The following is a 57,671-nucleotide window of genomic DNA, read 5'->3' as shown; positions in this document are numbered from 1 at the left end:
ATCGCTCCTGGTGCTATCAATAAAGAAATAACCAGAACAATTCCAACAGCTTTCAAAGCCGCAACAATAGTAAGAGAAATCATTGTTAAAAGAGTATAGTGGAGCAGCGATATTCGTAACCCCATTGCACGCCCTTGAACTGAATCAAAAATATACAGCATAAAGTCACGCCACTTCGCTCCTAGAATACCGGTAACAATAGCAGAAATTATCGCCGTCTGTGTAATATCAAGCCAATTAACACCCAAGAGATTGCCAAAGAGAATATGATTCAGATCTAAGCTACTATAAATAGCCGTTGCCAAAACAAGCCCCAAACCAAACATAGAGGAAAAAACAACACCCATCACTGTATCCTGTTTGATGCGGCTATTGCTTCCCAAAAAACCCGTCAGAATAGAACAAATCATACCCGCGACAAAAGCACCGCAAGTAATTAAAGTCATTGTAACATTTTCTGGACGTACATGCTGAAACCAAGCAAATGGTAAAGAAGTCAAAAATGTTATCACCCACGGTGTTGCCATATAACCAACCACAACACCGGGAAAAACCGCATGGGAAATTGCATCACCCAAAAGCGCCCATCCTTTTAAAATAAGAAAACAAGAAAGCATCGCCATTGGGACAGAAAGGATCAAAACAATGAGCATACCCTTAAGCATAAAAGAAAACTGAAAAGGAAGGAGTAACTGATCAATCATGATAATATCATTCCTTTTTGTGCCGCTTTTATCCGTAAGCGCGCAGCAATAAACCCGTGTTTGGGAGCAAAAATAAAAGCTACCATAAATAAAAATGCTTGGAATAGAACAACAACACCACCCGTTTGCGCATTTAAAAAATAACTCACATAAACACCCAATATGCTTGTAAATGTCCCGATCATAACTGCAATAACCAAAACGTTCACAAAACGATCACTTAAAAGATAAGCTGTTGCTCCAGGCGTCACAACAAGACAGATGACCAAAAATGCTCCAACAGTTTGCATAGCAGCAACGGTACAAGCGGCAAGGAGCGTGAAAAAGAGAATCTTTAAAAACTTTACGTTTAACCCAATGGCACGTGCATGCGTTTCATCAAACAAAGAAACAAGGAGATCTTTCCATTTCAAAAGCAATATAAACAAAGAAAGAAAACCAATAAAAGCCAATTGTATAATATCTGATGAACTCACTGCTAAAATATTTCCCAAAACAATCGTATCAATATTAACAGCCATTGGTTTTAATGATTTGAGGAACAATCCAAAAGCAAAAAAGGAAGAAAAAATCAGACCAATAATGGTATCTTCTTTTAGCTTCGTACGGTGGTTAAAAAAGAGCATTGCTGCTGCGGCAAGCCCACCAGAAAAAAAAGCTCCAAGTGAAAAAGGTAATCCTAAAAGATAAGCTCCTGCTACACCAGGAACAATCGAATGGGAAAGGGCATCACCAATCAAGGACCACCCTTTCAACATCAAAAAAGCAGAAAGAAAGGCACAAACACACCCCACTAATCCCGAAACCCACATCGCATTAACCATATATTGATAGCTCAGTGGTTCAAGCAACCAAGAAATCATGCAACATGCTCCATATTTTGAGTATTCTCAAGAACGAGAGGCTGTTTACTCCCTGCAAAAACATCATTTTTTTTTGTACTTTGAAGATCAAAAATATGATGGTGCAAAGATCCACCAAAAGTTTTTTCAAGATTTTCTTTTGTAAAGACAGTTTCAGTTAACCCCGAAGCCAAAACCGTTCCCTTTATTAAAACTGTATGATCACAAAACTCACGAACAGAACCCAAATTATGGGTAGAAACCAATATCACAGCTCCTTCTTTACGGAGGTCTTGTAATAAAGCAATGATTTTATCTTCTGTTGTGACATCGACTCCTGTAAATGGCTCATCTAATAAAATAGCTTTTGCTTGCTGTGCAAGAGCACGTGCCAGAAAAACGCGCTTTTTCTGCCCACCAGAAAGTTCGCCAATTTGACGTTTGGCAAATGCCAACATATCAACGCGTTCTAATGCAACACGGACAGCTTCATAATCTCGTGCCCGTGCATAACGAAAAAAATTCATATGTCCATATCGTCCCATCAAAACAACATCTTCGACGAGAACAGGAAAATTCCAATCAACATCCTCACTCTGAGGAACATAAGCAATAAAATTTTGCTTTAAAGCCATGTCAACGGGCAAACCAAACATGCGAATTTTTCCTTTTGATGGTCGCACAAACCCCATAATAGCTTTAAATAACGTTGATTTGCCTGACCCATTAACGCCAACCAGTGCCGTAATAGAACCTGTTGGGCTGTCAAAGTTTACTTCGCGCAAAGCTGTGTGCCCATTACGATAAGTTACTGTTACCCCTTGAGCAAATATTCCAGATCCTGTCATTGGCCTTTTACTCCATCTAATAAGGCATTGCTAATCCGCCCACTCGTGACACGTAATAAATCAATATAGGTTGGGACCTCACCATTTTTTTCACTCAAAGAATCAACATAAAGAACACCACCATATTTAGCCCCTGTTTCTCTCGCAACCTGTTTAGCAGGCGCAGGAGAAATAGTGCTTTCAGAGAAAACTGCTTGAATATTGTATTTGCGAACCATATCAATAACGTGCTTAACTTGCTGTGGTGTCCCTTGCTGATCAGCATTAATTGGCCATAAATAAAGTTCTTTCAGATCAAAATCACGTGCCAAATAACTAAATGCTCCTTCACTCGTGACAAGCCAACGTTTGTCTTGTGGTACTGCTGCCAATTCAGCCCTAATTGGATCAATTGTGGCACGAATCTTTTGTTTATAAGTTTCGGCATTTTCTTTATAAATAGCAGCATGCTCAGGATCGTATTTTACAAAAGCATCACGAATATTATCAACGTAAATCAAAGCTGAAGTTGGCGACATCCATGCATGAGGATTAGGCTTACCACTGAAAGGTCCCTCACCAATTTTAATCGGTACAACACCTTCAGAAACAACAGCACTTGGAACATCTTTAATATTTTGAAAAAATTTCTCAAACCAAAGCTCCAATTCTAATCCATTCCATAAGATAAGATTTGCTCCTTGTGCGCGCATTAAGTCGCGAGGTGTCGGTTGATATTCATGAATTTCAGCACCTGGTTTGGTGATTGATTCAACATCAGCGGCATCACCTGCTACATTCCGTGCCATATCAGCAATAATAGTGAAGGTTGTCACTGCTTTAAATTTACCAGCACATAAAGCTAAATTAGGAGTGAGAAAAATAACACTCCCCCAAATTATGGTAAAAAACGTTCTTACGTTCATTAATCTTCTCTCTTTCATAACTTTTATTGCTAATGATTTGCATTACTATCTAGCAATAACAGTTATTTTTTACATTTGCAATGAAGGATTCTGCCAAAAAATAACTTTTAAAAATGTTTAGAAATATTCTTTCTTGTTAAAAAAACTGATGATTGAAAGAGAAAATGGCTTTGATGTAGAAGCCCCTTTTTCAAGAATTCTTATAGATCTTTTAATGCAAAAAATAAGGGAGCACTCAAAAGTACTCCCACTTTATAAAATAATCCGATAAAAAAGAAAGATACTCAACAACGCAGAGATGCACCCGTTGCTTTGGTGACATTTTCTACTATTTTCAAAGTAAGCTCTTCTAAATCTTCATCAGTTAAAGTCCGTTCAATGGGTTGAATAGCAACTTCTATCGCCACAGATTTTTTATCCTCGCCAAGGTTTAAGTCTTCAAAAACATCAAAAATCTGCACTGAATGGATTAGTTTTTTATCTACTCCACCTACAGCGCGAACAATGAGAGAGGCCGCAACCGTTTTATCAACTACAAATGCAAAATCACGTCGCACCATTTGAAAAGGCGACAGTTTCAAAGGAGAACGACTTTTTATAGCCTTTTTCTTTGATTCTGGAATCCGATCAAGAAAAACCTCAAAACCACATAAAGGACCATTAACATCTAATTTTTCTAATGTAGCAGGATGAAAAATACCAAAAAAACCAAGAATAATCTTTGATCCAAGTTTCATAACCCCTGAACGACCAGGATGATACCAATCGGGTGCTCCAATCTCAATCTGTACCTTCTCAATATCCATACCGCATGCTTCCAAAACAGCCAATGCATCTGCTTTTGCATCAAAAACATTAACGGCTTTTGCATTACCACTCCAAAAGCGTCCCGCCCCTTCAAATCGCTCTGTTCCACGGCGAATCCCACCAGCAACGCGCTGTTGTTTATCAGGTGTATCACCTTCATAAATGTTCGAAACTTCAAACAAAGCAAGATCTGAAAAACCACGATCAGCATTTCGCTGTGCTGCTACAAGCAAACCAGGTAAAAGCGAAGGACGCATGACAGACATATCAGGAGAAATAGGATTGACCAATTTAAGCTGTATTTGCCCCCCTCCAAAAGCAAGCGCCTGTTTTTCAGAAATAAAAGACCACGTCACAGCCTCCTTCATACCACGATGTGCCAAAGCCAAACGAGTAAGACGTGAACGAAGTTGCGAACATGTTAAACCTTGATTTTTTTCTTCTACGAAATCTTCTAACGGAATGGGCTCAATTTTATCTAACCCATAAATTCTCATTACCTCTTCAACTAAATCCGCTTTACCGACAATATCAGGGCGCCATGTTGGTACTTTAACCGTTACCACATCTCCTTCCCCTTCAATGCAAAACCCAAGCTTTGTTAAAATAGTAAGGACTTTTTCACGCTCTATTTGTAAATTTGTTAAACGTTTAATTTCAGAAAAGGGAAAAGCGATTTGTTTGACTTCTGGGGGCTGATAACCAATAATTCTCGCTTTTGAACCTTCACCACCACAAAGACGTAAGACCAATTCTGTTGCAACCTCAAGCCCTTTTTCCATAAAAGCTGGATCAACACCCCGTTCAAACCGATAGCGGGCATCACTAATCAGTCCTAATGTGCGACCTGTTTGCGCAATGCTTTGTGCATCCCAAAGAGCTGATTCAATAATAACGCGACGTGTCGTTTCATCACAGCTCGTTCTTTCACCACCCATAATACCAGCAATCGATACAACCCCCTCATCATCGGCAATCACACAATCTTTAACACTCAAATTATAGACTTTTCCGTTAAGTGCCTGAAGCTGTTCACCCTCACGACCAAGACGTATACGCAAATGGCCTTTAATCTTATCTGCATCAAAAACATGAAGTGGACGACCAAGATCAAAACTGATATAATTGGTCATATCAACCAGTGCATTAATCGGTCTTAAACCAATTGCATTCAAACGCTGTTGCATCCATTGTGGCGATGCACCATTTTGAACATTGCACACTTCACGCCAAGCAAAACCTAAACATAATGATGAATCTTGCGGAAAATCTAAAGAAACATCAAGGAGTGTTTCAAAAAAAGTATCAAACTGTGGCAAGGATAACTCTTTTAACTGTCCAATTCCGGTCGCCGCAAGGTCACGCGCAATACCATAAACACCTGTGCAATCAGAACGATTAGGTGTTAAACCAATATCAATGATTGGATCATCTAAACCTGCATAAGCCGCAAATGACATTCCAATAGGTGCATTTTCTGGAAGTTCGATAATGCCATCGTGTTCACTTGATAATTCAAGCTCTGCTTGTGAACACATCATCCCAAAACTCTCAATTCCGCGGATTTTTCCTACAGATAATGTTACAGCAAGTCCAGGGACATAAGTGCCTGGAAATGCAAGAACACCAACAAGTCCAGCACGTGCATTGGGTGCCCCGCAAACAACTTGTACAGGCGTACCAGACCCCACATCAACAGACAAAATCTGGAGTTTATCTGCATCAGGATGTTTTATTGCCGTTAAAACTTTTGCAATGACAAAACCTTTCAAAGAAGAACGGTCATCAACACTATCAACCTCAAGGCCTATAGCCGTTAGTTTATCACAAATTTCATCTAAAGACGCCTTTGTCTCTAAGTGATCTTTTACCCACGACAATGTAAATTTCATTTTAAAACCTCATATCAAAGCTATGATAAGATCACACATTTCTTAAACCAGAGGAAAAAGCAGGCATATCAAAGCAGCGAAAGCCATAATGATCTATCCAGCGTAGATCAGCATCAAAAAAAGCCCGTAAATCCGGCATACCGTACTTCAACATGGCAATGCGATCAATGCCCATTCCCCAAGCAAAACCTTGGTACTCATCAGGGTCAAAACCAACATTTTTCAATACATGAGGATGTACCATTCCACATCCTAAGATTTCTAACCAATCCTCTCCCTCCCCAAAACGTACTTCTGAACCAGAACGATTACATTGAATATCAACTTCCATAGACGGTTCAGTAAAAGGAAAAAAAGAAGGACGAAAGCGCATCTTTACAGAAGGAACTTCAAAAAATGCTTTACAAAAGGTCTCATGAAGCCACATCATATGTGCAATGGTGGAAGTTTTATCAATGACAAGACCTTCTACCTGATGAAACATTGGTGAATGCGTTGCATCCGAATCCATGCGGTACGTTTTTCCAGGAATAATGATACGGATCGGTGCTTTTTGCTTTTCCATCGTACGAATTTGTACAGGTGATGTATGGGTACGTAATAATTTCCGCTCTCCCGTTTTATCAACATCAAAAAAGAAGGTATCATGCATTTCGCGGGCTGGATGACCTTCAGGAAAATTCAATGCTGTAAAATTATAATAATCTGTTTCAATATCTGGCCCCTCTGCAACAGAAAAGCCCATCTTCATATAAATGGCTATAAGTTCTTCAATCACTTGTGAAATAGGATGAATGCGCCCTCGTTCTATAGGTGAAGAACGCACAGGCAAAGTAATATCAACTGTTTCACTAGAAAGACGTGCATCCATTACTTGGCGTTTAAGAAGCTCACGCTTTTGTGCCCATAATTCTAAAACGCGATTTTTTAATCCATTAAGAACGGGGCCAACTTTATGGCGTTCTCTAGCATCCATTGTTCCTAATGCTTTTAATCTTTCAGAAATACTGCCTTTTTTGCCTAACGCCGCAATACGCACTGCTTCAAGAGCTTGTTCATCACCAGCTGCTTCTAAAGCTGAACAAATCTCTTGTTCCAAACGCTCAATGTCGCTCATATTTTCTGCCTATTTTTTTAATAGAAAAAAACCCGCACTCGTAATAACCAGTACGGGATCCCGAATAAATGAATGCTTTAAGAGAACACGACTGGCTTATTTGACAGCGCCTTCAAAAGCATTAGGTGTTGTATTTTTCAAATATTCCAAAGCCTTCTTTGCGGAAGCGACTAAAGCAGAAAATGCTGCTTGCTCATGAATTGCTATATCCGAAAGAACCTTACGATCAACCTCAATACCCGCTTTTGATAAACCATCAATAAAGCGTCCATATGTTAAACCTTCTGCTCGAACAGCTGCATTAATTCTCTGAATCCACAAAGCGCGGAAAGTCCGTTTTCTATTTTTGCGATCACGATACGCGTATTGTTTTGAACGATCAACGGCTGCCTTTGCTGCACGAATAGTATTTTTACGCCGACCGTAAAAACCTTCAGCCTGTTTAAGAACTTTTTTATGTTTAGCGTGTGCTGTCACACCTCTTTTTACACGTGCCATGTAATATTCTCCTAAAAATCAAAAGCGTAAGGTCTATAAACCATTTGGCAAATAATACTGAACAACTTTCTGAGCATCTTGTTCGCATAAAACCATCGTTCCACGTGCATCACGAATAAATTTATTCGAACGCTTAATCATGCCATGGCGCTTCCCTGCAGCTGCTACTTTAACTTTGCCTGACGCAGTGATTTTAAACCGCTTCTTAGCGGATGACTTGGTCTTCATCTTGGGCATTTTGCTACTCCATACATTTTATTCATTCAAGTGAATTTATTTCTTCAAGCGGACCAACGCCTGAAAAAGCATTTAAACAGCCACGGCATGCCCTGCCGGGCGGTTTCAACAGCATTTTCATAAGCTAGTATAGACAAAATAGCAAGAGTATATCAAAAAAAAATCGGAGCACCGTTTCCTTGAACTTCAACCAAAGGTGCTGGAATGGCATTTGTTTTGATTACGGCTTTACACAGATCAGCAATAATGCATTGCCTACAGTGTGCTTTACGCGCTTGGCAAATATAACGTCCATGTAAAATGAGCCAATGATGCGCATGACGAAGATAATACACTGGTATAATTTTTAACAACCTTTCTTCAACAATATCTGGTGTTTTGCCAGGCGCTAAACCGAGGCGGTTTCCAAGGCGAAAAATATGCGTATCTACTGCTAGCGTAGGATAACCAAAAGCGACATTTAAAACAACATTGGCCGTTTTACGCCCCACTCCAGGAAGAGTCATAAGTGCTTCACGACTATTAGGCACTTGGCCATCATATTGATCAATTAAAAAACGGCACAGTGCATAAACATTACGCGCTTTTGCACGCCAAAGACCAATGGTACGAATATGACGTGCAATCTCCTCTTCTCCCAATGCAATCATTTTTTCTGGTTGATCAGCAAGATGAAATAATTCTTTTGTTGCTTTATTAACACTCTTATCTGTAGCTTGAGCCGAAAGAATAACTGCAACCAAAAGCGTAAAAGCATTGGTGTAGATAAGATCACTCTTAGGTATTGGGCGTTGAACAGAAAAACGGCGAAAAATTTCTTCAATTTCTTCTTCCTCGTACAATATTTCAGAAATTTCAGAAGATTTTTGCACCCTTGACAATTTACTTGTTCTTTGAATCATTGAACTCTCTCATCTTCTTCTCTTGAAGTTATCACCCACACTCGCCATATGAGAGGGATGCAGCAAACACTTTTTATAGAGTTTGGTCAAGTAAAGCCGCTTTGAAGAGGAAATTCACAATGACACATGTGACGCCTTTCTCCAATCCCTTTCTTTTAGGATTTGAAACGATAGAAAAAACGTTGCGACGTATTGGTAAAGCTGATGAAACTTATCCAGCCTATAATATTGAACGTTTAAACAAAAACGATGACGCAAATCATATACGTATAACTCTGGCTGTTGCTGGATTTAAAGTTGATAATCTTAATATCTTGCTCGACGACAATCAATTAATCATTCACGGTAAGCAAACAGATAATCAAAACCATCAATATTTATATCACGGTATAGCGGCACGGCAATTCCAACGTACTTTTGTTCTCGCAGAGGGAATGCATGTTACAAATGCCGAGTTGAAAAATGGTCTCTTATCAATTAACCTACACCAACCAAAATTAAAAAAACAAACAAAGCAGATTCCAATCGGAGTCAGTGAGAATGAGTAGTACAAATTAAAGCGTAAAGGAAGAATGAAATGGGAGAACACAAACAGAACTTGTTGTTGCAAGATACTACCCATTTTGATGCGGGGCAGATTGCTTATTTAAAAAGGGTTTGTACAGATGATCTGGCAAAAAAATTTCCAGATCTTCCACCAATGACCCCAGGTATTACAATATGGGCTCTCTTTGCTGAAACGGGTTATCCGATCATTTTATCTGATGAGCGTTCTCTTGCTCTTGCGGGTGCGAATGAGCATGAATTGCAACTTGTAACTCTACATTAACCTGTTTTATGAAAAGCAGCTGAAGTCTCTTCATAAACTCTCTTAGTCGGTCATGCTCAATAGAGTACGGTAATGAGTTTTTTATACATAAATTGAAAGAAAATTTTTTCAATTTCAACAGCATCACTCTTTTCAAAAAGTACCGTTGCGCTTAACTTTGCACTCTTCCACTTACCATAGCATCAATTTTTTAAGCAAACGGTATCTGTATCTTCTTTTTCATACAAGGTATAATTTTGCTGAGAAAAATCTTTACTGAGCGGTGCTCTTTGCGATATTTTAATTTAGCTTTTATACTGAACTTTTTACTTCTTAATATTGCTCCTTTCTTTAACAAAGATCTTAAAAAAAATCTTCTCCAGAATATTCTCAAATATATTCAAAGGCTCAAAATCCTTCAATATCTCCAATGTAACCCCAAAAACCATATTTCCTTATAGGCATTATAGGCACCCCTGTATGCGTATTCATTTTAAAACGATGCCAATCTTTAACTTAGAATATTCTTTTCTAACGCCATCCACATGTCCTTAATTGCTGTTCATAACTTCGAGAGAGATTTGCCATACGCTGTGCCGCTTGTGCAAGTGCTGTAGAAACATAACCTCCACTGCGCGCATAAGCACCATGACCCATATGATAATTTAAATAAAGACTATAGGCATCATTAAATCTCACACTATTGCGTTGAATAGTTTGACGATGATACCAGGCAACAAAATCAGCAGCATCTGCAAAATTGGTCCGTCGCGCAAAAGATCTCCCTCCAGAACGCTGATACATCGCCCAAGTGCTATCAAGTGCTTGTGAATAGCCATACGCTGTCGACCGGCGCTTCCATGGAATAAAACCAAAAAGCTTTGTGCGTGGCGGGCGTGCATTGTGACGAAAATTTGATTCCATCTTAATGGTTGCAAGAATAGTAGACATAGGAATTCCGTAGCGCATTTCTGCACGTTTAGCAGCTTTCCCCCAATTATCAAAAAAACCATTTTTCTGTGCCAAAATAGCACATGCATTGTTTGTATACAGGGGGCGGCTTGTTGCACATCCCCCCAGCAAAAACACCAATGCTCCTAAAAACAAAAGGTGTCGCATATTTTCTATTCCTCTCATTGGGAAATAAAACGAGCTATAGGTACAAAAAAATTATTACCAATCAATGAAGAAGTCTTATGACATTGAAAAGATTAATTCATTCCTCATCAACCAAACACAATTTTTGCGACTGAACAGGAGCAGTCATTTGTATTGGCTTTGAATCTTTTTCTTTTAATTCAAAAGTTTCAATACGATTAGCCCGTTTCATAATTTTGGAAGATGATATTAAAATTGAGTCTATATCTTCACCTGCTTTGGAAAAATGTTTCTGTAAAGCACGAACACGTGTATCCATTCGTCCAAAATCTTCCATTAATTTTACCACTTCCGATTGAATCAAATGCGCTTGTTCACGCATTCGCGCATCTTTCATTATGGTTTGTACAACCTGAACAGATAACATCAACAAAGATGGCGATACAATAATCACATGTGAACGATTGGCTTTTTGTACCAATGGCTCAAAATCTTCATAAATTGTTGCAAAAATCGACTCTGATGGCACAAAGAGAAAAGCAGTATCATGTGTTTCTCCAGGAATTAAATATTTCTGCGCAATGTCGCGAATATGTACTTCCATATCAGTGCGAAATTGGCGTTCGGCCTCCTGACGCTCTTGAGCTGAGGCTGCTTTACGCATCGCATTCCAAGCTTCCAAAGGAAATTTAGCATCAACAACAAGAGAAGGTGCCTTATTAGGCATATGAATGAGACAATCTGGGCGTTTTCCATTGGAAAGAACGGCTTGAAAGACATAGGCATTCGCTGGTAGAGCATCAGCAATAATTGCTTCCATCCTCCCCTGACCAAAAGTACCACGCGTTTGCTTATTGTTTAAAATAGCCTGTAACTGAACAACTTGTCCTGTAAGCGATTGAATATTATTTTGTGCCGCATCAATCACTGCTAAGCGCTCTTGTAAACGATTTAAATTTTCATAGGTAGATTTGGTCTGGACCTGAAGAGTTTGACCCAAATTGGTGGTCATTCCATTGAGTTGCTCACTGATAGATTTATTTAATTCGGCTTGTCTTTGACCAAAAATTTCTGCCATCGTCTGCATTCGACCTTGCATTTCAGCCTGTGTTTTCAACAATGTATCCATCTGCATTTGTGCCTCACGAGCACGTTCAGCAAGTTCACTTTCCAAAAGTGCCTTTTTTCGAGAAGAATTTATCAACAGACAAAAAGCTAAGCAAACAATTACAAATAAAAGTAAAATCATCCATTGGGCAAAAGAAGCACTAAAGAACATAAAAGAAGAAAACGAATCAACCATAAAAGGTAATATAACGTTCTCACTGTAAAAAAGTACAAGAATCTGTTATTTTATATTGACCCAAAACAAACCATTGATTAATTTACACTTATGCCAATTAAATCTTTAGTTACTTTACCGGATCCGATTTTACGGGAAGTGTCCAAGCCCGTCGAGCATATCGATTCAGCTCTCCAAAAGCTTGCTGATGATATGTTGGAAACTATGTATCATGCTAAAGGCGTTGGTCTTGCCGCTATTCAGATTGGCATACCGCTCCGTATGTTGGTTATAGATATCTCTGGAAATGAAACCTCAAAAAATCCACTTGTTATTATAAATCCTGAAATTTTATGGCTTTCAGATGAACGAAATGTTTATAAAGAGGGTTGCCTTTCCATTCCTGAATATTATGCAGAAGTTGAACGTCCCAAACGCTTGTGTGTCCGCTATCAAGATCGCGAAGGAAAGCAAACGGAAATTGAAGCAGATGATCTCCTCGCTACTTGTTTACAGCATGAAATTGATCACTTAAATGGATGTCTTTTTATTGACCATATTTCGAAGCTTAAACGTGATATGGTAATACGGAAATTTAAAAAACGCGCAAAAGAAAACAATACAGAGGAAGCACTTTTGTAATGGCATTACGATTAAGTTTTATGGGAACACCTGATTTTTCCGTTCCCATTTTACAGGCTTTGTTGGATGCTGGTCATGATGTTGTTGCTGTTTATAGCCAGCCCCCTCGTCCTGCAGGGCGTCGCGGTCTTAAACTTGTTCCCTCACCTGTTCAAAATGCAGCACAAGAGAGATCCATTCCTGTATTCACACCTCAAACACTTAAAACAGCCGAACAACAAGCCCAATTTGCAGCACTTTCTGTTGACGCTGCTGTTGTTGTTGCCTATGGACTCCTCCTACCGAAAGCTATTCTTGAAACCCCCCGTTTTGGTTGTTTTAATGCCCATGCTTCACTGTTACCACGTTGGCGTGGCGCTGCACCTATTCAGCGAGCAATTATGGCTGGTGATAAGGAAACGGGGATGATGATTATGAAAATGGATGAAGGACTTGACACTGGGCCTATCGCTCTTTCTCACTCCATCCCTATCACCGATAATATGACAAGCTTTGAACTTTCAAATAAACTTTCACGCATAGGCGCAAAACTTATGGTAGAGACTCTATCAGTTCTTGAAAAAGGACAGCTTATACTCACCCCACAATCAGGGGAAAATATAACCTATGCCTCTAAAATCAAAAAAGAAGAAACTCGCATTGATTGGACAAAGCCTGCAGAACTTATTCATAGACAGATCCGCGCACTCTCTCCCTTTCCTGGTTGTTGGTGCAACATGAAGATTGGGGACAAAGAAGAACGCGTAAAAATTCTTGGGAGTCGTTTAACAACAGGAACTTCTCTTGAAATTGGTCGGGTAGAACCAGATTCTTTGATTATCCATTGTGGACACGGGCGTCTTGAAATAACCCATCTGCAAAAATCTGGTGGTAAAATTCTTGATAGCGCAACATTTTTGCGAGGCGCTCATATTTCTGCTGTTTTTTAAGATGCCCCGTTTTAAACTCACCCTTGAATATGATGGCTCAAATTATGCTGGTTGGCAACGCCAAGCAGAGCTTCGTACCATACAAAGTGCCCTCGAGCAGGCTATTTTTTACTTCTCTGGACAACAAGTAACCATTACGACAGCGGGTCGAACTGATGCAGGTGTCCACGCTACCGGACAAGTCGCACATGTTGATTTTGAAAAAAACTGGCACACGCATACTGTACGCGATGCACTCAATGCCCATTTACAAAAACAGAAGGAAAATATTTCTGTCTTGAATGTACAAAACGTTCCTGATAGCTTTGATGCGCGATTTTCTGCTATCAGACGCCATTATCTTTTTAAAATTCTCAATCGCCGCTCTCCACCAGCTCTAAACGCCAAACGCGTGTGGTGGCTGCCAAAACCCCTCGATGCTGAAGCTATGCATGAAGCTGCACAGAAACTTGTAGGACGTCATGATTTTACCACTTTCCGCTCAGCGCATTGTCAAGCCAAAAGTCCTATTCGCACGCTTGAACGCCTCGATGTTCAAAGGGAAGGAGAAGAAATTTTCCTCTATGCGCAAGCCCGCTCTTTTCTTCATCATCAAATTCGTTCATTTGCAGGAAGTCTTATGGAAGTTGGCATTGGACGCTGGACAGTAAGCGACCTTGAAGCAGCTCTTCATGCTAAAGATCGCACACGTTGTGGTGTCGTCGCGCCTCCTTCAGGACTCTATTTGACAAAAGTTGACTACTAACTCCCCTGTAAAAAGCATTTTTCTAAAAGTGGCTAAGAAAGCTTATAAAAGGAACGGATTTTTTCAAAAGCTTCCACTGCTGTATCAACAAATGTTATAAGTGTGAGATCTGAAGGAGAAATTGTACCTTGCGCAGATAAATAATCAAAATTAATCACATTGTTCCAAAATTCTTTTCCAAATAACAAAATTGGAACCTTTTTCATCCGTCCCGTTTGCATTAAAGTCAGCGTCTCAAACAGCTCATCCATAGTCCCAAATCCGCCAGGGAAAACAGCTAATGCCTTTGCACGCATTAAAAAATGCATTTTGCGCATCCCTAAATAATGAAAATTAAAACATAAATGCGGAGTCACATAAGAATTAGGTGATTGTTCATGGGGTAACACAACATTCAAACCAATTGTTGGTGCACCAACATCAAAAGCGCCGCGATTTCCTGCTTCCATTACTCCTGGACCTCCCCCTGTGACAACCACAAATTCACGATACTCGGTCGTAGCAGAATAGCATGAGCACAAACGTGCAAATTCCCTTGCCTCATTGTAATAATGTGCCATAGCATGCAAATTCTCCTTTTGCGTTTCATTTTTTGCTGCCCATGCTTCTTGCCCAGGTTCAGGAATACGTGCACCACCAAATAAAACAACGGTTGATTGAATATCACATTCTTGGAGTATTATTTCTGGCTTTAAAAATTCAAGACCAATACGTTGTGAACGTAGTTCAGGACGCATCATAAACTCTTGGTCAAGATAAGCCAAACGATAAGTCGGTGAACACATTTGCGTTGAATTAAAGACTTTATTGACCTGTTGTAGAGCATCCTTCACATGAAGAAATGAACACCAACTGTTTTTTTCTTCTTTTCGTTTTTCTTTATAGCCTTTTTTCATGCATCTTTCCTATTTCTTCATCGTTTTATTGACTGAAAACATTTCTTGGCGTAGGTCATAGACAATAAATCTTGAAGCTTTCAACTTATTTAATGGAACCGCGATCATGACTCATCTTACACAACTTGAAATGGTTATTGAAAAAGCATTTGAAGAGCGCAATTCTATTAATACCATGACAAAAGGTGAAATCCGCGAGAGTGTCGATTATGCATTAAACCTTCTCGATAAAGGGGAGATCCGTGTTGCTCAGCGTCAAGAAAATGGGCAATGGTATGTACACCAGTGGTTAAAAAAAGCTGTTCTTCTCTCTTTTCGGCTTAATCCTATGCACCTTATTGCCGGTGGAATAAATGAAACATATTGGTGGGATAAAGTCCCTTCAAAATTTTCTGGTTGGCAAGAAGCCGACTTTAAAAAAGCTGATTTTCGTTGTGTTCCTGGAGCAATTGTCCGTCATTCTGCCTATATTGCTTCCAATGTCATCTTGATGCCATCCTTTGTCAATCTTGGTGCCTTTGTCGATGAAGGGACAATGGTGGACACGTGGACAACTGTTGGATCTTGCGCACAAATTGGCAAACATGTTCACCTTTCTGGTGGCGTTGGTATTGGAGGTGTTTTGGAACCACTGCAAGCAAACCCAACGATTATTGAAGATCATTGTTTTATCGGTGCACGATCTGAAATCGTTGAAGGCTGTATTATCCGTGAAGGTGCTGTTTTAGGAATGGGAGTCTTTATTGGAAAATCGACGAAAATTATTGATCGTACAACAGGTGAAATTTTTATCGGTGAAGTACCAGCTTACTCTGTCGTTGTTCCAGGTTCTCTTCCGGGAAAACCACTCCCAAACGGTGAAGCAGGTCCGAATCTTTATTGCGCTGTCATAGTAAAACGTGTTGATCAAAAAACACGAGAAAAAACGTCTATTAATGATCTTTTACGTGATTAAAAAATATTCCTCAAAACTTTAACAAAACAGCGAAATACAAAAGTGTAATCAATGAAGAGGAATGCATTTTTTCATTATTTACTCATTTTGAGCGCTTGAATAAAAGCTGATTGGGGGATTTCTACTTTTCCGAATTGGCGCATCCGCTTTTTCCCCTCTTTTTGCTTTTCTAAAAGTTTGCGCTTACGAGTCACATCTCCACCATAACATTTAGCCGTTACATCTTTACGCAACGCACGAATTGTCTCACGGGCAATAATTTTACCACCTATCGCTGCTTGAATCGGAATCTGAAACATGTGCTGAGGAATAAGGTCTTTCAGTTTTTCGCACAACGAACGCCCACGCTTTTCTGCAATAGTGCGATGCACAAGCATCGACAATGCATCTATAGGCTCTCCATTTACCAAAATAGACATTTTAACCAAATCGCCCTCTGCATAATCCTTCATTTGATAATCAAAAGAAGCATATCCCTTCGAGATTGATTTTAAACGATCGTAAAAATCAAACACCACTTCGTTCAACGGCAAATCGTATGTAACCATAGCACGTGTTCCAACATAGGACAAACTAACCTGTACCCCACGCCGTTCTTGGCAAAGTTCTAAAATTGAACCAAGATAGTTATCAGGAGTCATGATTGTAGCCCGAATCCACGGTTCTTCGATGGAAGAAATTTTAACAATATCAGGCATATCGGCTGGATTATGCAATTCTTTAACAGAACCATCATTCATATTCATGCGATAAACAACAGAAGGTGCTGTCGCAATTAAATTTAAATTAAACTCACGCTCTAATCGCTCTTGAATAATCTCGAGATGAAGAAGCCCTAAAAAGCCACAACGGAAGCCAAATCCTAAAGCCGCTGATGTTTCCATTTCAAAGGAAAAACTCGCATCATTTAAACGCAATTTACCCATCGCTGCACGTAAATCATCAAAATCGGCGGCATCAATGGGAAAAAGTCCACAAAAGACAACCGGTTGCGCCGGCTTAAAACCCGGCAAAGCCTCTTCACAAGGACGGCGCTCTTCTGTAATGGTGTCACCAACCCGTGTATCCGCAACCTCTTTAATAGAGGCCGTTATAAAGCCAATTTCTCCAGGACCTAATTCATCCATCTGAATCATTTTGGGAGTAAAGACTCCCACCCGTTCAACTGGATATTTCGCTCCCGTCCCCATCATACGAATGGTTTGTCCTTTTTTCAAAACACCATCAATAACTCGCACCAAAACGATAACGCCAAGGTAACTATCATACCAACTGTCAACCAACATTGCCTTTAAAGGCTTGTGAACATCACCAGTCCGCGGAGAGGGCAATTGTGTAACAATTGCTTCCAAAACATCAGGAACACCCAAACCTGTTTTCGCAGATATTTCTACGGCTTGAGAAGTATCGATGCCAATTACATCCTCAATTTGTTCTTTAACCCGCTCGGGTTCTGCTGCTGGAAGATCAACTTTATTGAGTACAACGACCAATTCATGAGAATTATCAATAGCTTGATAAACATTCGCTAATGTTTGTGCTTCTACCCCTTGGCTCGCATCTACGACCAGTAACGAACCTTCACAAGCTGCGAGTGACCGCGAAACTTCATAAGCAAAATCCACATGTCCCGGCGTATCAATAAGGTTTAAAATATAGGTTTCACCATCCTTTGCTTTATAGTGCAAACGAACCGTCTGGGCCTTAATGGTAATCCCACGTTCGCGTTCAATATCCATGGAATCGAGCACTTGCTCTTTCATCTCACGAATCTCAAGTCCTCCTGTCATTTGAATCAAACGATCAGCCAAGGTCGACTTTCCGTGATCAATATGCGCCACGATGGAAAAATTACGGATATAATTACGATCTACTGTCATAAGGGCGATTTAGCAAAGAATAGCACAAAAGGCAAAAACCAATTGCACCTCTTCGAAAACATTTTAAAAGAATATAAATAAAAAAAACTTCTCAAAACACAACACTTCATAATCTAAAAAATAAAGCTTTCGTTTGCTAAACTTTCTATAAATAGCTGAAAGCATTTAAATACTCTTACCTTTTTCATATTTGTTGGTTCTAATCACTCATATACCTCTATAATGTGAGAAATGCATAGAGAGTTAGACTTGTGATTACAATTCTCACAAAGTGCTCTTTCAATTCGTAAACAATAAGAAAATATATTTCTAAAAGATTCTTTTTCTCTTCTTTCTTAAAAGTAAAAAAGAGAATCTCCCTTATTTTGATAAAAAAATAAAAATAAAAACATCATAAAATAAAATCATAACAAGAGAGAGGAAAAATTAATCAATTTTTTTAATCACTTTATCTTTTTTACGCCATTGTGAAGGTTGTAATTCAGCCACGACGATTCCAATCAGGATGAGCGCTCCTCCTAATAAAGCTAAAGGGGATAAAAGCTCACCAGCTAAACGCCCAACAATACCAGCCCATACCGGTTCACCTGCATAAATAAGTGTTGCACGCGTAGGCGAAATAGATTTTTGTGCCCAATTCATTGCCAATTGAATGATAGCACTCATCAATGCCAATCCAGCACCGATACTCAGCCATATCCATGAAAATTCAGGAACACTTTCCCCCATTAAAGGCATACAAAAAAATGAAAACAGACCACTAAAAAATAACTGTATAATCGTTACGCGTCGACTATCAACTTTGTTGGCAAAAATTCCAATGAGTATAATTTCTCCAGCAATTGCTAAAGCACCTAACAAAGTTAAAATTTCACCTTTTGAAAAATCAAAACTTCCTGGATTTTGTCCAGAAATAAGGACAAGACCAATAAAAGCAAAAATAATACCAACCCAACAGGCTAAACGGGGCGGCTTTTTAAAAGCAATCCATTGCAATATTGGAACCATCGGAACATAAAGCGCCGTGATAAAAGCCGACTGACTACTCATAATCGTTTGGAGCCCTGTAGCTTGTAAAGCGTAACCCAAAAACATCCCTAAACCAATAGCCATTCCCGCAAAAACTTCATAAACAGTTATATCCTTCATAGAGCGCCCAAAAATTGCCCCACAGATCAATGATGCAATAATAAAGCGAAATCCAACAAAGAAGAGAGGACCGCTATAGCGTACGGCAATTTGAGTCACTAAAAATGTAATACCCCACAATATTGTCGCAGCAAATAAGGCTAATTCTGGCTTGCTCAATAAAGAATTTTTCAACTGTTTTATATTAATCATAAAAGGTCTTTCCCTTCAATTCTTCCCTCTACCTTATGAAACAATAAGTGTTCCAACCCCTTGTTTAGTAAATAGTTCTAGCAAGACAGAATGGGGGGTTTTGCCGTTTAAAATGACAACACCTTCTACTCCATTTTGGAGAGCCTTTATACAAGTTTCTACTTTTGGAATCATCCCCCCTGAAATCGTTCCATCTCTGATGAACTTTTCAGCTTCAGAAATTGTCAATTCTTTTAAAAGATTACCGTGTTTATCCAAGACACCAGGAACATCGGTGAGAAATAAAAGGCGCTTGGCTTCTAATGCACCGGCAATAGCTCCAGCAAAAATATCAGCATTGATATTATAGGTTTTGCCATCACGACCTGGAGCTACAGGAGCAAGAACTGGTATCATTTCAGAACATGCTAAAAGATCCAACAATGTGCGATCAACTTCAACAGGTTCACCAACAAATCCCAAGTCTAAAACACGCTCAATATGTGAATCGGGATCAATGACAGTTTTATACGCCTTTTCGGCAAAAACCATATTGCCATCCTTGCCACATAATCCTATTGCCCATTCACCTTCAGCATTAATAAGAGCAACAATTTCCTTGTTTATGGAACCTGCCAAAACCATTTCAACCACTTCAACGATACGCTCATCGGTTACGCGTAAACCGTTTTCAAACCGTGATTCAATCCCCATTTTCATCAAAATTTCAGCAATTTGAGGTCCCCCACCATGAACAACAACGGGGTTAATTCCTGATTGCTTTAATAAAGCAATATCACGCGCGAACGCCTGACCCAAAGTAGCATCACCCATAGCGTGACCGCCATATTTTACAACCACTGTTTCATTTTCATATTTTTGCATATAAGGTAGAGCAGACGATAAAAATGCTGCTTTTTTTTCAAAAATATCCGCAACATCGCTTTCAACATCATCCATCAAAAAGCCTCCTCATCACTTTTTACTTACTCTTAATGGAATTTAGAAAAGTGAAAAAATTTAAAACAAGTTTTACTCTATCCATCCACCCTGAAAAACGTTCATTTTCCTTTCAATTACCACAGAATTCATAATGAAATGGGACAAAACAGCTTTCTTAAAAAGAATTATCCTCTAAAAAACAAAATGGGCATGCAAAATGTTATTGCTTGATGACCTTATATATAAAATTTGGAAACAGAATTCAGAATAATTTCAAAACCACGCCGTACAATCAACTCGCTGATTTTACCCCATGAATCTTTAACAATGAATATAAATATATACAATCACTGATTTTATGAAATGAAAATAAAGAATTTTTATAGTAGAGAAATTAATATAGCTAAATAAGAAATAATCCGGTCGTAGATATATCCTATTTCAGTCAATTATTTAGATCTAAAAGTGCATCTTTTTCTAGGAATTGAAAGCAAGAAATATCAACTCTATGATCCATCACTATAGATGTTATGGAAAAAATAATACCTTGATTTATAATGATAATTCACCATTTTCAACAGAAATAAAAACTTCTCATACAAGAATATCCCCTCCATTTCTAACTCCTTTTTATGATGAATCAATAACAACTATTCATTTACAGATTACAAATGGTATAGGTATGTAGATAAAACAGTTTAAAAAGCACTAAAAAGTTTCTTATGATACATCTCAATGTAAGAGCAATAGTGGAAGCTAACAAGCAAATGATAATATCAGCTTATTCCAAACATTACACCAGAAAATCTGTAGCATAATACAGTTTTTAACCCTAAAATCATAAGAAATTCCCTGAAGAGAGCTGTAAAATCATTCAATTGTCTCTTCTGTTCATCATGGTTCTAGTAGCAGAAGCCATATGCAGATAACAACAGGAAAGCATCTTAAAAATATCCAAACCTACTTTCTTCAAGAAAGAAAAAATGCTCATCTTTCCCAAAACTATCATGCATATTTATTAGTTTTGCCCCGAGATATTTTCAAAAAATTCTTTCATGCGTGAAAAAAAACCGTGCGATTGTGGTGAATTTTCATGATTTGAAAGCTTCTCAAATTTTTGCAATAATTCGCGTTGCTCTTGTGTTAATTTTTGCGGTGTTTCAATAGTGATATGAATATAAAGATCTCCCCTTACTTGTTGACGACGCAACATGGGCATTCCTTTTCCTTTAAGGCGGAACTGACGCCCATTTTGTGTCCCTTCTGGAACTTTAACACGCGTTTTAACACCATCAAGGTCGGAAACCTCAAATTGACCCCCTAAAGCAGCTGTTACCATCGAAATAGGAACACGACAATGAAGATCCGCCCCTTCTCGCTGAAAAAACTCATGCGGTTTAATAGAAAGAAAAATATAAAGATCACCGCTAGGACCACCACGAATACCAGCATCTCCTTCACCAGAAAGACGAATACGTGTACCATCTTCAATGCCAGCGGGAACATTCACACTCAATGAACGTTTTTTCTCTACCCGTCTCGTCCCCTGACATTTTGGACATGGATCCGTAATAGTTTCACCACGCCCATGACATGAAGGACATGTTCGTTCTACAGAAAAAAAACCTTGTGCGGCACGCACACGACCTGCTCCATGACATGTTCCACAAACTTGTGGCTTAGAGCCCTTTTTCGCGCCTGTTCCTTCACAAACATCACAAGTAACCGAACTAGGGATATTAATTTGTGCGGTTTTTCCTGAAAAGGCCTCTTCCAAGGTCACTTCCATATTATAACTCAGATCTGCACCACGCTCGCGGCCATCATTGCGTTTACGGTGCATGCCCCCCATAATTTCACCAAAAAAATCTTCAAAAATATCCGAGAACCCACCACCCGCAGCAAAACCACTAAAGGGATTTGCTCCCTCTCGGCCACTGTTTTCAAAAGCTGCATGACCAAATCGATCATAAGCAGCACGCTTTTGAGGATCTTTCAGAACTTCATAAGCTTCGCCAATTTCTTTAAATTTCCGCTCTGCTTCTTTATCCCCTGCGTTGCGATCAGGATGATATTGCATTGCCAACTTACGAAAAGCAGATTTTAATTTTTTATCATCACATTCGCGAGTTACGCCAAGAATTTCATAATAATCTACTTTCATCATGTATTCCTGATAATTTCCTGTCATCCATCTTCGTGGATAATATTTGCTTTTAATTTATATTTTTAGCAAAAAAGTTGCAACTCATCCCAAATGATAAAGCCCAACCTTATATTTCAAAGGCCGGGTTTATCAAGAGGTCACCACATTTGCCTACATTACTTCTTCTTATCATTAATTTCTTCAAAATCAGCATCAACAACATCATCATCTTTTGTATCAGTTTCAGTTTTATCTGTTGCTGCTTGCGAAGCTTCATACATAGCCTGCCCAAGCTTCATACTCACTTCTGCTAGTTTTTGCATTTTTGCTGTCACTTCTTCAGTGTCAGTGCTCTCAAGCACAGATTTTAAATCAGATATTGCAGTTTCAATCTGTTCTTTATCTTCAGCTGATACCTTATCACCATATTCCTTCAGCGATTTCTCAGTTGAATGGATAAGAGCTTCAGCTTGATTTTTAGCTTCTACACCTTCACGGCGCTTTTTATCCTCAGCGGCGTGTTCTTCTGCATCTTTTACCATTTTTTCGATGTCAGCGTCACTTAAACCACCTGATGCTTGAATACGAATTTGATGTTCTTTACCAGTTCCTTTATCTTTAGCCGAAACATTGACAATACCATTTGCATCAATATCAAAAGTAACTTCAATCTGAGGTATACCACGTGGTGCTGGTGGAATACCAACAAGATCAAATTGAGCTAATAATTTATTATCATTAGCCATTTCCCGTTCACCTTGGAAAACACGTATAGTCACTGCATTTTGATTATCATCAGCTGTCGAAAAAACCTGTGACTTTTTAGTTGGGATAGTGGTATTGCGTTCAATAAGTCGTGTAAAGACCCCACCCAACGTTTCAATCCCCAAGGATAAAGGCGTTACATCCAAGAGCAAAACATCTTTCACATCACCCTGCAATACCCCACCTTGGATAGCCGCTCCCATTGCTACAACTTCATCGGGATTAACACCTTTATGTGGATCCTTGCCGAAAAATTTTTGCACAACTTCTTGTATCTTTGGCATACGTGTCATGCCGCCGACTAAAACAACTTCGTCAATTTCACCCGCTTTTAATCCGGCATCTTTTAATGCAGCTTTACAAGGCTCGATAGTCCGCTGAACCAGATCATCAACTAGGGATTCAAATTTTGCCCTCGTCAATTTCATCGTTAAATGTTTTGGACCAGATTGATCCGCGGTGATAAATGGCAAATTAATTTCTGTTTGTTGTGAAGAAGAAAGCTCAATTTTTGCTTTTTCTGCTGCTTCTTTTAAACGCTGCAACGCTAATTTATCATTTTTTAGATCAATCCCTTGTTCTTTCTTGAATTCATCGGCAAAATAACCAACGAGGCGCATATCAAAATCTTCACCACCTAAAAAAGTGTCTCCATTGGTCGACTTAACTTCAAAAACACCGTCTCCGATTTCAAGCACAGAAATATCAAATGTACCGCCACCAAGATCGTAAACAGCAATAGTTTTGCCGTCTTTTTTATCCAAACCATAGGCTAAAGCAGCAGCTGTTGGCTCATTGATGATCCGCAAAACTTCAAGCCCTGCAATTTTACCTGCATCTTTGGTAGCTTGACGTTGTGCATCATTGAAATACGCAGGAACAGTAATAACCGCTTGCTCAACTTTTTCACCAAGATAAGACTCTGCGGTTTCTTTCATCTTTTGTAAAATCATCGCTGAAATTTGTGATGGAGAATATTTTTTACCCCCTTCTTCCACCCAAGCATCACCATTATCGCCTTTAACAATTTTATAAGGCACAAGTGCTTTATCTTTTTCAACCATGGGGTCATCAAAACGACGGCCAATTAAGCGTTTAACTGCAAAAACCGTCCCTTCAGGATTCGTAACCGCTTGCCGTTTAGCAGGTTGCCCAACAAGTCGCTCTCCACCATCTGTAAAGGCAACAACAGAAGGTGTTGTACGGGCTCCTTCTGAATTCTCAATAACCTTTGCATTTTTACCATCCATAACAGCGACACAAGAGTTTGTCGTCCCCAAATCAATACCAATTACTTTTGCCATATTATAATCTCCATTCAGCAAGCTACCTCAACCTTCATCAAGCATCTTTCTAAGACAGCTCCTCATAAAACTTAAAAGCTCGCACCTCACTTTAAAGTTACACAAACAATAAACTGCAAGTCGCAACAGCCTTTCTGCTCCGTATATAAGAACAGGCTCTTATCGCTACAAGGGAATAATGAGAGAAACATTCTTAAAATAAAATTTTTCTCTAAAAATAAGCATTTTAATGACGTGCAAATACCTTTATTTAAGTAAGACAGACTTTTTAGTATGTCTTACTTAAACTAATGCTCATAAATATATCACTTTAATAGCACTTGAAAAAATAAAAGATAATAATAGATCTTTCCCTTTTATTTCTCATAGAGAAAATTTTTTAAATATTGCTCAGACGCAAATGATTTATACGACAATCATGGCCTTCCATAGCCAAACCTCTATAATAACCGCTCTCTCTTTATGAGACCAAAGATGCAATGTTTCTTTATAGAATGAAACCTTATCGTACTAAATGCATAATTTGTAAGGAGTTCTGCTAATCTACCCTCAACCAACAACTTTACTTCTAGCCGTTCAGTGAGTGATTCAATATTCTTTTTAGGATACCATACTTTTAATACATCTAACATAACCTTCTTTTTATCTACATATTAAATCTGCAAATATATTAAGGATTCCACTTTGCTTTTAAGCGCACTATTACCTTAAATTCATCGCCTTCCTTTAAAGCCACGAATCTTATCCCTTCTTTCTTACATTCAAATTCGTATAACTCGAGCAATTCTCTTTTATTTTGAATAAAAACTCTCTAAAAATAGATAAAAGTAAATCTCATTAAGGAGGGTAAATCAATGGTAATATCTATTGTCGGAAGAATAAGGGATCTCACGTGTAAGAATTCAACTCTTGCACAATACCCACTCAAAAATGTCATGTGGGCTTTTTTCTTTGCTTTTGTAGCCCTACCTGCAACTGCTCAACAATATAAGATTGGAGAGATAGAAATCCTTCATCCTTGGGCGCGGGCAACACCTAAAGGTATAAAAATAAGCAGCGGTTATCTCTATATCATTAATCACAGCGATACTCCTGATCGTTTGGTTTCTGTTTCGACAAATGGAGTACAGACAACAGAAATCCACTCCATGGCTGTTGTTAATGATATTATGCACATGGAAAAAATGCACAATGGTGTTGAAATTCCGGGCGATGGTGAGGTCTCCCTTAAACCCGGTGGTGATCATATTATGTTCATGGGGCTTTCACAACCATTCAAGCCAGGAGATAAAATTGGCGCAAAATTGACCTTTGAAAAAGCCGGAACTATTGACATTGAATTTTCCGTAAATGCTCTGAATGATAAGTCACCTTCCAAAAGAGATTCTACGCGCTAAGCTCTTTCATTAGCGTTTAACGCATAATGAAACACAAGATAATTAGAAGCGTGAAAGCTCTCTTCACGCTCCTTAATTTTTTACGCGACGTCGTAAAAAATACTCTCGTTAAAATACTGTAAAGGAGTAAAATAACTTAATCCTCTCTTTGAATTAAGTTCTGTCAATTTCAGGAATGCGTAAAACTTGCCCAGGATAAATTTTATCAGGAGATTTTAGCATTGGCTTATTTGCTTCAAAAATAAATGTATTTTTATCCCCTTGCCCTTTTCCATAAACTTCTTCCGCAATTTTCCAAAGATTATCACCAGACTTCACCTCATAAAAGCGAGAAGCTTTCACTGATGCGGTATTCGCAATCTTTAATTGGTCAAGATCAACAGAAGAGATACCCTGTGAATTACCAACAACCAAAAGTGCTTTCTCAAATGTTTCCCTATCTGGAACCTCACCGCTTAAAATAGCTTTACCGTTTTCAACCTGAATATTTACTTTATCTGTATTAAGTTGAAAATTATCAAAGGCAGCTTTAAAATCTTTTTCTTCTGGTTCATGATCCCCAATACCTAACTTTTCACCAACTGTTTTTATAAAATTAAAAAATCCCATTATGTCCTCCTTATCCTGTCAAGAAAATTTTTGTATATACAGCTTCACACCTCTTTGCTTTTAAAACAAATAGGTGGATTTTCTAAACTTCAACAATTAAAAACAAATCTGTTTAATTATGGGACATAAGACAATAACAAATTTGATAAAAAACATTTGTATAAAAATTTTCTTTCAAAAAAATGGATCCTAACACACACAAAAACATTATAAAATTATGAAAGCAAAACAAGCTTTTATCATAATGATGAAAGGTTCTTTACCCTGCTACAATTTGTATCATATTTGTTTTGCAAAAAAAATGTGAACTCCCATATAAATAGCGTGGGTAGTTTGCTACTGCAGCAATAGAAAGGTCTAAGAAGCCATGAAAGATACACCAACAATCACACAAACGATTGTACTTGTTGATGATGACCGCAATATTTTGACATCTTTATCTTTTGCGCTTGAGACAGAAGGCTATCGAGTTGAAAGCTATACAGATGGAGCATCTGCACTCAAAGGTTTAACACTCCATCCACCACATTTAGCGATTTTTGATATTAAAATGCCTCGTATGGATGGAATGGAGCTTTTGCGTCGATTGCGTCAAAAATCTGACATTCCAGTTATTTTTCTTACCTCTAAAGACGATGAAATTGATGAGCTGTTTGGTCTTAAAATGGGTGCGGACGATTTTATTACCAAACCCTTCTCTCAACGTCTTCTCATTGAGCGCGTAAAAGCTATTTTGCGTCGTTCCAGTGCACGTAACCAACCGCTTGCAACAGGAGCTTCTTCTACCTCTTCTCTTAAACGCGGAGATCTGGTGATGGATCAAGAGCGTCATACCTGTACATGGAAGGATAAACCTGTTACCTTGACAGTTACAGAATTTTTGATTCTACAGACTTTAGCACAAAGACCAGGAGTTGTAAAAAGTCGTGATGCTTTGATGGATGCTGCTTATAGTGATCAAGTCTATGTAGATGATCGCACCATCGATAGTCACATTAAACGTCTGCGTAAAAAGTTTAAACAAGTGGATGATGATTTTGCAATGATTGAAACACTTTATGGTGTAGGCTATCGTTTCCACGAAGTATAAAACTCTTTTGTCGCATAAGTCTAAACGGCGATCAAATCGATGACAAAAAATACTCAACTGGAAAGTTTGCAAAAAACAACACCAAACACTAGAGCAACACTGTCTTCTCTGTTTGTTTATTTGTACCTTCGGGGACGACGTCTTCTAAAACAGTTGCTTTTTTCCAGTCTTACACGTCGCATTGTTATATTAAATATTGCTGCCCTTGCCGTTCTGGTGACAGGAATTTTATACCTTAATCAATTTCGTGATGGTTTGATTGAAGCACAAATCAAAAGTTTATGTACCCAAGGAAAACTCATCGCTGGAGCCATTGCTGCTTCTGCAACGGTAGATACGGATTCTATTTTTATTGAACCTAAAAAGCTTTTAGAATTACAGGCTGGAGAAAGTATTACACCCGCACCTCAATCAACAGACTCTTGGGACTTTCCTATTAATTCTGAACGTGTTGCCCTTCTGTTACGATATCTCATCACACCCAAAACGACAAGGGCACGTATTTATGATCGTGATGCTACTTTACTTCTTGATTCGCGTGTTCTTTATTCTAGTGGTGAAGTTTTTAGCTATGATTTACCCCCACTCAAAACTGAACAAAACATGTGGGAACGCTTCTCTTCATGGTTTTTAAATATCTTTTATGGAAAAGGATTTGCGATTGATCAAGAGCAAGAAAAAAATAGTGATATCACTCACCCTGAATTATACCGAGCATTAAATGGAACTCTTACTACCGCCAAACGGCGCAACAGACAAGGTAAATTAATTGTTTCTGTTGCTGTGCCTGTTCACCGCTATCGTACAGTGGTAGGTGCGCTTCTTCTTTCAACTGTCAATTCAGATATTGATGATATTGTAAAGGGTGAAAGACTGGTTATCGTTAAAGTCTTTGCCGTTGTAAGTAGCGTGCTTTTTGTACTTTCCCTCTTTTTAGCCCACACCATTGCACATCCCTTAAGCAAATTATCTGCGTCTGCCAACCGTGTGCGTAATGGAAATAACAAGCGTGTAGAAATCCCTGATTTTTCAATGCGTGAAGATGAAATTGGTCATCTTTCAGCCTCTATTCGTAATATGACCAATGCCCTTTATATGCGTATTGAAGCCATCGAACGTTTTGCAGCCGATGTAAGTCACGAATTAAAAAATCCGCTTACCTCACTGCGGAGTGCTGTTGAAACGCTCCCTCTCGCTAAAAATGAAGAAACACAGGAACAATTACTTGAAATTATTCAACATGATGTACGCCGTCTTGACCGTTTAATTACTGATATTTCTGACGCCTCTCGGTTAGATGCAGAGCTTGCTCGAGAAACTGCACAGATCGTTGATATGACATTGCTTTTGGAAAGTCTTGTTCATGCTGTTCAGGAAGTATATCGTAATACGCAAGTCATTAATATAAGCCTTAAAATCATCCCACGTCCTTATGGAAAAGCCTATCTTGTGTGGGGACATGAACTCCGTTTAGGACAAGTTATTTCCAATCTCATTGAAAACGCGCGTTCCTTTATACCTCACGATAGTGGTAAAATTTCTATAATTATGAAAAGTCATGCTTCAACCCTTCTTTTAACTATTGAAGACAATGGCCCTGGTATTCGTTCAGAGAAGATTGAACGTATTTTTGAACGTTTCTATACGGATCGACCAAACGAAGACACTTTTGGGCAAAACTCAGGACTCGGACTTTCTATTAGTCGGCAAATTATCGAAGCTCACAATGGAACAATTACAGCTGAAAATATTAATGATTCTAACCCCGAAAAGAATAAAACTGGTGCACGTTTTATTATTATGCTTCCCTTAGCTAAATAAATATTTTATCCAAATCAAAAGGTATGAAAACAAAAAATGAAATATTACACGCCAATTGCCTTCAACTGGGAGGAAAGGGGTTATTAATTATAGGTCCATCGGGCTCAGGAAAATCAACCCTCACTCTTTCTTTGCTCGACCGCGCTGAGTGGTCAAAGCGTGAAGCAAAACTTATCAGTGATGATTATACAATACTCGGCGTGGAAAATGGAAAACTTTATGGACACACTCCTGAAGGTTTGCAGGGAGGGATTGAAATACGCGGCGCTGGCCTTTATGCGATAGAATTTCAAAAACAAACAGCTATTGATTGCGTTATTCTTCTAGGACCTGAATATGAACGCTTTTCCACAAAGCAGACTTTTCAATTTGCCAATCTACATATTCCTCTTCTAAAACTTCCAAGTCTTCACGAAGCCGATTGCACAGCTATTTGTCAGGCTATTGAAGCATTCTTTTTTAGAAAAATATGGTGTAAATCTGTCTAATTTTTTTAAAATAAGAAAAAATTATTATTTTTGCCTTTTTTTTGCAAATTTTTCTTGGCAGCAGGACAAAGCCTTGTAAAATGTATTTCATGCCAATATGGTTGGATCTTTAGTCGTTAACAGGAGTTTGTGTAAATGATTGGACTCGTGCTTATAACGCACGGTGAGCTAGCTGTCGAATTTCTACATGCTGTAGAACATGTTGTTGGAACGCAAGAAAAATTTGCAACAATATGTGTCTATCCCGATGATGACCTAGATCAGCGCCGAAGTGATATTATAGCCGCAATTTCCTCTACAGATACAAACCATGGCGTGATTATATTAACAGATGTGTTCGGTGCAACACCCTCAAATATGGCTATTCCTGCTATTGAAAAGGGACGTGTTGAAATGATTGCAGGAGTTAATTTGCCTATGCTCATTAAACTTATTTCGATTCGACAATGTCCTGATATTTCATTATCAGAAGCTTTAAGAATAGCACAAGAAGCGGGGCGTAAATATATTAATGTACCAGTATAATTTTATAGCGGATAATTAAACACTGATGCTTTCCAAAAACCCTCTCCCCTCTCAACTAAGTCGTCATCTCAATATTTGTAATAAACGTGGGTTACATGCGCGTGCTTCGGCAAAATTTGTCCAAACTGTTGACAATTTTAATGCCGTTGTTGAAGTTGAAAAAGATGGCAAAATCGTTGGCGGTTCATCAATTATGGGACTGATGATGTTAGCTGCTTCATCCGGTTGCAACCTCACCATTCGCGTTTCAGGACCAGAAGCAACGGATGCTCTCAATGCTCTTGAAAAGCTGGTAAACAATAAATTTGGCGAAGAAAACTAAAATTTCTTACCCCAAAAAGTATGATGATTATCCCCGAGATAAGAAACTCTTTTCCATCATTTTATTGCTTGGCTTACTTATTTTTCTCTTCAAAATACTAAAGTTCACATTTATTATAGATCAATATTATGGTCATCATAAGTGTAGCTTGTAACAATTTTGTTGTACACAATATTTGTATTCGTATTCTTTTCCAACAATATTTAACTACTTTGAATGATTATTATCATATGTAAAATGTATCATTAAATTACAAAAAAGAGAAACATTCACCCTTTACTCAATATGCTAAATTTTAAACCTTTTAAGCTAGTGGAAAAATGTTCTTAACAATTAGGCTTCTCTTAATTTTCTTCTTTTTAAACTGTTTGATAATGAAAACACAACGCTCTTTCATTGAATCCTTTATGAAAAAAGGCATGCAAATATGGATTTTGTTGACTTCTTAATCATTTTCTTCAGGCTAATATGGATCTACGAATCCGATTTATTATTATTGTAAACATTTTTTAGACATTCTTTCCCACCATCATAGCCTTATTTTCTCAATCCAACGTTATGCTTGCGGTGGGTAACATTTTTTATTGTAAGGAGATACACCATGCAACGTCTTTTTAGTGCTCTTCAGATTCCTCAACAAACAACAGAAGCGCTCATATCACTGCAAAATGGCTTACCGAATGCACAGTGGATTAACCCACAAAATTTTCATATCACTTTATCTTTTTTTGGCGAAGTTGAGAGCTCCATAGCAGATGCGCTGATTCGTGCCTTTAACACAATAAAACTCCCTCCTTTTGTGCTACAACCAAGAGGTTTTGAAATTTTTGGTTCAGAAAATGCTCCCCATTCTCTCGTTGTTCGTATTGAGCCTTGTGTAACTCTCAACCTTTTACACGAAAAAATGCAATCCATTCGAAGCAGCTTGAAGTTAACACCTGATGAAAAACAATTTACTCCACATATTACTCTTGCGCGATTGCTCGATATTAAACCTGAAGACCTCCCTCCCTATCTTTCCTCTCGAGGTGATTTTTCAGTTCCTTCTTTTGAGGTTGATCACTTTGCTTTATTGTTATCGCCATCCCCTTCAAGCGATACCCCGTATATTGTGAAAAAAAGCTGGTCACTTCAAAAATAAAAGGGTGTTTTAAACACCCTTTACCGCCCTCTCCTATACAATGCTTCACGAGTTCGGGTTGTGTGTAACACTAATATTTCTGCGTCGGTAGTACTATTATTGATATGTTTTAAGCTGAATCAGACTCGACAGAAATTTCTTTCGCTCCTCCTTTGGCCACACCCACTATAGCCGGACGCAAAACACGTTCACCAATAACGTAACCTGCCTGAACAACTTGCTGAACGGTATTATCTGGAACATCAGAGTTAGAGATCTCAAACATTGCTTGATGAAAGTGAGGGTCAAACTTTTGCCCTTCTGGATGAATCTTCTTCACACCATGACGCTCTAACGCTGCTATCATTGCACGCTCAGTCATTTCCACGCCCTCAGCTAACGTTTTCAAACCAGCATCATTCTCCTTTGCCCCTTCTGGTATAGCCTCCAAAGCCCGATTAAGATTATCAGAAACAGATAACATATCACGTGCGAAACTAGCAATCGAATAAGCCTTTGCATCCGCTACATCACGCGCAGTACGACGTCGAAGATTTTCCATATCTGCAGCAAGACGCAAAAGCTGATCTTTCAACTCTTTGTTTTCATCCTGCAAAGCAACCAAAGGATCGATAAACTCCTCTTTTTCCTCTTCAACCTCTGCGTGAGCTTCTGTATCATGCGTTTTTAAAAATGCATCAGCTGCTTGTTTGAGCACATCACGATCAGCAGGGTTCTTCAAATCGCAATTTTCAAATGAAGCGTCAGTAAATTTGTTTTTTTCATCAGACATAGAAATTCCATTCCTTCATAAGATTTATTATTCCCGATATCGAAATTTTACAGACAAAAATCAAGAGGTATTTACGCATCTTAAAGAGAATAAGCGTTTAGAGTACAAATATTCCACCTAGTCATTTTAACGCAACAGTTGTGATATAAGTTGAGCCGTATAATCAACCATGGGTACAATCCTCGCATAATTAAGCCTTGTGGGCCCAATAACTCCTAAAGCACCAATGACTCTTTGTTTTGAGTCGCGATAAGGTGCAACCACTAAAGAAGAACCAGAAAGCGAAAACAACTTATTTTCTGAACCAATAAAAATGCGAACCCCAGAACCTTCATCCGTTAAATCGAGAAGCTGCGCCATACTCTCACGCGTTTCAAGATCATCAAACAGATGTCTTAACCGCTCTAAATCTTCTTCTGCTTTCACATCTTCAAGCAAATTACTACGCCCGCGAACAATAAGATGTATTTTATGATCGGCGTCTTCTCCTCCCCAAAGAGCTAACCCCGTTTCAACAAGATGATGAGATAAATGGTCGAGCGCAGCTCGTGTTTCTGAGCACAAACGTGCGATCTCTCCCTTAGCTTCACTCAATGTGAGTCCCTGAATATGAGCATTAAGGAAGTTCGTTGCTTCTGTCAATTGTGCATGAGTAACCCCTTCTGGTAAATGCACAATACGATTTTCAACCTCACCTTGTTGAGTCACTAAAACAGCAAGAGCGTGTTCTCTATCAAGGCGTACAAATTCAATATGCTTCAATGTTCCTTCATATTTTGTTGCGAGAACAAGCCCTGCTCCACGTGAAAGATCTGAAAGAACTCGGCTTGCTTGGATGAGAAAATGTTCAACTGATTGTGCATGACCAGCCTCCTTGACTTGCGTTTCAATACTTTCCCGCTCTTCGTTTGGCAAATCACCTGCTTCCATAAATGCATCAACAAAAAATCGTAATCCTGATTGTGTTGGCATTCGTCCCGCAGAGACATGAGGTGCATAAATCAAACCAAGATGCTCAAGATCACTCATCACATTGCGAATCGTCGCAGGAGATAAAGTTTGTTGTAAAAGACGCGAAAGATTTCGTGATCCTACAGGCTCTCCATCATTAAGATAAGCTTCAACAATATGACGAAAAATATCACGCGAACGCTCATCAAGATATTTTAGTTCATCGTCAATAGGTTTATATTTCATCACAATTGTTTCACTACTTCAAAAACACTTCTCTCTTATATAAGTTTTGCCAAGGTTTGGTCAAATAGTCCAAAGTAGTACAAAAGCCTAGTGTATCTTTTATCATAAAAAATGCTATCATCAAACAAAGAGCCATACTATAAGTCTTTTCAATTAATGTTTCCGTACAATACGAAAGATTTTCATCTAAATGAAATATCAATGAATAAACAAAAAACGTATCGCATAAAATCCAGCAAAATGTATATATACTGAGTATTTAAGCTGATTTTTAGGTTTTTAGCACAAAATGAGCTCCCCTTTTATTTCTGGAGAAAAATGTCTATGAGAAGCATAGTAGCAGCCAAAAAACTTGTCATTGCGACACATAACCCTGGAAAATTGCATGAAATTGCCACTTTGGTTACCCCCTTCGGACTAACGATACAATCAGCACAAGAGCTCGGATTGCCAGAACCAAAAGAAACAGGAACAACCTTTGAAGAAAATGCCTATATCAAAGCCTTTGCAGCAGCAAAAAAGACAGGTCTTCCTGCTCTCTCTGATGATTCAGGCTTGGAAGTAGATGCATTGGGTGGCGCACCAGGTGTTTATACAGCTGACCTCGCTCTTCAACCCGATGGTGTACGTAATTTTTCAAAAGCTATGCAAAAAATAGAAGATGAACTCCAAAAAATTGGAGCGCTTGAAAAAAGCCAACGAAAATGTCGATTTATATCGGTCGTTTGCATTGCATGGCCTGATGGCTATGCGGACTATTTCCAAGGCAATGTTGAAGGCACATTTCTTTGGCCACCACGTGGAGATAAAGGTTTTGGTTTTGATCCTATTTTTTTACCAGATGGGTATGAAAATACCTTTGGAGAAATGTCAACGGAGCAAAAACATGGCTGGAAACTCAATGATAAAGCCCCTCTCTCGCATCGTGCACGTGCTTTTAAACTATTAGCAGAAAACCTTTTGTCACTCTCATGAATGAATTTTTTGGCATTTATATTCATTGGCCCTTTTGCGCAACTAAATGTCCTTATTGTGATTTTAATTCACATGTGCGTGTCCATGGTGTTGATCAACCACGCTTTGTAACCGCCTTTGAACGCGAAATAGAAACGCAATATCATAAAATAGGTCCACGGCATGTTACCAGTATTTTTATTGGTGGCGGCACACCTTCTCTTATGACACCTCAAACCGTGGATGCCTTATTGCAAGCACTTGCAAGAAAATGGACGATCGATGATAAAGTTGAAATCACACTGGAAGCCAATCCATCAAGTGTGGAAGCAGAACGTTTTCGTGGATATCGTGCAGCAGGTGTTAACCGCTTATCTCTAGGGGTACAAGCACTCAATGACAAAGCATTGCGACAACTTGGTCGTCTTCATGATGTGAAGCAGGCTCTTCACGCTATTGCTTTAGCGCGAGAAATCTTTCCACGTTTATCCTTTGATCTCATTTATGCCCGCCCTGAACAAACATTAGAACAATGGAAATGTGAACTGTTTCAAGCGCTTGATTTGGCAGCGGATCATCTTTCTCTTTACCAACTCACTATCGAGGATGGAACCGCTTTTAAACGGCTTCATGCTGCAGGAAGACTTATTCTCCCCGCTTCAGAACTTGCAGCAGACCTGTATCATCTTACCCAAGAAATCACTGCTACACATGGACTTCCAGCCTATGAGATCTCAAATCATGCAATTCCCGGTGCCGAATCAGCACACAATCTTCTCTATTGGCGTTATCATGAATATGCAGGCTTTGGTCCAGGAGCCCATGGACGCTTTATTGAACAGGCACCGGATCACTCCTCTGCCTCTTCAAAAGTGCCTCCCTCTGAAATTGTAAATTGTAAACGTTATGTCACAATAAATGAGAAATATCCCGAACATTGGCTTGAATTGGTAGAAACTACTGGACATGGCTGTATTGAGACAGAACAATTGACCCCTTTACAACAAGCAAATGAAATGCTCCTCATGGGCTTGCGTCTTTGCGAAGGTTTAGATCTTTCGCGTTATGAAACCTTAAACCCCAAGAGCTTACCAATGGAAAAGCTTATCGATTTACAACAACAAGGACTTATAGAAATGTCAGGAAACCAGCGCTTAAAAGTGACAAGCAAAGGACACATCCTTCTTGACCATATTATTAGCCAATTGGCAAACTAGAATTCCTATGATTTTAACCTGCTGTTATATCACTTATTGAATAGTATTTACGAGTTTCAATTTAAAAGGCAGATTCTTTAAAAGACAATCACTTTATCTGCGCAAAAAAATCAACAATGAACTGTTCATAAATAGAAGTGAGAGTTTCCAACGCTTCAAGAGTTACACACTCATCCACCATATGCATGGTTTGCCCCGGCAAACCGAATTCAACCACAGGGCAATAATCTTTAATAAATCGCGCGTCTGAAGTTCCCCCCGAAGTTGAACATTCTGGTAGACTCCCTGTTATACTTTTAATAGCATTTGATAAAGTTTTAACGAGTTTATCATTTTGGGTCAAAAAAACATCTCCCAAACTTGGAATCCATTCAAGCTGATAGGAGGGGTATTGATTACAATTGTTGTTTGATTGTACTGAAGTAAGGCGCTTTTCAATTTCTGTCATAAGTGTTTCTTTTGTCCAGAGATCATTATAGCGTATATTAAAACGAACTGTTGCTTGTGCTGGAATAACATTCGCTACACAATTACCTGTATCAATCGTTGTCAATTCCAAATTACTTGGTTGAAAATTTTTTGTCCCCTTATCTAAAGCAGTTTGTGTCAATGCTTGAATAAGCTTACCAACTAAAGGTAATGGATTGGCTGCTCGCTCGGGAAATGCAACATGCCCTTGGCGCCCTTTAACGGTAATGATACCAGAAATTGATCCTCGGCGGCCAATCTTTATCACATCACCAACAGTTTTTACGCTTGTCGGTTCTCCCACAAGCGCTGCAGTCCATTTTTCACCTTTTTGTTCTGCCCACTTGAGAAGTTTAACCGTACCGTTAATTGCTGGACCTTCTTCATCACCAGTAATCAGAAGACTTACTGTTCCTTTAAGAGACTGTTTCTCAAGGACTCGAGCCAATGCCGCCACAAAACAAGCAATCCCGCCTTTCATATCAACAGCGCCTCGCCCGTATAGTTTTCCCTGATCTATGACAGCTTCAAAAGGAGGGTGCGTCCAATTTTCCAACGCGCCTGGTGATACAACATCAGTATGACCAGCAAACATAAGATGTGGCCCGCTTCTTCCAATCTTTGCATAAAGATTTTCAACATCTTCTGTATTTTTATCTGCAAAAACAGGGCGTTCAACACGAAGCCCCATCTTCTGTAAAAATTGCTCCAAAGTTGATAAGACGCCCGCTTCATGAGGTGTAACAGAAGGACAACGAATAAGTGCTTGTAAGAGCTGAAGCGGATCTGTAAGGACAGGCATAAGCGCTTTCCCAATCTGAACTTAAAAATTATCCAAGAGTATTAAACTGAATTATACAAAAGATAAAGCAAAAACATTGAAGGCACTCAGCAAACGAAGCAGGGGAAGACTATCGTGCTGAGGCTTCAATGAATCCCTCATCATACGATGAAGCACTTCCATAATGGAAAGCTCAATAAAAGGTTCCATCAACCGGATTCTCTTCAAAATTTTTTATATTTCCAAACTCATCCAATTTATGTGAATGAAAATTAATCGCTTGAAGCGTACGACCATTTTCTTTCAACCAAGTGCGATATTTTTGACTTTCTGGACAAAGTTTTTCACAAAGAGCCCAAAATTTTGGTCCATGATTCATCTCAATAAGGTGAGCAACTTCATGTGCAACGACATATTCAACAATTTCTTTTGGTGCCATAATAAGACGCCAAGAGAAAGAAAGGCGCCTGTCTATCGAACAAGATCCCCAACGACTTTTAGTATCTTTATAACAAACTGACTTCACTTTACGCTCTACTTTGTGCGCATAATCTGTAACCAATGGCGTTATCGTGAGAGCAGCCTGTTTTTTTAAAATATCAGCAATACGCCTTGGCAAATATTCTAATTGACCATAAACAATAATTTGAGGTTCTTGTCTCGCATCCCCTGCAATGATTTCCGTTACCCCACGCCCTGCCTTATGCCTTATGGTATGCGCAACACCTAATAAAGGAACCGTTGCCCCCTCTTTGAGATAAGAATTTTCATGAGAAATTTTTACACGCGTAAGACGTGCTTCAATCCAAGAACGGTGCTTTTCAATAAAACTTTGAACTGAACAAAGGCTTATCGCTGGTGGTGTTGTTACACAAATTCTCTGCCCGCTCGCATCGACACGCAATGTGAGACGGCGTGCACCCCTATGTTCACGTACCTGTAAAGGCACAACGCGATCAGAAAAAATAAAATGCTGTTCATAAACGATCATACATTATATCTTTATCATCAATGAATTTTACCCTTCTTCCCTATTAATTCGGTCAATCAATGACTTCAGTACCGATTCAAGGCAATCCAAATCTTGTGAACGCGAAAAGCGATGATCTGCATCACGAACAAGTGTCAATGTTACATCATGGAAAGGCAAATGATTCAGTAAAGTCAAAGTATGCTGATAGGGTATTTCAACATCTTCCATCCCTTGTAAAATATGGATTGGACATCCAACATCAATGCATCCCTTCATGACACAGTTGTCTCTGCCATCTTCAATAAATACTTTTGTAAAGGGAACTGGTTCTGTATAACTAATTGCAGATCGTTCAATATGCTCTGTTTCTTCTAAAATTTTCCACTCCTTTCGCCCCAACCCTGATTCTATCAGTGTTTGTGTAAAATCAGGAGCTGGTGCAATCAAGACCATACCAGCAAGCCTTTTATTTTTTTGTGCTAACATCATAGCAAGCTTTAGAGCGATCCATCCCCCCATAGAGTTGCCAATCAGAATTTGTGGCCCCTCACAATAAGTTTCAAAAACCGCTAAACTCTCTTTAACCCAACGTGATATGGTTCCTTGAAAAAAATCACCCCCCGATTCTCCATGGCCAGAGTAATCAAAACGTAAACATGACAGATTGTTCTTCTGAGCAAAACTATCAACAAACATCGGTTTATCTCCTGACATGTCGGATAGATAGCCATGAAGCCAAACCAAACCAAGAGGCCCATCGCCTTTACGATACCGTACTGCAAGAGCAGTGTCTTCAAATGAAAAAAATTGGTAAGGAATATCACCATTCATCATTTTTTTCCTCTATAAAACACTTTTACTCATAAAAGAAAAATTTCTACTTCCAAATTAAACCTTAAAATCATAAATTAGATATGAAAGAGGCACAACGTGACTAGAGAAAATAAAATGCTGTTCATAAACGGTTATACATTATATATCCATCATCAATGAATTTTATCCTTCTTTCCCATTAATTCGGTCAATCAATGACGTCAGTACCGATTCCAGAAAATCCAAATCTTGTGAACGCGAAAAGCGATGATCTGCATCACGAACGAGGGTCAATGTTACATCATGTAATGGCAAATGATTTAGTAAAGTCAAAGTATGTTGATAAGGTATATCCTCATCTTCCATCCCTTGTAGAATATGGACTGGACACCCAACATCAATGCATCCCTTCATGACACAATTGTCTCGTCCATCTTCAATTAACGCTTTTGTAAAAGGCATCGGCTCCGCATCTCCAACGGCAGGTCGCTCAATATACCCCTTTTCTTCCAAAATTTTCCATTCTTCTGGGCCTAACGCTGGTTCTACCAATGTTTGCGTAAAATCAGGAGCTGGAGCAATTAACACCATACTAGCAAGCCTTTTATTTTTTCGTGCTAGCATCATAGCAAGCTTTAGAGCTATCCACCCTCCCATAGAGGAACCAATCAAAATTTGCGGTCCCTCACAATAGGTTTCAAAAATGGCTAAACTCTCTTTAACCCAACGTGAAATCGTTCCTTGAAAAAAATCACCTCCCGACTCTCCATGGCCAGAGTAATCAAAACGTAAACATGACAGATTGTTCTTCTGAGCAAAACTATCAACAAACACCGCTTTGCTTCCTAACATATCAGACTGATAACCAGGAAGCCAAACCAAACCAAGAGAGCCACGCCCTTTGCGATACCGTACTGCAAGAGCAGTGTCTTCAAATGAAAAAAATTGACAAGGAATATTACTTTCCATCATCCTTTTCCTCTATAAAACACTTTTACCAATAAAAGAAGAATTTTCACTTCCAAATTAAACCTTAAAGTCATAAATCAAATATGAAAAAAACACGAATTCTTGTTGTCTTTCTGTGTGTAATTGTATATTAAATTACGTTGTAGATAAATCAAAATTAAGGAGCATAAACCATTCGTAGACCATTTAAAATGACACCTACCCAGAAAGATGGGCCGCGTTCAAATCAGGATATTAGGGTGCCTCGCGTCCAACTTATCAATGATGAAGGACAACACCAGGGAATCGTTACAATACAAGAAGCACTTGCTATGGCTGCAGAAGCAGGGCTTGATTTAGTTGAAATCGTACCAAATGCGGAACCGCCCGTGTGTAAAATTATTGATTTGGGCAAATTGAAATATCAGACCCAAAAAAAAGCGGCTGAAACACGTAAAAAACAAAAAGTTATCGAAATCAAAGAGATTAAGATGCGCCCAAATGTTGATGTTCATGATTATGTCGTAAAACTTAAAGCTATTCATCGCTTTATTGGTAATGGCGATAAAGTGAAGATTACTTTGCGTTTTCGTGGTCGTGAAATGGCGCACCAAGATCTTGGATTAAAGCTTCTTCAACGTGTTAAAGAAGATACAAGTGAAATTGCCAAAATCGAATCTGAGCCAAAACTCGAAGGACGTCAAATGATGATGGTAATAGCTGCTAAATAATTTTCATTGGAATTATGTCTAGAATGAAAATCATCTAAAGTTGAATGCATCGGATATGATTTAAAAGCATCGCAGAGCAGTGTGGTGATGCTTTTAAATGAGTGTCTAATATGTGTTAAAATTTTTATTTAACAGACTAGTTTTTATATTAAAGATTAAATATCTTTAATAAGAGTGCTTCAATCTTGCATAAAATAACAATAAAATATAGAAGCGCTTCATGATCAAAAAAAAGATTTCTACTTCTGATAAACATCTTATTATTCGTCTTTTGCGAGAAAATTTCCATAAGCATGCGCGTTGGTATAGCGCAGCTATTTTTTCTATGATCATTATTGCCTTTACAACTGCAGCTAGCGCATGGATTATGCGTGACGTTGTCAACTCCATTATTGATGCGCAAAATTTTAGTATGATTGTTTTGATTTCTAGTATCATTGCTTTCATTTTTATTGTCAAAGGAGTGGCGACTTTTTCCCAAACTTACTTTTTGAGTAAAGCAGGTAACAGCATCGTTGCTGAACAGCGGCGCAAAATTTACGCACGCCTTATGGAACAGGGAATCTCTTTTTATCACAAGAACACTTCATCTACTCTTCTTGTCCACGTAACCCATAACGCGATAGCTATACGTAATATCACTGATATAATTATCACAACTTTTGTACGTGATTTGCTTTCGGTTATTGGCCTGTTACTTGTCATGTTGATTCAAAATTTTATTTTGATCGCCATTACTTTAATAGTGGGACCACTAGCTTTTTTAGGAGTCCGCATGGCTTTAAAACATGTTCGTAGCCTTGTGGAAAAAGAACTCATTTCAATTGGTGAAATTATCAAATTTGTGCAAGAAAGTTCTATTGGTATTCGAGTTATCAAGGCTTTCTCATTAGAAGAACTCATGAAAAAACGGATGGAAAAAGCCATTTGTAATGTTGAAAAACAAGCAAACACTATTGCAACGCTTCAAGCTATTACAAATCCGATTATGGAAACACTTGCTGGTGTTGCTATTGCGGGTATTATTTGCTTTTCTGGCTATCTTGCCACCCAACGAGCAGGTGTTCAAGGTGAATTCATGTCCTTTATTGTCGCTCTGCTTCTTGCTTACGAACCAGCAAAAAGATTGGCAAATATACGTGTCAAAATCGAAGGTGGCTTGGTTAATATCCGTACAATGTACGAATTACTCGATCATCCTCTCACGATTGTAGAACATAAAGAAGCTAAAGATCTGGATAAAAAACAAGGGGGCATCCGTTTTGAAAATGTTTCTTTTGCATATACAGAGAACAAAACGGTGTTGAAAAACATCAATCTAGAAATAGAACCTAGGAAAATGACCGCATTAGTAGGACCTTCCGGAACAGGAAAATCAACTCTTATTAATTTAATTATGCGTCTTTATGATCCCACACAGGGACGTATATTGATCAACGATCAAGACATCCGTTATACGACTTTCCGTTCTCTTCGAAACCTAATATCTTATGTGGGGCAGGATACTTTCCTCTTTCAAGGAAGCGTTAAATATAATATTGGGCTTGGAAAAGAAGGAGCGAGTGATGATGATATTATTACAGCAGCAAAAACAGCAAATGCTCATGACTTTATTATGGAGCTCCCTAATGGTTACGATACGCAGATAGGCGATAATGGTTGTAATCTTTCAGGGGGACAAAAACAACGACTCGCTATCGCTAGAGCAATGCTTCATGATGGTGAAATTCTGATTTTTGATGAAGCAACAAGCGCTTTAGACTCACAGACTGAAGCTCAAATTAATGAAGCCCTTCATCATCTCACCAAAGGGCGCACGACCATCATCATCGCTCATCGCCTTTCAACGATCACTCGCGCCGATAAAATCGCTGTCATACAAAATGGAAAACTCGTTGAACAAGGTACCCAAAAAGAATTACTGGAAAAGGAAAATGGTTTTTACAAAAAACTTCATCACATCCAATTCGAAAAGCAAACATCCTAGATGTCTATACATCGCAATAAGATGATATAAAAAATGGAGCGCGGATCACATTCCCTCATAAAGAGCGAGAAGGTTATTCTGGAAAAGTATCGCATTAATAGGAGCAACTTGTAAAAGTTTAGGATTTGTTTAAAAAGTTTTTAGGATTCACGTGAAAAATAAAAATCTTGTCTACCGCTTTGTTAAAAGAATTCATCTCATTTTAAAATAAAGGTTCAATGATTAGGTTTTCTTTTATCTAAAAGAGCGAAAGCCAATACCCCATAAACATTCTAACTAATTTTCGAAAAGGAGGCTCACATCAAGAAAAGAACTTGCTAATAATTATAGTCATGAAACTGTGATGATCAACACCTTTTTTCGGCATTCATCCCTTTATCGTTCGTTATAGATTATAGTGCAAGTTATGAGATAAGCTTAGCATGAGAAGAAATGTTAAAATAAGAAAAGAGCTATAGAACTACCTATGATGCCTTATCGCTTAAATAAGAAAACATATTGTGATTTATAATAGATCCTTTTTTTCTTGAATGAGAACACCAAGACCGTAAGATCCTCTCATTGCAAATTCTTGCATTCAAAATCAAAAAAATCGATTTGCTTGTAAGTTACAAGAGAATCAAAAAGCAGATAAAAAACGTTTAGGAAAAAAATGAATATGACTCTCATGACTTTTCTCAATGTAGAAGCAGTTGTAACGTTGGAGGCTAACAAATAAAATAATGGTGTTAGCTTATATTTTATAAGCGTGAAAATAAATAGTGGTGCCCAATAGATTTTGCATTCTCCTCTTCATGCATAAGTAACATCATGAGATGAGATTAAAACAACTAGTAAATGTAAAAAATACACAAATCAATAATACAATGACATGCTGCGTCTCCGTGAGAGATGATTTCTCCTTAGAAAACGTGTTAAAAAAATAAAATACCTCAAACGTGTTTTCTTATAATTCGATAAAAAGCTTTTTCTTTTATGGAATTTTTGGTTTACTCCTCAGGTTTCCTATGACTTAGAGAATAAAGTATAAAAACTGAGTAATTGGACTTCAGAGCTTCACTCTCTAATAGTCTTTTTCATAAAATAAGCCAACACTAGAATTCTTTTCATTTCCTATAGCACCTTTAGCTTTGAGGTGACGGGAAATATCTAAATTGATTGTTCCTTTTGTCATTCCATCAGATCCAGCTTCAAAGCCTAAATAAATGTTGTTGTGTATATAGCGACCAACGCGTAAGCCTGTCTTGCCTTTCTCATCAACGACAACATCAAGATCATCAAGACCAATTTTAGACCGTAGAGTGTTCAATAAGGAGGTATTAGAAGCACCAGCAAGATCAGCCGCCGCAGCTGCAAGCTGTGCAATCTGAAACGGTGATAATTCGCTCAAAGAGCGATTAAAAATTAAACGCGCTAAAACCTCATCTTGCGGCAAATTAGGTTGTGAAGAAAAATGAACATCAATGTCATCAATTGTTCCACTTACCGTAACAGTGACGCGAATATCACCACTCTCCTTGTTTGCCACAAAATAAACGGTAGGATTAAGATTACCACTGAAACTCGCTTGTCCCTGTTCGAAATTAAGACGCTGGGAAAGAATATCAAAACGCCCACGAATCATCTGAAATTCCCCAACAGGATGAACATCATTCAATGGACCTGCTATGTTGATGCGTCCTCCCAGTTCTGTGTCTAACCCTCGTCCACGTACAAAAAATTGATTTTGCGCACTAATTTGCATATTTGATAGCACAACAGAGGAAGATTCTTGAGAGACGCCACGGCTTTGACTAGAGCTTTTAACTTCAGCACGTTCAAGTGTTTTTTTAATTGATTTTGTTAAATTCTTATTTTTAATATCAAGAAATTTCGCGTTTTGAAAATGATCAGGAACCAAAACTTCAGCTTTTTCAACTACGATATCACCACCAATAACAAGGTTATCCAAAAAATGACCCGTCATTGTCATTTTTCCTGACAATGTTGCAAGAATCATAGAACCATCATTATAATTGGCATGATTGAGGTGAAACACCAAATCTGGTTGTAGGCCATTAGAAATACGGCCTGAAGCGGATAGATTTCCTCCCTCGGACGAAAAAGCCAACGCTTTCTCTATAAGAATATGGTCACCATTTAGTTTGCCTTCAATTGTTACATTGTTCAATCCTAAATTTGTTTTTGAATCAAAAAAATTACCATTGGCTATAGAAAAATTTCCCATCAATTGTGGCTGTGATAATGTTCCCTTTATAATTGTATCAATGCTTGCTATACCCGTTATATGTGCACCACGCTTAGCTAACAATAAATCAATAAAAGCAAGAGGTATTGTTCCCTTAACGTTCAATTTTGTTTCTGAATCATTGAGAGAAAGAGGTCCATTGATAGAAAGATCTAATCCTTTATCTCCAGCGGCTAGCACTTTCTCAAGATGAAAAATCGATTTTTTATAAGAACCACGAGCATTCATATTGATCAACAGCGGTCCTTTATGTGTCATAGCGGTCAAGCTTTGACTGGAAAGCTCAAAATCAGCAGATGGATCCTTCATTGTCCCGCCAATATCGACCTTGCCAACAATCGTTCCTTCAAGTGCTTGCCTCTCAATAAAACTATTAACTAAACGTGCAGGAAAATCTTGCAAATTAACATGGAGATCAAGTGTGTTTTTATCTAGAGATACACTTCCCTCAGCTTGTGCTTGTACTCCCTCCCCTGTTAAATTTGCATTCAAAGTGAGATTTTTATCTACGGCTTTACCTGTAGCAGAGAGCACAAAAGGCATTATTTTCTTATCTTGAAGAGCAATGGTTGTCAGTCCTTCACCTTTTATATCGTAGGCTATATCAGGTTTTTTTAAATGGCCTCGAATCATAACTTGCCCTGTTACAGTACCAACTGCTCCAAGATCAGATTTCCATAGATTAACCAAAGCAACAGGAAGCGTATTCATTGTAAGCTTTAGATTAAGAGTATCTTGAACATTTCCTGCAAGTGTAATTCTACCGCCATTAATCGCAACTCCTAATTCATTGACCGTCATTCCATCTTTATCAAAAACAACCGTAGCTGATTTAGGTAATGTCAGATGAAAATTGGATTGCTTAACATCTATAGTTTCAATCTGTACTTCTCGTTTTATACCTTCTGGAAGTTCTGTCATCATCAGATGTCCAGAAAACTGTGCATTCGTATTATTCTGTAACATCGCTTGAACAGTAAAAGCTGTTTGGCCATTATTTCTATTGGCTTGGCCATTTAAACGATTAACCATCATTATAGGGGTTTGGATATGCTCCGCATTGATAAAACCCTCAAGCTGTGTCATACCAAAAGGATCAAAGATATCTGCTTTGATTTCTAATTTTTTAATTTTATTCTTTGCAAAGCTTAAACGGCTAATATGTGCCTTTAGATTGGCTTTTTGTTTGCCATTTTGTTCATCAAAAATAAAATCTCCTTTTACCTTTCCGCTACCTTCCTGCAAAAATAACGCAGCAAGATCTGAAATATCATCAGCATCAATATGCATAGCTCCTTTCACCAGACCTTCCGTTTGAGAAAGATCACCCGTTATCTTTGCGCTTCCCCCTTTAATATCGATATTTTCAAGTTTTCGAATGTGATTAGAATCCTTAAAAGAAGCAGATAAATACAACGGTTTTTTAGCAAAAGTTCCTTCACCCTTTACCGAACTCGTCAAAGAAGGTACCGGTAATGTATTATCCATAAGTGTTTGCATCGTAAATGTTGTATTTTGAAGTTTCTTCCCCATTAAAAACGCTTCAGCAATATGAGCCTGCGTGCTAAATTTTATAAGATTATCGCGCCCTCTTGCGGTACTATGGACCGTGAGCGCACCCTTTACTCTCGGATCTAATCTGGAGAGATCAAATATTTGAGCATACAAATCCATCTTAGCGCTCTCACTTGAAAAAGTACCATCTGCCTTTATATTTGCATATTGGCTTTTCAAATCCAAATGACGCAAAATTAAACCCGTCTTGTTGTGAGCAACACCGCCTGAAAGAGTATATTTTCCTTTAAATAAACGATTGAAAGGTTCTTTATCTATTTGCATATTATCGGTTATCCCTGATAATTCGAAATCAAAAACGCTGTCAATCAAGTCAATAGTTCCCTTGGCTTTAATATCTGCACTCCCAGAGAGTGATTGTTTCGCTAACAAACTAAAAGGAGCGAGTGTTTGAGCTTTTAAACCAAGATCGCCTTTAAAAATAAAACGATCTATTTTCCCTTTTAACCAAGCAGAAAACCCCTGACCAGTAACACTAAAATCATGTATCAAAACAGGGTTTCTAGAAACAATATCTGTATCTAGATGGACATCAACTGTTTGTCCTAGACCGTCTATCAACGCACCATTACTATTTTCAATTCCTCGAAGCGTTCCCTTAATCTGAACACCTACGTGACGAGAGGCTGGATTATCAAGATTCTCGCTCACCCCTCCCATAACAAAAATTGCATCGTGAATATGAATATTTTTATTGCGCAAATGATTTAATACAAGCTGACCATTCCATGATTGTTGCCCTTCGCGGCCATAGTCAATATTTAAAGCAAGATTATCAATATGCATTGGACCTTCTGTTGTTGTTAGACGCGTCGCTCTATTTTCCTTATCAAGAGCCATTTTGCCATCAACAAAAAGCTGCCGCAAAAATCCATCTGCTGTTACTTCTGCATTGGCCGCAACATTCAGTGCTTTACCCTCAATCATCATATGATCAAGGTGCATCACGCCTCTTTCTGTCATTCTTGCCTCTGCTTTCAACGTGACATCAGATTCAAAGAGGCTGCGATATTGAGGAGGCATTAAAGAGCTAAGTGTACCTACGATTTTAGCAGAAAGACTGTGTCCTTCTGCAACACTTGCAAGAATAACATCGCCATCTAAAATAGGATGGTGATCCACTTCTAAAGAAAGTTTGATAGCCAAATCATCAAAAGTACCATTACCTTTAATGGTAAAATTTAATGCTGGACGCTTTTCAATTTTAAAAACATTCGCAAAAATACCATTTTGCGGTTCATCAACCGAAATATCAATTTCAGCAGTACGGTCGCTCTTGGATATCTTTGTTAAAACAGAAAAAGATCCTGGTGCATCTAAACGATGAGCCGCTAAATCAGCATTAAAAACACCATTTTCTAAAGTTAGATTTCCTTTTAAGGAACCATCAGCAAAAAAACCCAAAAGTTCCTGGTCAAGCATCACATGTTGTGCGGTAAACGTATCGATAGAAATGGCAAGTGGCAATTTTGGTAAAGAAAACTTCCTAGCTTTAAGCAAAGATATAAAAGAAAAATTGTCTTGTGGTTTACGTAAAATTGTAACCTTTTCCAACGAAAGTTGGTTAATATTCATGCGCCCCCTCAGCAAAGCTAAACGATTCCAATCCATTTTAGCATTGGTAATTTTAAGCCATACACCTTTTTTATCACTCACGGTAATAGTCTCAATTGATGTCTGAGAAGACAGTGCTCCTTGTACATTATATAACCGAACTTGGCGATTAGGGGCTGAAAGTCCGCGTTCAATCAAAGAGATAAACCATGAACGATCATCCACAGTCATTTCTCTAGAAGATGAATTGCCTCTTTGTGCAAAAACAAAAACACTCACCAAAAAAAACAAAAATCCAGATAAGAAAGCCGATAAACGTATAGTTTTTTTCATTAAAATGCTTGTCCTATTCCCACATAAAAACCGATGCGAGGATCGCCTTTCTCTCTCTTAAGAGGAAAAGCCAAGTCAACGCGCAAAGGTCCAAGACCTGTCATATAGCGTCCTCCAATACCGGCTCCCCATTTAATTTTTTGAGAAAAATCAAATCGCGCCTTTTCCCCTACCAATCCTCCATCGAGAAAACTGACAAGCCCTATTTTATCATTTAAAGAAAAACGTAATTCTGTTGTACCCTCAATAAGCGCTCGCCCACCAACAACAACATCATTCTCTGTTTTAATACCAATATTGCGATAAGCATAACCACGAACAGATCCACCACCACCAGCAAAAAAGAGTGTATCTGAAGGTATTTGTGCTGTATCGCTCCCAAAAATTGTACCAAGCTTTGCTCGCGCTGCAAAAACAAAATGTTCTTTTTCATCTAGCGGCCAGTAAGAACGACCTTCTAAAGTCATTTTTGTTATAAAGTTGTGAGAACGCATTTCATAAAAAGGTTTAATAAACACTTCACCATACAAACCTTTTGTTGCATTAAACTTATTATTACGACTATCGTAAACGAGACTACTTGGTAACCCAATTGTTGTAAAATTACGACTCCCAAAATAGATATCACGTGAAGAACCATTGGAAACTTCCATAGCAACTTGTCCCGATAGATTGCCATTAAAGATATGCGTTATGCCCAACTTTCCCCTGATGGCTTTTGTCGTATAATTATCTAGAACTTCCTGCTGTATTTTTAGTTCTGTCCTAAAGTCTGTATCAGGAGTGAATATACCAGGCTTTATAAATATACCGCCGAGAAGATAATCAAAATTCTTTAGATTATACGATTTTTCTTTTTTGCTGCCAATACCGCTTATTTTCGTTTCAATTTTAAAATGTTCTGCATGGCCCAAAAGATTGTTATGCATCCAATAAGCTTCAAAACCTGCACCATCTAATGTTGAATAGCTACCACCTACACCAAAACGACGTGGTTTACGCTCTTCTAGAACGAGCATAAGCGGTAAACTCCCATCAGGGTTTATTGTATCAGCTTCACGTATATTCACTGCACGAAAGATATTAAGTCGTGCAAGTCTTTCACTTGCCTTGGCCAATGCATCAGAGTCGTATTTTTGTCCCGCCTTCAATCCCGTCATCCATGCGATATAGGCTGAATCTACACTTGGCTTCTTACTAACATTACGCACCCTTAAAGGGCCATAATAAGCTTGTTGTCCAGGATCAACGGTAATCTGCGCATCAATGAAACGTGTAGCATGATCAGCAACTACCTCACTCTTCATAACTTGAGCTTTAGCATAACCTTGTCTACGCCACCCTTCAACCGCCCATCGTTCTGCTTTCAAAATGGTTTCAGATTTGGCAATAGTTCCAATCTTATAACCCAATTCTTCAATTGTAGGCATTCTATTGGTCTTATATTTTACGAATGGAGCAACTTTATCGATACCAGCAACACCAAAAACATATTGGGGACCAGCATTAATGGTAATAACAATATTAGATTTTGCTGGAAGTTGAGTTACCGGACTCAAATCAGCAACTTCTAATCCATTAATCTGAATACTAATAATACCACCGTAACGTCCATCAGCATAAAGAGCAGAGAGAATTGCCCGATAATCTGAACGAGCTTTCGCTAACAAACCAGAAGAACTAAACGCTTTATCTTGATCAGCAATAAGAGAAGAGACAGCTTTAACTATTTTAATACCTTCTGATGGCGCACCCAATGGTGCAACGACATCAACTTTATAAAATTTCTCTGTACCGTTGTTATTATTTGAAGAGGAATTTGCTTTCTTTTGACCAAAAAGAGGGATACCAAATAACTCAAACGCTGCAAGTGGTTGTGGAAAAACACAAATGAAGCATAGAACTATCAATACATGGCGTATGGTCCCTGATTTAAAAAAATCGCCCATCTGGTATACCATCAAATCAGATACCTTCAATACACTTTACATCACTTTATACTATAAATAACATCGAACAAGAAAGATAAATATACCTTACCCTAGATATTCCATACACTTAATTCACATTCTTTTCTTGTGAAGTATAACATGCTCTTCCCCTAATATTAAAAAAATCCAGCATTGCTGTGTAACATAAACAGCCTCGCTCCTTTTTCCTATCATATTCATTTAACTCATTATAAATGTTTTATTTAACCGCATATAATCATGGTTAAATTTGTGCAAATCATTCTTCCCAATTACACTAAAAAGCTTGCACACGTATATAGATCTCCCACTCCCAAAAACCATAGAGAGACTTCTTGATTTTTATGAACAGATATGTTTGTCTCTTCTAAGCTAAAGGGGGAAATAAATTGATGATCGCGCATGTTACAACTGTTGCTTTTCGCGGTCTAGAAGCGGTACCTGTCGATGTACAGGTTATGATTTCTCCTGGTAAAATAGGAATGGCTATTGTTGGATTAGCCGATAAGGCAATTGCAGAAAGTCGTGAACGTGTACAAGCATCCCTTCATGCTTGCGGGCTTTCACTGCCCAATAAACGCGTTACTATTAATCTTGCACCAGCTGATTTGCCTAAAGAAGGATCACACTATGATTTGCCAATTGCTGTAGGCTTAATGCTTACTATGGGAATTCTTCCTCCCGAAGTTGCCCAAGACTACGTTATCTTAGGAGAATTATCGTTGGATGGTTCTATCACAGCTGTCAACGGTGTTTTACCAGCTGCAATGACAGCTTTATCCCTTGATAAAGGGCTCATTTGCCCCCATGCATGTGGACCTGAAGCAGCATGGGCAAATGAAGAAATGAATATTCTCGCCCCCGAGTCTCTTCTTACCATGGTCAATCATTTTAAAGGAACCCAAATTCAAAAACGTCCACAACCACGCCAGTATACAATTCAAACCGAGCTTCCAGATCTTTGCGAAATTAAAGGACAAAAAACTGCCAAACGTGCATTAGAAGTTTGCGCTGCTGGACGGCATAACCTTTTGTTTGTAGGCCCTCCTGGTGCAGGAAAATCTATGTTAGCCCAACGTTTACCCTCTATTTTACCGCCTCTTGATAGCCGTGAACTTTTAGATGTTTCTCTGATTGCTTCTATCACAGGAGAAACAGTCCATAATACCATTTCACTCCACTGTCCTTTTCGTGCCCCGCACCATTCTGCTTCCATGGCAGCAATGATCGGTGGTGGTCTTAAAGGGCGACCTGGAGAAGTTTCACTTGCACATAATGGCATTTTATTTCTCGATGAATTGCCTGAATTTTCTCCACAAGTGCTCGATTCCCTTCGTCAACCTCTAGAGAGTGGAGAATGCGTTATCGCCCGTGCTAATCACCATATCAGCTATCCTGCCCGCATCCAACTCATCGCTGCTATGAATCCTTGTCGATGTGGTATGGCAGGAGAAAAAGGCCATGTTTGTGCAAAAGGAATACGCTGCCAAATTGATTATCAATCCCGTATTTCTGGTCCTCTGCTCGATCGAATTGATTTACGGATTGATGTCCCTGCCCTAACAGCTATGGATCTTATGCAACCAGAACAATCAGAAAAAAGTTGTGATGTTGCAAAACGTGTCGCACAATGTCGTATCATTCAAGCTAAACGGTTTAAAACATTGGGCCTTGACCATATTCGCACCAACGGGGATTGTCCTGCTAAAATTATCGAACAAATTGCCATTCCTGACAAAAATGCTGCTAAACTTTTACGAGATGTGAGTGAGAAAATGCACCTTTCTGCACGAGCCTACCATCGAATTCTCAAAGTTGCACGCACTATCGCTGACCTCGAAGAAGCCAACCTTCTCTCACGCCATCACCTTGCAGAAGCTATTTCCTATCGAATGGGCACTGAAAGATTAACAGCTCTTACCTAAAATCAATATTCATCAATAAAAACTCACCGGAAAATAACGCAAATAAAGCTCTGTAAGTTTACCATCACTTTCTAGAGATTTTAGAGCATAATTGAGTATATTAATTAATTTTTCATTCTTTTTTGCAACAGCAAGCTGCATTCCTTGCCCCAATAATTGTGGAGCCATATACGCTCCTCCAATAAAATGGCAGCAATTAAAAGATTTGGAATCATTTAGCCATAATGATAAAGCAAATCCATCATCAAAAATAAGATCAATCTTATGATCTTGGAGTGCTTTATAAAGCTCCCCCCTGTCTTTAAATTCTTGCCATTTAGCTTCAGGAAAATAACTATGGAACAGCTTTTCGTGAGCACTTTTCGATAACAATCCACTGTTTAAATGGATGAGTTTATCGCTTATTGGTTCATCGAAATTTACAAGTTGAGACGCAATAAATTGAGATGCAACAAATCGAGCTGGAAAACGTAAATAAGACCGTGTAAAAACAAGATCTTGATGCGTTTTAATGGTTTCTTTTAAACCAGCAATAATGATTTCTGCACCACCATCTTTGACATGATCTACAAGCTCCTCCCAAGGAACAACTTCTACCTCACAGACTTTTTCTAAATTTAATTTTGAGCAAATGGCACGTAATAAATCGATATTATAGCCTACCAAGTGCCCTGTTTTGTCAAGAAAGTTAAAAGGAGGAAAATCAAATGTTGTTACAAAACGCAAACGAGTTATATCTGTCGTATCAGACTGTAGTACATGTTCATGCGAACCCAAAAAAGAGGGAAGTACTGCAGTTGTTTCAGCTTCTACGAAAGAAGAAAATAAAAATCGCCATGTTACCAATAAAATTCCAATAAGAATATTGAATCCATTTATAAGTTTTTTTATTTGCAAAATTTTTCTCCCCCTATTTTCAAAGTTACAATACAATTTTTCTCTTCTTAGCTATAATATCTAACGCACTTCACTGAAATATCTGTCACTTTATAGATTAAAATTGCTGCTATTCTCCAAAAACTATTGAAAATAAAGGTTTTTATAAAATTTCCTACACAAACGCATTCTAATTTTTCTTCTATAAGCGATAAAATGTACACACCTTGAACCTTACTAGACAATTTCATAAAAATTCTTCACATGCCCCAAAAGTGTGATGGAAGAACGCATCATTAGTTTTTAAACATTCCATCAGGTAAATAAAAAATAGTTTAGCTCTATAGAATTATTTGTCGTATGTTATACAAGGAACACTTATAAAAATAGCAAAATTGCGCTTTACTCCTTATCATTAAAAAGGAATAATATCTCATTTCTAGATATAATCGAAAAATCAAAATCACTATCGCCCCCCCTTCAAAATATTAATATCTTAGGGATATAAACTTCATGAGACCAATTTTACGTGTTTTTTGCATCTAACATAAAAGGCAAAAGTACAAAAATATTTGCGTGCGCAAGAATCATTCTTTCCTTAAAAACCGACAGATGTTGAATATCAATCTGATATACGGTAAATATCTGATATGGTTATTCCATAAATAACTGGATAGAACGTTAGACTTCGAAAAATTGCAAATTGAACATAGAAATGGATTAACTTATGAGTGATGAAACAACTTCACCAATACAGAGTGGTGACTATGATGCCTCTTCCATCAAAGTTCTCAAAGGTCTTGATGCTGTACGCAAACGTCCTGGCATGTATATTGGTGATACAGATGATGGTTCAGGCTTGCACCATATGGTCTATGAGGTCGTGGATAATGCTATTGACGAAGCTTTAGCCGGTCATGCTACTCTTGTAAACGTCACTCTCCATGCTGATGGTTCTTGCTCTGTTCGCGATAATGGACGTGGAATTCCTACAGATATCCATCCAACAGAGGGTGTTTCAGCAGCTGAAGTTATTATGACACAGCTTCATGCTGGCGGGAAATTTGATCAAAATTCTTATAAAGTTTCAGGTGGGTTACACGGTGTTGGTGTCTCTGTCGTTAATGCGCTATCTGTTTGGCTCAAAATGCAAATCAAACGCAATGGTAAAATTCATCAAATGTCATTTACTCACGGCGTTGCTGATTCTCCATTAAGTGTTGTTGGCGATTGTGATGCAGAAAGTGGAACAGAAATCAGGTTTTTACCAAGCTCCGAGACCTTTACAATGGTTGAGTTTGATTTTGAAACTTTGGAACGTCGTTTGCGCGAACTGGCTTTTTTAAATTCTGGCGTCTATATTCTTCTTGTTGATGAACGTCACGCTGATATTAAATCCGTTGAATTGCATTATGAAGGCGGATTAATTGAATTTGTTAAATATATTGACCAAACAAAAAAACCACTCCTTGATAATCCTATTTACATTGCAAGTGAAAAGGATGGGATGAGTGTCGATGTTGCCTTATGGTGGAATGATTCTTATCATGAGAAGGTGTTATGTTTTACAAATAATATTCCTCAGCGTGATGGTGGAACCCACTTAATAGGTTTTCGCAGTGCTTTAACGCGTCAAATTAATGGTTATGCCGAGTCTTCAGGTATTGCAAAAAAAGAAAAAGTTAACTTAACTGGTGATGATTGCCGTGAAGGACTCACAGCTATCCTTTCTGTCAAGGTTCCTGATCCAAAATTTTCTTCACAAACAAAGGACAAATTAGTTTCTTCTGAAGTGCGCCCCATTGTTGAAAATTTGGTAAATGAAGGTCTTTCAGCATGGTTAGAAGAGCATCCTAATGAAGCAAAGTTACTCATTAGTAAAGTGGTAGAAGCTGCAACAGCGCGTGAAGCAGCACGTAAAGCACGTGAACTCACAAGACGAAAAGGGGCTCTTGATATCACTTCTCTACCCGGAAAACTTGCTGATTGCCAAGAACGGGATCCAGCAAAATCGGAAATTTTTATCGTTGAAGGAGATTCTGCTGGCGGTTCAGCAAAAAGTGGACGTTCCCGTCAAAATCAAGCAATTTTGCCCCTACGCGGTAAAATCCTCAATGTTGAACGAGCGCGTTTCGACCGAATGCTCTCATCAGATATGATTGGGACTCTCATCACCGCTCTTGGAACTTCCATTGGTAAAGATGAATTTTCACCAGATAAATTGCGTTATCATAAAATCATCATTATGACAGATGCAGATGTCGATGGGGCGCATATCCGCACACTTCTGCTGACCTTCTTTTTTAGACAAATGCCTGAATTGATTGAACGTGGGCACCTCTATATCGCTCAACCGCCCCTCTATAAAGTATCACGGGGAAAATCTTCGCAATATATCAAAAATGAGGCAGCATTCGAAGAATTTTTAATCAATACTGGATTGGAAGAAGCAACTTTAGAATTGTCAACAGGTGAAATGCGTGCGGGGGCTGATTTGCGCCAACTCGCTGAAGATGCTCGTCTGTTACGCCAACTTTTAAATGGTCTTCATACGCGTTATGACCGCACAATTGTTGAGCAAGCAGCAATTGTTGGGGCTTTTAATCTTGAAACCTTTGTAACAGCAGAAAAAGCACAAAAAATAGCAGATAAAGTTGCAAACCGCCTTGATTTAATCGCTGATGATACGGAACGTGGTTGGAGTGGTCAATACAAACCAGATGGAAGTTTATGCTTTGAACGTATTTTACGCGGCGTTAAAGATATTGTTATTTTGGATGCTGGACTTATCAATTCAGCTGATGCACGTCAAATCGATCGTGTTTCTAAAAGTTTCGTAGAAATATATAGCCCTCCTCCACGCCTACATCGCAAAGATAAATCAGAACGAATTTTGGGACCTATGAGTTTATTGGAGAGTATTTTTACAAACGGTAAAAAAGGTATCACTCTCCAACGTTATAAAGGTCTCGGTGAAATGAACGCTGAGCAGCTTTGGGAAACAACTCTTGATCCTGAGGCGCGTTCTCTTTTACAAGTTAAAATTAATGACGCAACCGATGCAGATTCACTCTTTTCTCGTTTAATGGGTGATGAAGTTGAACCTAGACGAATTTTTATTCAAGAGAATGCCTTAAGCGTTGCCAATCTTGATATCTAAAGGTACTCTTTTGTTTCTAGCTGTATAAACATCATGGTTTTATACGTTGTTTTCGTATTTGAACATTCCTTCTACGCTTCATCTACGATTAAAAAAACTAAGGAAGGTCATGCATATGACAGCTGAAACAGAACGTGTAGGTGCCAAAGGTGGTATGGAAAACTCTTTTGGCTTTAAAAAAGTTGATGAAGAGCAAAAACAATCCATGGTTGATGGTGTCTTCCACTCCGTCGCTGAAAATTATGATAAGATGAATGATATCTTATCATTAGGATTACACCGTGTGTGGAAAAATTCTATGGTAGCATGGCTTTCTCCACCAGCACTTTCCAGTTGGAAGGTTCTTGATGTGGCTGGAGGGACTGGTGATATCGCTTTCCGCATCCTTAATGCTTCACGCCAAAAAGCGCATGCTACAGTCCTTGATATTAATGGCTCAATGCTCAGTGTCGGTAAAAAGCGTGCACAAAAAAATGGTCTCGCTCCTCTGATTGATTTTGTTGAAGCCAATGCTGAAGACCTTCCCTTTGAAGATCAAAGCTTTGATGCTTACACTATTGCCTTTGGAATCCGCAATGTACCTCATATTGATACAGCCCTTAGAGAAGCTTTTCGTGTTTTAAAACCGGGTGGGCGTTTCTTATGTTTAGAATTTTCTAATGTCGAAATGCCTTGGCTTGACAAATTTTATGACCTTTGGTCATTCCATGCTATCCCTAAACTTGGTCAAATCATTGCAAATGATGGTGATGCTTATCGTTATTTGGTTGAATCTATTCGTAAATTTCCTAAACAAGATGATTTTGCCCATATGATCAACCAAGCAGGTTTTTCACGCATATCGTACCGCAATCTTACAGGTGCAATCGCAGCGTTGCATTCAGGTTGGAAAATTTAAAAATGGTGCAAATTTCTACTTACTTTCGATTGATGCGCGCAGGATGGGTTTTAGCACGTGAAGGTGTTTTGAGTGCTCTGCCTCACGATGATCTTAAAGGATTTCCAGCATTATGTCATCGTATAGCCGGTGTTGTAGCGCGACGAAAAACAAAAAAAAAGCGAAGATCTGAAAATCTCTCCTATGCTATCAATAAGCTTGGCCCTTCTTACATAAAACTTGGTCAATTTCTCGCTACCAGACCCGATATTGTTGGACATGATATTGCAGAAGATTTGGCACAATTACAAGATCGGGTGCAAACATTTTCTTGCGCTGCTGCTATTGCGCAAATTGAAAGTTCACTTGGTCGGTCTATTAATGATCTCTTTGTAAACTTTTATCCACCCATTGCTGCTGCTTCTATTGCCCAAGTTCATTCAGCTGAATACGAT

48 protein-coding genes (2 of these 48 only partly in view) are annotated in these 57,671 nt (G+C 38.5%); 21 read left to right on the top strand and 27 right to left on the bottom strand.

Going from position 1 to position 57,671, the window contains the following annotated elements:
* The 9 genes from AC0QT4_RS01570 to nth all read right to left on the bottom strand — a co-directional run.
* Positions 1-704, bottom strand: partial view of a metal ABC transporter permease gene (locus tag AC0QT4_RS01570; protein ID WP_473199952.1) — the 5' portion only. 202 nt of this gene lie to the left of the window's left edge; the window shows 704 of its 906 coding nt (coding positions 1-704); its start codon is at positions 702-704; the stop codon falls past the left edge of the window.
* Positions 701-1,567 (bottom strand): metal ABC transporter permease, encoded by an 867-nt coding sequence (locus AC0QT4_RS01565; protein WP_473199951.1) that lies wholly within the window; start codon positions 1,565-1,567, stop codon positions 701-703. Before AC0QT4_RS01565 ends, AC0QT4_RS01570 begins: the two co-directional genes overlap by 4 nt.
* Positions 1,564-2,394, bottom strand: coding sequence for a manganese/iron ABC transporter ATP-binding protein (locus AC0QT4_RS01560; protein ID WP_473199950.1), 831 nt, complete (start codon positions 2,392-2,394; stop codon positions 1,564-1,566). The genes AC0QT4_RS01565 and AC0QT4_RS01560 overlap by 4 nt, the downstream gene beginning before the upstream one ends.
* Positions 2,391-3,299, bottom strand: coding sequence for a metal ABC transporter substrate-binding protein (locus AC0QT4_RS01555; protein ID WP_473199949.1), 909 nt, complete (start codon positions 3,297-3,299; stop codon positions 2,391-2,393). Before AC0QT4_RS01555 ends, AC0QT4_RS01560 begins: the two co-directional genes overlap by 4 nt.
* Positions 3,300-3,583: 284 nt before the next feature.
* Complete coding sequence (gene pheT / locus AC0QT4_RS01550; RefSeq protein WP_473199948.1) at positions 3,584-5,998, bottom strand: phenylalanine--tRNA ligase subunit beta; 2,415 nt, start codon at positions 5,996-5,998, stop codon at positions 3,584-3,586.
* 31 nt (positions 5,999-6,029) lie between these two features.
* Positions 6,030-7,115 carry a phenylalanine--tRNA ligase subunit alpha gene (pheS, locus tag AC0QT4_RS01545; protein WP_473199947.1) on the bottom strand — a complete coding sequence of 362 codons (1,086 nt, stop codon included), beginning with the start codon at positions 7,113-7,115 and terminating at the stop codon, positions 6,030-6,032.
* A 96-nt stretch (positions 7,116-7,211) separates the two neighbouring features.
* The gene (gene rplT / locus AC0QT4_RS01540) at positions 7,212-7,613 is read right to left on the bottom strand and encodes a 50S ribosomal protein L20 (RefSeq protein WP_473199946.1); all 402 of its coding nucleotides are present in this window, start codon (positions 7,611-7,613) and stop codon (positions 7,212-7,214) included.
* Between the two features lie 33 nt (positions 7,614-7,646).
* Positions 7,647-7,850, bottom strand: coding sequence for a 50S ribosomal protein L35 (rpmI, locus tag AC0QT4_RS01535; protein ID WP_004856146.1), 204 nt, complete (start codon positions 7,848-7,850; stop codon positions 7,647-7,649).
* A 152-nt stretch (positions 7,851-8,002) separates the two neighbouring features.
* Positions 8,003-8,752 carry an endonuclease III gene (gene nth / locus AC0QT4_RS01530; protein ID WP_473199945.1) on the bottom strand — a complete coding sequence of 250 codons (750 nt, stop codon included), beginning with the start codon at positions 8,750-8,752 and terminating at the stop codon, positions 8,003-8,005.
* A 119-nt stretch (positions 8,753-8,871) separates the two neighbouring features.
* Here nth and AC0QT4_RS01525 point away from each other — a divergent pair, with 119 nt between their 5' ends.
* Both AC0QT4_RS01525 and AC0QT4_RS01520 read left to right on the top strand, forming a co-directional pair.
* Positions 8,872-9,300: an Hsp20 family protein gene (locus AC0QT4_RS01525; protein WP_473199944.1), complete on the top strand. Its 429-nt coding sequence runs from the start codon at positions 8,872-8,874 to the stop codon at positions 9,298-9,300.
* A gap of 29 nt (positions 9,301-9,329) precedes the next feature.
* Complete coding sequence (locus tag AC0QT4_RS01520) at positions 9,330-9,581, top strand: BQ00720 family protein (RefSeq protein ID WP_473199943.1); 252 nt, start codon at positions 9,330-9,332, stop codon at positions 9,579-9,581.
* Positions 9,582-10,091: 510 nt separating this feature from the next.
* On the opposite strand, the gene AC0QT4_RS01515 is transcribed toward AC0QT4_RS01520, so the two are convergent.
* Both AC0QT4_RS01515 and AC0QT4_RS01510 read right to left on the bottom strand, forming a co-directional pair.
* Positions 10,092-10,679 carry a transglycosylase SLT domain-containing protein gene (locus AC0QT4_RS01515; RefSeq protein WP_473199942.1) on the bottom strand — a complete coding sequence of 196 codons (588 nt, stop codon included), beginning with the start codon at positions 10,677-10,679 and terminating at the stop codon, positions 10,092-10,094.
* 97 nt (positions 10,680-10,776) lie between these two features.
* Positions 10,777-11,961 (bottom strand): DNA recombination protein RmuC, encoded by a 1,185-nt coding sequence (locus tag AC0QT4_RS01510; RefSeq protein ID WP_473199941.1) that lies wholly within the window; start codon positions 11,959-11,961, stop codon positions 10,777-10,779.
* A 90-nt stretch (positions 11,962-12,051) separates the two neighbouring features.
* Here AC0QT4_RS01510 and def point away from each other — a divergent pair, with 90 nt between their 5' ends.
* Genes def through truA form a run of 3 tightly spaced genes read left to right on the top strand, consistent with a single transcriptional unit; the run spans position 12,052 to position 14,256 of the window.
* Positions 12,052-12,582, top strand: coding sequence for a peptide deformylase (def, locus tag AC0QT4_RS01505; protein ID WP_473199940.1), 531 nt, complete (start codon positions 12,052-12,054; stop codon positions 12,580-12,582).
* Positions 12,582-13,511, top strand: a complete 930-nt coding sequence (gene fmt / locus AC0QT4_RS01500; RefSeq protein ID WP_473199939.1) for a methionyl-tRNA formyltransferase — start codon at positions 12,582-12,584, stop codon at positions 13,509-13,511. Before def ends, fmt begins: the two co-directional genes overlap by 1 nt.
* Position 13,512: 1 nt before the next feature.
* Positions 13,513-14,256: a tRNA pseudouridine(38-40) synthase TruA gene (truA, locus tag AC0QT4_RS01495; RefSeq protein WP_473199938.1), complete on the top strand. Its 744-nt coding sequence runs from the start codon at positions 13,513-13,515 to the stop codon at positions 14,254-14,256.
* 32 nt (positions 14,257-14,288) lie between these two features.
* Here truA and AC0QT4_RS01490 read toward each other — a convergent pair whose 3' ends face one another.
* Positions 14,289-15,152: an LOG family protein gene (locus AC0QT4_RS01490; RefSeq protein ID WP_473199937.1), complete on the bottom strand. Its 864-nt coding sequence runs from the start codon at positions 15,150-15,152 to the stop codon at positions 14,289-14,291.
* Between the two features lie 106 nt (positions 15,153-15,258).
* On the opposite strand from AC0QT4_RS01490, the gene dapD reads away from it, so the two are divergent.
* Positions 15,259-16,107 (top strand): 2,3,4,5-tetrahydropyridine-2,6-dicarboxylate N-succinyltransferase, encoded by an 849-nt coding sequence (dapD, locus tag AC0QT4_RS01485; protein ID WP_473199936.1) that lies wholly within the window; start codon positions 15,259-15,261, stop codon positions 16,105-16,107.
* A 74-nt stretch (positions 16,108-16,181) separates the two neighbouring features.
* On the opposite strand, the gene lepA is transcribed toward dapD, so the two are convergent.
* The 5 genes from lepA to dnaK form a co-directional block, all read right to left on the bottom strand.
* Positions 16,182-17,987 (bottom strand): translation elongation factor 4, encoded by a 1,806-nt coding sequence (gene lepA, locus AC0QT4_RS01480; protein WP_473199935.1) that lies wholly within the window; start codon positions 17,985-17,987, stop codon positions 16,182-16,184.
* A gap of 426 nt (positions 17,988-18,413) precedes the next feature.
* Positions 18,414-19,328, bottom strand: a complete 915-nt coding sequence (locus AC0QT4_RS01475; protein WP_473199934.1) for a DMT family transporter — start codon at positions 19,326-19,328, stop codon at positions 18,414-18,416.
* 33 nt (positions 19,329-19,361) lie between these two features.
* Positions 19,362-20,267 (bottom strand): acetylglutamate kinase, encoded by a 906-nt coding sequence (argB, locus tag AC0QT4_RS01470; RefSeq protein WP_473199933.1) that lies wholly within the window; start codon positions 20,265-20,267, stop codon positions 19,362-19,364.
* 1,000 nt (positions 20,268-21,267) lie between these two features.
* On the bottom strand, positions 21,268-22,413 hold the full coding sequence (gene dnaJ, locus AC0QT4_RS01465; RefSeq protein ID WP_473200029.1) for a molecular chaperone DnaJ: 1,146 nt from the start codon (positions 22,411-22,413) through the stop codon (positions 21,268-21,270).
* 158 nt (positions 22,414-22,571) lie between these two features.
* Positions 22,572-24,464, bottom strand: coding sequence for a molecular chaperone DnaK (gene dnaK / locus AC0QT4_RS01460; protein ID WP_473199932.1), 1,893 nt, complete (start codon positions 24,462-24,464; stop codon positions 22,572-22,574).
* 854 nt (positions 24,465-25,318) lie between these two features.
* On the opposite strand from dnaK, the gene AC0QT4_RS01455 reads away from it, so the two are divergent.
* Entirely contained in the window at positions 25,319-25,861 is a 543-nt protein-coding gene (locus AC0QT4_RS01455) for a copper chaperone PCu(A)C (protein WP_473199931.1), read from the top strand.
* Positions 25,862-26,014: 153 nt separating this feature from the next.
* Here the strand turns inward: AC0QT4_RS01455 and lysM are convergent, their stop codons facing one another.
* Positions 26,015-26,470 carry a peptidoglycan-binding protein LysM gene (lysM, locus tag AC0QT4_RS01450; RefSeq protein WP_473199930.1) on the bottom strand — a complete coding sequence of 152 codons (456 nt, stop codon included), beginning with the start codon at positions 26,468-26,470 and terminating at the stop codon, positions 26,015-26,017.
* Between the two features lie 367 nt (positions 26,471-26,837).
* On the opposite strand from lysM, the gene AC0QT4_RS01445 reads away from it, so the two are divergent.
* The 6 genes from AC0QT4_RS01445 (at position 26,838) to thpR (ending at position 31,857) form a co-directional block, all read left to right on the top strand.
* Positions 26,838-27,560 carry a response regulator transcription factor gene (locus AC0QT4_RS01445; RefSeq protein WP_473199929.1) on the top strand — a complete coding sequence of 241 codons (723 nt, stop codon included), beginning with the start codon at positions 26,838-26,840 and terminating at the stop codon, positions 27,558-27,560.
* Between the two features lie 39 nt (positions 27,561-27,599).
* Complete coding sequence (locus AC0QT4_RS01440; RefSeq protein WP_473199928.1) at positions 27,600-29,381, top strand: stimulus-sensing domain-containing protein; 1,782 nt, start codon at positions 27,600-27,602, stop codon at positions 29,379-29,381.
* 23 nt (positions 29,382-29,404) lie between these two features.
* Entirely contained in the window at positions 29,405-29,869 is a 465-nt protein-coding gene (locus AC0QT4_RS01435; protein WP_473199927.1) for an HPr kinase/phosphatase C-terminal domain-containing protein, read from the top strand.
* A 135-nt stretch (positions 29,870-30,004) separates the two neighbouring features.
* Positions 30,005-30,394, top strand: a complete 390-nt coding sequence (locus AC0QT4_RS01430; RefSeq protein WP_473199926.1) for a PTS sugar transporter subunit IIA — start codon at positions 30,005-30,007, stop codon at positions 30,392-30,394.
* 25 nt (positions 30,395-30,419) lie between these two features.
* Positions 30,420-30,716 carry an HPr family phosphocarrier protein gene (locus AC0QT4_RS01425; RefSeq protein WP_473199925.1) on the top strand — a complete coding sequence of 99 codons (297 nt, stop codon included), beginning with the start codon at positions 30,420-30,422 and terminating at the stop codon, positions 30,714-30,716.
* Between the two features lie 601 nt (positions 30,717-31,317).
* Complete coding sequence (gene thpR, locus AC0QT4_RS01420) at positions 31,318-31,857, top strand: RNA 2',3'-cyclic phosphodiesterase (protein WP_473199924.1); 540 nt, start codon at positions 31,318-31,320, stop codon at positions 31,855-31,857.
* Between the two features lie 109 nt (positions 31,858-31,966).
* Here the strand turns inward: thpR and grpE are convergent, their stop codons facing one another.
* Complete coding sequence (gene grpE, locus AC0QT4_RS01415) at positions 31,967-32,629, bottom strand: nucleotide exchange factor GrpE (RefSeq protein WP_473199923.1); 663 nt, start codon at positions 32,627-32,629, stop codon at positions 31,967-31,969.
* Between the two features lie 126 nt (positions 32,630-32,755).
* Positions 32,756-33,826 (bottom strand): heat-inducible transcriptional repressor HrcA, encoded by a 1,071-nt coding sequence (hrcA, locus tag AC0QT4_RS01410; protein WP_473199922.1) that lies wholly within the window; start codon positions 33,824-33,826, stop codon positions 32,756-32,758.
* Between the two features lie 324 nt (positions 33,827-34,150).
* Between hrcA and rdgB the strand changes: the two genes are divergently transcribed.
* Positions 34,151-34,801, top strand: a complete 651-nt coding sequence (rdgB, locus tag AC0QT4_RS01405) for an RdgB/HAM1 family non-canonical purine NTP pyrophosphatase (protein ID WP_473200028.1) — start codon at positions 34,151-34,153, stop codon at positions 34,799-34,801.
* A complete protein-coding gene (gene hemW, locus AC0QT4_RS01400) occupies positions 34,798-35,997 on the top strand; it encodes a radical SAM family heme chaperone HemW (RefSeq protein ID WP_473199921.1) in 1,200 nt (399 codons plus the stop codon). The genes rdgB and hemW overlap by 4 nt, the downstream gene beginning before the upstream one ends.
* Before the next feature lie 88 nt (positions 35,998-36,085).
* Here the strand turns inward: hemW and dapE are convergent, their stop codons facing one another.
* The 4 genes from dapE to AC0QT4_RS01380 form a co-directional block, all read right to left on the bottom strand.
* Positions 36,086-37,267 carry a succinyl-diaminopimelate desuccinylase gene (gene dapE, locus AC0QT4_RS01395; RefSeq protein WP_473199920.1) on the bottom strand — a complete coding sequence of 394 codons (1,182 nt, stop codon included), beginning with the start codon at positions 37,265-37,267 and terminating at the stop codon, positions 36,086-36,088.
* Positions 37,268-37,439: 172 nt separating this feature from the next.
* Positions 37,440-38,237: a M48 family metallopeptidase gene (locus tag AC0QT4_RS01390; protein WP_473199919.1), complete on the bottom strand. Its 798-nt coding sequence runs from the start codon at positions 38,235-38,237 to the stop codon at positions 37,440-37,442.
* A 27-nt stretch (positions 38,238-38,264) separates the two neighbouring features.
* Positions 38,265-39,050, bottom strand: coding sequence for an alpha/beta hydrolase (locus AC0QT4_RS01385; protein ID WP_473200027.1), 786 nt, complete (start codon positions 39,048-39,050; stop codon positions 38,265-38,267).
* 165 nt (positions 39,051-39,215) lie between these two features.
* The gene (locus AC0QT4_RS01380) at positions 39,216-40,001 is read right to left on the bottom strand and encodes an alpha/beta hydrolase (protein WP_473200026.1); all 786 of its coding nucleotides are present in this window, start codon (positions 39,999-40,001) and stop codon (positions 39,216-39,218) included.
* A 191-nt stretch (positions 40,002-40,192) separates the two neighbouring features.
* Between AC0QT4_RS01380 and infC the strand changes: the two genes are divergently transcribed.
* Positions 40,193-40,711, top strand: coding sequence for a translation initiation factor IF-3 (infC, locus tag AC0QT4_RS01375; protein ID WP_473199918.1), 519 nt, complete (start codon positions 40,193-40,195; stop codon positions 40,709-40,711).
* A gap of 220 nt (positions 40,712-40,931) precedes the next feature.
* Positions 40,932-42,698 carry an ABC transporter ATP-binding protein gene (locus tag AC0QT4_RS01370; protein ID WP_473199917.1) on the top strand — a complete coding sequence of 589 codons (1,767 nt, stop codon included), beginning with the start codon at positions 40,932-40,934 and terminating at the stop codon, positions 42,696-42,698.
* A gap of 1,063 nt (positions 42,699-43,761) precedes the next feature.
* On the opposite strand, the gene AC0QT4_RS01365 is transcribed toward AC0QT4_RS01370, so the two are convergent.
* Both AC0QT4_RS01365 and AC0QT4_RS01360 read right to left on the bottom strand, forming a co-directional pair.
* Complete coding sequence (locus AC0QT4_RS01365) at positions 43,762-48,408, bottom strand: translocation/assembly module TamB domain-containing protein (protein ID WP_473199916.1); 4,647 nt, start codon at positions 48,406-48,408, stop codon at positions 43,762-43,764.
* Entirely contained in the window at positions 48,408-50,369 is a 1,962-nt protein-coding gene (locus AC0QT4_RS01360) for an autotransporter assembly complex protein TamA (protein ID WP_473199915.1), read from the bottom strand. Before AC0QT4_RS01360 ends, AC0QT4_RS01365 begins: the two co-directional genes overlap by 1 nt.
* 401 nt (positions 50,370-50,770) lie before the next feature.
* Here AC0QT4_RS01360 and AC0QT4_RS01355 point away from each other — a divergent pair, with 401 nt between their 5' ends.
* Positions 50,771-52,303, top strand: a complete 1,533-nt coding sequence (locus AC0QT4_RS01355; RefSeq protein WP_473200025.1) for a YifB family Mg chelatase-like AAA ATPase — start codon at positions 50,771-50,773, stop codon at positions 52,301-52,303.
* 12 nt (positions 52,304-52,315) lie between these two features.
* Here the strand turns inward: AC0QT4_RS01355 and AC0QT4_RS01350 are convergent, their stop codons facing one another.
* A complete protein-coding gene (locus AC0QT4_RS01350) occupies positions 52,316-53,200 on the bottom strand; it encodes a transporter substrate-binding domain-containing protein (RefSeq protein ID WP_473199914.1) in 885 nt (294 codons plus the stop codon).
* 706 nt (positions 53,201-53,906) lie between these two features.
* Between AC0QT4_RS01350 and gyrB the strand changes: the two genes are divergently transcribed.
* The 3 genes from gyrB to ubiB form a co-directional block, all read left to right on the top strand.
* A complete protein-coding gene (gene gyrB, locus AC0QT4_RS01345) occupies positions 53,907-56,339 on the top strand; it encodes a DNA topoisomerase (ATP-hydrolyzing) subunit B (protein ID WP_473199913.1) in 2,433 nt (810 codons plus the stop codon).
* 115 nt (positions 56,340-56,454) lie between these two features.
* The gene (gene ubiE / locus AC0QT4_RS01340) at positions 56,455-57,237 is read left to right on the top strand and encodes a bifunctional demethylmenaquinone methyltransferase/2-methoxy-6-polyprenyl-1,4-benzoquinol methylase UbiE (protein WP_473199912.1); all 783 of its coding nucleotides are present in this window, start codon (positions 56,455-56,457) and stop codon (positions 57,235-57,237) included.
* 2 nt (positions 57,238-57,239) lie between these two features.
* Positions 57,240-57,671, top strand: partial view of a 2-polyprenylphenol 6-hydroxylase gene (gene ubiB, locus AC0QT4_RS01335; protein ID WP_473199911.1) — the 5' portion only. 1,155 nt of this gene lie beyond the right edge of the window; only the first 432 of its 1,587 coding nucleotides appear in the window; the start codon lies at positions 57,240-57,242; its stop codon lies beyond the right edge, outside the window.

This window comes from Bartonella sp. EBT8 (assembly GCF_055796165.1).
Note: the sequence above shows the minus strand (reverse complement) of the source record. Positions and strands in the feature narration are given on the sequence as shown.

Bases quoted from the DNA above. Each gene is read 5' to 3' on its own strand.
- AC0QT4_RS01425 (WP_473199925.1), top strand. From the start codon at position 30,420: ATGCTTTCCAAAAACCCTCTCCCCTCTCAACTAAGTCGTCATCTCAAT.
- AC0QT4_RS01385 (WP_473200027.1), bottom strand. From the start codon at position 39,050: ATGAATGGTGATATTCCTTACCAATTTTTTTCATTTGAAGACACTGCT.
- AC0QT4_RS01445 (WP_473199929.1), top strand. From the start codon at position 26,838: ATGAAAGATACACCAACAATCACACAAACGATTGTACTTGTTGATGAT.
- dapD (WP_473199936.1), top strand. From the start codon at position 15,259: ATGACTCATCTTACACAACTTGAAATGGTTATTGAAAAAGCATTTGAA.
- AC0QT4_RS01560 (WP_473199950.1), bottom strand. From the start codon at position 2,394: ATGACAGGATCTGGAATATTTGCTCAAGGGGTAACAGTAACTTATCGT.
- AC0QT4_RS01510 (WP_473199941.1), bottom strand. From the start codon at position 11,961: ATGGTTGATTCGTTTTCTTCTTTTATGTTCTTTAGTGCTTCTTTTGCC.
- AC0QT4_RS01490 (WP_473199937.1), bottom strand. From the start codon at position 15,152: ATGAAAAAAGGCTATAAAGAAAAACGAAAAGAAGAAAAAAACAGTTGG.
- grpE (WP_473199923.1), bottom strand. From the start codon at position 32,629: ATGTCTGATGAAAAAAACAAATTTACTGACGCTTCATTTGAAAATTGC.
- ubiE (WP_473199912.1), top strand. From the start codon at position 56,455: ATGACAGCTGAAACAGAACGTGTAGGTGCCAAAGGTGGTATGGAAAAC.
- AC0QT4_RS01520 (WP_473199943.1), top strand. From the start codon at position 9,330: ATGGGAGAACACAAACAGAACTTGTTGTTGCAAGATACTACCCATTTT.
- AC0QT4_RS01380 (WP_473200026.1), bottom strand. From the start codon at position 40,001: ATGGAAAGTAATATTCCTTGTCAATTTTTTTCATTTGAAGACACTGCT.
- dnaJ (WP_473200029.1), bottom strand. From the start codon at position 22,413: ATGAAAGTAGATTATTATGAAATTCTTGGCGTAACTCGCGAATGTGAT.
- def (WP_473199940.1), top strand. From the start codon at position 12,052: ATGCCAATTAAATCTTTAGTTACTTTACCGGATCCGATTTTACGGGAA.
- truA (WP_473199938.1), top strand. From the start codon at position 13,513: ATGCCCCGTTTTAAACTCACCCTTGAATATGATGGCTCAAATTATGCT.
- AC0QT4_RS01565 (WP_473199951.1), bottom strand. From the start codon at position 1,567: ATGATTTCTTGGTTGCTTGAACCACTGAGCTATCAATATATGGTTAAT.
- AC0QT4_RS01435 (WP_473199927.1), top strand. From the start codon at position 29,405: ATGAAAACAAAAAATGAAATATTACACGCCAATTGCCTTCAACTGGGA.
- AC0QT4_RS01440 (WP_473199928.1), top strand. From the start codon at position 27,600: ATGACAAAAAATACTCAACTGGAAAGTTTGCAAAAAACAACACCAAAC.
- AC0QT4_RS01515 (WP_473199942.1), bottom strand. From the start codon at position 10,679: ATGCGACACCTTTTGTTTTTAGGAGCATTGGTGTTTTTGCTGGGGGGA.
- dapE (WP_473199920.1), bottom strand. From the start codon at position 37,267: ATGCCTGTCCTTACAGATCCGCTTCAGCTCTTACAAGCACTTATTCGT.
- AC0QT4_RS01390 (WP_473199919.1), bottom strand. From the start codon at position 38,237: ATGATCGTTTATGAACAGCATTTTATTTTTTCTGATCGCGTTGTGCCT.
- lepA (WP_473199935.1), bottom strand. From the start codon at position 17,987: ATGACAGTAGATCGTAATTATATCCGTAATTTTTCCATCGTGGCGCAT.
- rpmI (WP_004856146.1), bottom strand. From the start codon at position 7,850: ATGCCCAAGATGAAGACCAAGTCATCCGCTAAGAAGCGGTTTAAAATC.
- AC0QT4_RS01370 (WP_473199917.1), top strand. From the start codon at position 40,932: ATGATCAAAAAAAAGATTTCTACTTCTGATAAACATCTTATTATTCGT.
- AC0QT4_RS01525 (WP_473199944.1), top strand. From the start codon at position 8,872: ATGACACATGTGACGCCTTTCTCCAATCCCTTTCTTTTAGGATTTGAA.
- AC0QT4_RS01455 (WP_473199931.1), top strand. From the start codon at position 25,319: ATGGTAATATCTATTGTCGGAAGAATAAGGGATCTCACGTGTAAGAAT.
- dnaK (WP_473199932.1), bottom strand. From the start codon at position 24,464: ATGGCAAAAGTAATTGGTATTGATTTGGGGACGACAAACTCTTGTGTC.
- hemW (WP_473199921.1), top strand. From the start codon at position 34,798: ATGAATGAATTTTTTGGCATTTATATTCATTGGCCCTTTTGCGCAACT.
- gyrB (WP_473199913.1), top strand. From the start codon at position 53,907: ATGAGTGATGAAACAACTTCACCAATACAGAGTGGTGACTATGATGCC.
- rplT (WP_473199946.1), bottom strand. From the start codon at position 7,613: ATGGCACGTGTAAAAAGAGGTGTGACAGCACACGCTAAACATAAAAAA.
- hrcA (WP_473199922.1), bottom strand. From the start codon at position 33,826: ATGAAATATAAACCTATTGACGATGAACTAAAATATCTTGATGAGCGT.
- lysM (WP_473199930.1), bottom strand. From the start codon at position 26,470: ATGGGATTTTTTAATTTTATAAAAACAGTTGGTGAAAAGTTAGGTATT.
- AC0QT4_RS01360 (WP_473199915.1), bottom strand. From the start codon at position 50,369: ATGGTATACCAGATGGGCGATTTTTTTAAATCAGGGACCATACGCCAT.
- AC0QT4_RS01430 (WP_473199926.1), top strand. From the start codon at position 30,005: ATGATTGGACTCGTGCTTATAACGCACGGTGAGCTAGCTGTCGAATTT.
- fmt (WP_473199939.1), top strand. From the start codon at position 12,582: ATGGCATTACGATTAAGTTTTATGGGAACACCTGATTTTTCCGTTCCC.
- AC0QT4_RS01365 (WP_473199916.1), bottom strand. From the start codon at position 48,408: ATGAAAAAAACTATACGTTTATCGGCTTTCTTATCTGGATTTTTGTTT.
- AC0QT4_RS01355 (WP_473200025.1), top strand. From the start codon at position 50,771: ATGATCGCGCATGTTACAACTGTTGCTTTTCGCGGTCTAGAAGCGGTA.
- infC (WP_473199918.1), top strand. From the start codon at position 40,193: ATGACACCTACCCAGAAAGATGGGCCGCGTTCAAATCAGGATATTAGG.
- pheT (WP_473199948.1), bottom strand. From the start codon at position 5,998: ATGAAATTTACATTGTCGTGGGTAAAAGATCACTTAGAGACAAAGGCG.
- pheS (WP_473199947.1), bottom strand. From the start codon at position 7,115: ATGAGCGACATTGAGCGTTTGGAACAAGAGATTTGTTCAGCTTTAGAA.
- rdgB (WP_473200028.1), top strand. From the start codon at position 34,151: ATGAGAAGCATAGTAGCAGCCAAAAAACTTGTCATTGCGACACATAAC.
- AC0QT4_RS01475 (WP_473199934.1), bottom strand. From the start codon at position 19,328: ATGATTAATATAAAACAGTTGAAAAATTCTTTATTGAGCAAGCCAGAA.
- AC0QT4_RS01555 (WP_473199949.1), bottom strand. From the start codon at position 3,299: ATGAACGTAAGAACGTTTTTTACCATAATTTGGGGGAGTGTTATTTTT.
- argB (WP_473199933.1), bottom strand. From the start codon at position 20,267: ATGGATGATGTTGAAAGCGATGTTGCGGATATTTTTGAAAAAAAAGCA.
- nth (WP_473199945.1), bottom strand. From the start codon at position 8,752: ATGATTCAAAGAACAAGTAAATTGTCAAGGGTGCAAAAATCTTCTGAA.
- thpR (WP_473199924.1), top strand. From the start codon at position 31,318: ATGCAACGTCTTTTTAGTGCTCTTCAGATTCCTCAACAAACAACAGAA.